This window comes from Kribbella koreensis (assembly GCF_039525325.1).
GTDB lineage: Bacteria > Actinomycetota > Actinomycetes > Propionibacteriales > Kribbellaceae > Kribbella > Kribbella koreensis.
On sequence record NZ_BAAAHK010000027.1, the window covers coordinates 1 to 56,680 of the forward strand.

General features: G+C 68.6%; 55 protein-coding genes (1 of these 55 cut by a window edge). 22 read left to right on the forward strand and 33 right to left on the reverse strand.

Features of this window, described 5'->3' with window-relative positions; all coding sequences use genetic code 11:
• Positions 1-39: 39 nt before the first annotated feature.
• The 3 genes from recO to ABD116_RS40885 form a co-directional block, all read right to left on the reverse strand.
• A complete protein-coding gene (gene recO / locus ABD116_RS40875) occupies positions 40-798 on the reverse strand; it encodes a DNA repair protein RecO (protein ID WP_343983964.1) in 759 nt (252 codons plus the stop codon).
• 80 nt (positions 799-878) lie between these two features.
• Entirely contained in the window at positions 879-1,697 is an 819-nt protein-coding gene (locus ABD116_RS40880; RefSeq protein WP_343983966.1) for an SDR family oxidoreductase, read from the reverse strand.
• Between the two features lie 5 nt (positions 1,698-1,702).
• Positions 1,703-2,686 carry an aldo/keto reductase gene (locus tag ABD116_RS40885; RefSeq protein ID WP_343983968.1) on the reverse strand — a complete coding sequence of 328 codons (984 nt, stop codon included), beginning with the start codon at positions 2,684-2,686 and terminating at the stop codon, positions 1,703-1,705.
• Positions 2,687-2,822: 136 nt separating this feature from the next.
• Here ABD116_RS40885 and ABD116_RS40890 point away from each other — a divergent pair, with 136 nt between their 5' ends.
• From ABD116_RS40890 to ABD116_RS40900, 3 genes are read left to right on the forward strand one after another with little or no spacing between them, the layout of a single operon-like run.
• The gene (locus ABD116_RS40890) at positions 2,823-5,927 is read left to right on the forward strand and encodes an FtsX-like permease family protein (protein WP_343983970.1); all 3,105 of its coding nucleotides are present in this window, start codon (positions 2,823-2,825) and stop codon (positions 5,925-5,927) included.
• On the forward strand, positions 5,924-6,763 hold the full coding sequence (locus ABD116_RS40895) for an ABC transporter ATP-binding protein (RefSeq protein WP_343983972.1): 840 nt from the start codon (positions 5,924-5,926) through the stop codon (positions 6,761-6,763). The genes ABD116_RS40890 and ABD116_RS40895 overlap by 4 nt, the downstream gene beginning before the upstream one ends.
• The gene (locus tag ABD116_RS40900) at positions 6,760-7,437 is read left to right on the forward strand and encodes an ABC transporter ATP-binding protein (protein WP_343983974.1); all 678 of its coding nucleotides are present in this window, start codon (positions 6,760-6,762) and stop codon (positions 7,435-7,437) included. The genes ABD116_RS40895 and ABD116_RS40900 overlap by 4 nt, the downstream gene beginning before the upstream one ends.
• Here ABD116_RS40900 and ABD116_RS40905 read toward each other — a convergent pair whose 3' ends face one another.
• The 5 genes from ABD116_RS40905 to ABD116_RS40925 form a co-directional block, all read right to left on the reverse strand.
• Positions 7,438-7,560, reverse strand: a complete 123-nt coding sequence (locus ABD116_RS40905; protein WP_343983976.1) for a hypothetical protein — start codon at positions 7,558-7,560, stop codon at positions 7,438-7,440.
• Positions 7,550-7,858, reverse strand: a complete 309-nt coding sequence (locus ABD116_RS40910; protein WP_343983978.1) for an SAV_915 family protein — start codon at positions 7,856-7,858, stop codon at positions 7,550-7,552. The genes ABD116_RS40905 and ABD116_RS40910 overlap by 11 nt, the downstream gene beginning before the upstream one ends.
• Before the next feature lie 75 nt (positions 7,859-7,933).
• Positions 7,934-9,400, reverse strand: a complete 1,467-nt coding sequence (locus ABD116_RS40915; RefSeq protein WP_343983980.1) for a GNAT family N-acetyltransferase — start codon at positions 9,398-9,400, stop codon at positions 7,934-7,936.
• Positions 9,401-9,440: 40 nt separating this feature from the next.
• On the reverse strand, positions 9,441-11,159 hold the full coding sequence (gene leuA / locus ABD116_RS40920; protein ID WP_343983982.1) for a 2-isopropylmalate synthase: 1,719 nt from the start codon (positions 11,157-11,159) through the stop codon (positions 9,441-9,443).
• A 211-nt stretch (positions 11,160-11,370) separates the two neighbouring features.
• Positions 11,371-12,006: a DUF2867 domain-containing protein gene (locus ABD116_RS40925; protein ID WP_343983984.1), complete on the reverse strand. Its 636-nt coding sequence runs from the start codon at positions 12,004-12,006 to the stop codon at positions 11,371-11,373.
• Between the two features lie 79 nt (positions 12,007-12,085).
• Between ABD116_RS40925 and ABD116_RS40930 the strand changes: the two genes are divergently transcribed.
• Both ABD116_RS40930 and ABD116_RS40935 read left to right on the forward strand, forming a co-directional pair.
• A complete protein-coding gene (locus tag ABD116_RS40930; RefSeq protein WP_343983986.1) occupies positions 12,086-12,685 on the forward strand; it encodes a TetR/AcrR family transcriptional regulator in 600 nt (199 codons plus the stop codon).
• A gap of 33 nt (positions 12,686-12,718) precedes the next feature.
• Positions 12,719-13,117, forward strand: coding sequence for a PPOX class F420-dependent oxidoreductase (locus tag ABD116_RS40935; protein ID WP_343983988.1), 399 nt, complete (start codon positions 12,719-12,721; stop codon positions 13,115-13,117).
• Here the strand turns inward: ABD116_RS40935 and ABD116_RS40940 are convergent.
• Complete coding sequence (locus ABD116_RS40940) at positions 13,083-14,063, reverse strand: AraC family transcriptional regulator (RefSeq protein WP_343983990.1); 981 nt, start codon at positions 14,061-14,063, stop codon at positions 13,083-13,085. The two genes, ABD116_RS40935 and ABD116_RS40940, sit on opposite strands and share 35 nt — an antisense overlap.
• A 40-nt stretch (positions 14,064-14,103) precedes the next feature.
• Here ABD116_RS40940 and ABD116_RS40945 point away from each other — a divergent pair, with 40 nt between their 5' ends.
• Positions 14,104-15,093: an oxidoreductase gene (locus ABD116_RS40945; RefSeq protein ID WP_343983992.1), complete on the forward strand. Its 990-nt coding sequence runs from the start codon at positions 14,104-14,106 to the stop codon at positions 15,091-15,093.
• Positions 15,094-15,134: 41 nt separating this feature from the next.
• Positions 15,135-16,124 (forward strand): GNAT family N-acetyltransferase, encoded by a 990-nt coding sequence (locus ABD116_RS40950; protein WP_343983994.1) that lies wholly within the window; start codon positions 15,135-15,137, stop codon positions 16,122-16,124.
• Here the strand turns inward: ABD116_RS40950 and ABD116_RS40955 are convergent.
• Positions 16,063-17,019, reverse strand: coding sequence for a LysR family transcriptional regulator (locus ABD116_RS40955; protein WP_343983996.1), 957 nt, complete (start codon positions 17,017-17,019; stop codon positions 16,063-16,065). The genes ABD116_RS40950 and ABD116_RS40955 overlap by 62 nt on opposite strands.
• Positions 17,020-17,091: 72 nt before the next feature.
• On the opposite strand from ABD116_RS40955, the gene ABD116_RS40960 reads away from it, so the two are divergent.
• Positions 17,092-17,781 (forward strand): nitroreductase family protein, encoded by a 690-nt coding sequence (locus ABD116_RS40960; RefSeq protein WP_343983997.1) that lies wholly within the window; start codon positions 17,092-17,094, stop codon positions 17,779-17,781.
• Here the strand turns inward: ABD116_RS40960 and ABD116_RS40965 are convergent.
• The 6 genes from ABD116_RS40965 to ABD116_RS40990 are packed head-to-tail and all read right to left on the reverse strand — an operon-like array spanning position 17,753 to position 22,465.
• Positions 17,753-18,442 (reverse strand): GNAT family N-acetyltransferase, encoded by a 690-nt coding sequence (locus tag ABD116_RS40965; protein ID WP_343983998.1) that lies wholly within the window; start codon positions 18,440-18,442, stop codon positions 17,753-17,755. The two genes, ABD116_RS40960 and ABD116_RS40965, sit on opposite strands and share 29 nt — an antisense overlap.
• Before the next feature lies 1 nt (position 18,443).
• Positions 18,444-19,385 carry a GTPase Era gene (era, locus tag ABD116_RS40970; protein WP_343984000.1) on the reverse strand — a complete coding sequence of 314 codons (942 nt, stop codon included), beginning with the start codon at positions 19,383-19,385 and terminating at the stop codon, positions 18,444-18,446.
• Positions 19,369-19,722, reverse strand: coding sequence for a cytidine deaminase (locus tag ABD116_RS40975; protein WP_425552264.1), 354 nt, complete (start codon positions 19,720-19,722; stop codon positions 19,369-19,371). The genes era and ABD116_RS40975 overlap by 17 nt, the downstream gene beginning before the upstream one ends.
• Positions 19,723-19,750: 28 nt before the next feature.
• A complete protein-coding gene (locus ABD116_RS40980; protein ID WP_343984002.1) occupies positions 19,751-21,055 on the reverse strand; it encodes a hemolysin family protein in 1,305 nt (434 codons plus the stop codon).
• 7 nt (positions 21,056-21,062) lie between these two features.
• Positions 21,063-21,542, reverse strand: coding sequence for an rRNA maturation RNase YbeY (ybeY, locus tag ABD116_RS40985; protein WP_343984004.1), 480 nt, complete (start codon positions 21,540-21,542; stop codon positions 21,063-21,065).
• The gene (locus ABD116_RS40990) at positions 21,539-22,465 is read right to left on the reverse strand and encodes a PhoH family protein (protein WP_343984006.1); all 927 of its coding nucleotides are present in this window, start codon (positions 22,463-22,465) and stop codon (positions 21,539-21,541) included. The genes ybeY and ABD116_RS40990 overlap by 4 nt, the downstream gene beginning before the upstream one ends.
• Before the next feature lie 323 nt (positions 22,466-22,788).
• Between ABD116_RS40990 and ABD116_RS40995 the strand changes: the two genes are divergently transcribed.
• Positions 22,789-23,298: a SigE family RNA polymerase sigma factor gene (locus tag ABD116_RS40995; protein ID WP_343984008.1), complete on the forward strand. Its 510-nt coding sequence runs from the start codon at positions 22,789-22,791 to the stop codon at positions 23,296-23,298.
• Entirely contained in the window at positions 23,295-24,416 is a 1,122-nt protein-coding gene (locus tag ABD116_RS41000) for a Gmad2 immunoglobulin-like domain-containing protein (RefSeq protein WP_343984010.1), read from the forward strand. The genes ABD116_RS40995 and ABD116_RS41000 overlap by 4 nt, the downstream gene beginning before the upstream one ends.
• Positions 24,417-24,430: 14 nt before the next feature.
• Here the strand turns inward: ABD116_RS41000 and ABD116_RS41005 are convergent, their stop codons facing one another.
• The 7 genes from ABD116_RS41005 to ABD116_RS41035 all read right to left on the reverse strand — a co-directional run bounded on the left by ABD116_RS41005 (position 24,431) and on the right by ABD116_RS41035 (position 30,313).
• Positions 24,431-24,808 carry a hypothetical protein gene (locus ABD116_RS41005; protein ID WP_343984012.1) on the reverse strand — a complete coding sequence of 126 codons (378 nt, stop codon included), beginning with the start codon at positions 24,806-24,808 and terminating at the stop codon, positions 24,431-24,433.
• A gap of 101 nt (positions 24,809-24,909) precedes the next feature.
• Complete coding sequence (locus ABD116_RS41010; RefSeq protein WP_343984014.1) at positions 24,910-25,533, reverse strand: SAM-dependent methyltransferase; 624 nt, start codon at positions 25,531-25,533, stop codon at positions 24,910-24,912.
• A gap of 4 nt (positions 25,534-25,537) precedes the next feature.
• Positions 25,538-26,254, reverse strand: coding sequence for a 16S rRNA (uracil(1498)-N(3))-methyltransferase (locus ABD116_RS41015; protein WP_343984016.1), 717 nt, complete (start codon positions 26,252-26,254; stop codon positions 25,538-25,540).
• 22 nt (positions 26,255-26,276) lie between these two features.
• A complete protein-coding gene (gene dnaJ, locus ABD116_RS41020; protein ID WP_343984018.1) occupies positions 26,277-27,416 on the reverse strand; it encodes a molecular chaperone DnaJ in 1,140 nt (379 codons plus the stop codon).
• A 37-nt stretch (positions 27,417-27,453) separates the two neighbouring features.
• Positions 27,454-28,473, reverse strand: a complete 1,020-nt coding sequence (gene hrcA / locus ABD116_RS41025) for a heat-inducible transcriptional repressor HrcA (protein ID WP_343984192.1) — start codon at positions 28,471-28,473, stop codon at positions 27,454-27,456.
• Positions 28,474-28,583: 110 nt separating this feature from the next.
• On the reverse strand, positions 28,584-29,687 hold the full coding sequence (locus ABD116_RS41030; protein ID WP_343984020.1) for a Gfo/Idh/MocA family protein: 1,104 nt from the start codon (positions 29,685-29,687) through the stop codon (positions 28,584-28,586).
• On the reverse strand, positions 29,672-30,313 hold the full coding sequence (locus tag ABD116_RS41035; protein ID WP_343984022.1) for a ThuA domain-containing protein: 642 nt from the start codon (positions 30,311-30,313) through the stop codon (positions 29,672-29,674). The genes ABD116_RS41030 and ABD116_RS41035 overlap by 16 nt, the downstream gene beginning before the upstream one ends.
• 129 nt (positions 30,314-30,442) lie before the next feature.
• On the opposite strand from ABD116_RS41035, the gene ABD116_RS41040 reads away from it, so the two are divergent.
• From ABD116_RS41040 to ABD116_RS41070, 7 genes are all read left to right on the forward strand, one after another.
• The gene (locus ABD116_RS41040) at positions 30,443-30,820 is read left to right on the forward strand and encodes an EF-Tu/IF-2/RF-3 family GTPase (protein WP_343984024.1); all 378 of its coding nucleotides are present in this window, start codon (positions 30,443-30,445) and stop codon (positions 30,818-30,820) included.
• 22 nt (positions 30,821-30,842) lie between these two features.
• Positions 30,843-31,631, forward strand: a complete 789-nt coding sequence (locus ABD116_RS41045; RefSeq protein WP_343984026.1) for an MBL fold metallo-hydrolase — start codon at positions 30,843-30,845, stop codon at positions 31,629-31,631.
• 90 nt (positions 31,632-31,721) lie between these two features.
• Positions 31,722-32,087, forward strand: coding sequence for a DUF4870 domain-containing protein (locus ABD116_RS41050; protein ID WP_343984028.1), 366 nt, complete (start codon positions 31,722-31,724; stop codon positions 32,085-32,087).
• Between the two features lie 66 nt (positions 32,088-32,153).
• Positions 32,154-33,737: an NCS1 family nucleobase:cation symporter-1 gene (locus ABD116_RS41055; protein ID WP_343984030.1), complete on the forward strand. Its 1,584-nt coding sequence runs from the start codon at positions 32,154-32,156 to the stop codon at positions 33,735-33,737.
• A gap of 44 nt (positions 33,738-33,781) precedes the next feature.
• Positions 33,782-35,788 (forward strand): acyltransferase domain-containing protein, encoded by a 2,007-nt coding sequence (locus ABD116_RS41060; protein ID WP_343984032.1) that lies wholly within the window; start codon positions 33,782-33,784, stop codon positions 35,786-35,788.
• The gene (locus tag ABD116_RS41065) at positions 35,785-37,521 is read left to right on the forward strand and encodes a fatty acyl-AMP ligase (RefSeq protein ID WP_343984034.1); all 1,737 of its coding nucleotides are present in this window, start codon (positions 35,785-35,787) and stop codon (positions 37,519-37,521) included. Before ABD116_RS41060 ends, ABD116_RS41065 begins: the two co-directional genes overlap by 4 nt.
• A gap of 286 nt (positions 37,522-37,807) precedes the next feature.
• On the forward strand, positions 37,808-38,632 hold the full coding sequence (locus ABD116_RS41070; RefSeq protein ID WP_343984036.1) for a DUF3097 domain-containing protein: 825 nt from the start codon (positions 37,808-37,810) through the stop codon (positions 38,630-38,632).
• On the opposite strand, the gene ABD116_RS41075 is transcribed toward ABD116_RS41070, so the two are convergent.
• Positions 38,607-41,201, reverse strand: a complete 2,595-nt coding sequence (locus tag ABD116_RS41075; RefSeq protein ID WP_343984038.1) for a DUF3376 domain-containing protein — start codon at positions 41,199-41,201, stop codon at positions 38,607-38,609. The genes ABD116_RS41070 and ABD116_RS41075 overlap by 26 nt on opposite strands.
• 133 nt (positions 41,202-41,334) lie before the next feature.
• On the opposite strand from ABD116_RS41075, the gene ABD116_RS41080 reads away from it, so the two are divergent.
• The gene (locus ABD116_RS41080) at positions 41,335-41,901 is read left to right on the forward strand and encodes a hypothetical protein (protein ID WP_343984040.1); all 567 of its coding nucleotides are present in this window, start codon (positions 41,335-41,337) and stop codon (positions 41,899-41,901) included.
• On the forward strand, positions 41,894-42,730 hold the full coding sequence (locus ABD116_RS41085) for a hypothetical protein (RefSeq protein ID WP_343984042.1): 837 nt from the start codon (positions 41,894-41,896) through the stop codon (positions 42,728-42,730). Before ABD116_RS41080 ends, ABD116_RS41085 begins: the two co-directional genes overlap by 8 nt.
• 24 nt (positions 42,731-42,754) lie before the next feature.
• Here the strand turns inward: ABD116_RS41085 and ABD116_RS41090 are convergent, their stop codons facing one another.
• The 3 genes from ABD116_RS41090 to hemW form a co-directional block, all read right to left on the reverse strand.
• Positions 42,755-43,771, reverse strand: coding sequence for a LacI family DNA-binding transcriptional regulator (locus ABD116_RS41090; RefSeq protein WP_343984044.1), 1,017 nt, complete (start codon positions 43,769-43,771; stop codon positions 42,755-42,757).
• 106 nt (positions 43,772-43,877) lie between these two features.
• Positions 43,878-45,203, reverse strand: a complete 1,326-nt coding sequence (locus ABD116_RS41095) for an ABC transporter substrate-binding protein (RefSeq protein ID WP_343984046.1) — start codon at positions 45,201-45,203, stop codon at positions 43,878-43,880.
• A gap of 218 nt (positions 45,204-45,421) precedes the next feature.
• A complete protein-coding gene (gene hemW, locus ABD116_RS41100) occupies positions 45,422-46,633 on the reverse strand; it encodes a radical SAM family heme chaperone HemW (RefSeq protein ID WP_343984048.1) in 1,212 nt (403 codons plus the stop codon).
• Between the two features lie 87 nt (positions 46,634-46,720).
• On the opposite strand from hemW, the gene ABD116_RS41105 reads away from it, so the two are divergent.
• Positions 46,721-48,736 carry an MDR family MFS transporter gene (locus tag ABD116_RS41105; protein ID WP_343984050.1) on the forward strand — a complete coding sequence of 672 codons (2,016 nt, stop codon included), beginning with the start codon at positions 46,721-46,723 and terminating at the stop codon, positions 48,734-48,736.
• Here ABD116_RS41105 and ABD116_RS41110 read toward each other — a convergent pair.
• Positions 48,733-50,745: a GMC oxidoreductase gene (locus tag ABD116_RS41110; protein WP_343984052.1), complete on the reverse strand. Its 2,013-nt coding sequence runs from the start codon at positions 50,743-50,745 to the stop codon at positions 48,733-48,735. The two genes, ABD116_RS41105 and ABD116_RS41110, sit on opposite strands and share 4 nt — an antisense overlap.
• A gap of 10 nt (positions 50,746-50,755) precedes the next feature.
• Positions 50,756-51,682 (reverse strand): zinc-binding alcohol dehydrogenase family protein, encoded by a 927-nt coding sequence (locus ABD116_RS41115; protein ID WP_343984054.1) that lies wholly within the window; start codon positions 51,680-51,682, stop codon positions 50,756-50,758.
• A 76-nt stretch (positions 51,683-51,758) separates the two neighbouring features.
• Between ABD116_RS41115 and ABD116_RS41120 the strand changes: the two genes are divergently transcribed.
• Together ABD116_RS41120 and ABD116_RS41125 are read left to right on the forward strand one after the other, a co-directional pair.
• Positions 51,759-52,166: a MarR family winged helix-turn-helix transcriptional regulator gene (locus ABD116_RS41120; RefSeq protein ID WP_343984056.1), complete on the forward strand. Its 408-nt coding sequence runs from the start codon at positions 51,759-51,761 to the stop codon at positions 52,164-52,166.
• 6 nt (positions 52,167-52,172) lie between these two features.
• A complete protein-coding gene (locus tag ABD116_RS41125; RefSeq protein WP_343984058.1) occupies positions 52,173-53,000 on the forward strand; it encodes a PHP domain-containing protein in 828 nt (275 codons plus the stop codon).
• Here ABD116_RS41125 and ABD116_RS41130 read toward each other — a convergent pair.
• The 4 genes from ABD116_RS41130 to ABD116_RS41145 form a co-directional block, all read right to left on the reverse strand.
• A complete protein-coding gene (locus ABD116_RS41130) occupies positions 52,989-53,285 on the reverse strand; it encodes a protease inhibitor I42 family protein (RefSeq protein ID WP_343984060.1) in 297 nt (98 codons plus the stop codon). The genes ABD116_RS41125 and ABD116_RS41130 overlap by 12 nt on opposite strands.
• A gap of 26 nt (positions 53,286-53,311) precedes the next feature.
• Positions 53,312-55,231 carry a beta propeller lectin gene (locus tag ABD116_RS41135; RefSeq protein ID WP_343984062.1) on the reverse strand — a complete coding sequence of 640 codons (1,920 nt, stop codon included), beginning with the start codon at positions 55,229-55,231 and terminating at the stop codon, positions 53,312-53,314.
• Between the two features lie 91 nt (positions 55,232-55,322).
• Positions 55,323-56,570 (reverse strand): MFS transporter, encoded by a 1,248-nt coding sequence (locus ABD116_RS41140; protein WP_343984064.1) that lies wholly within the window; start codon positions 56,568-56,570, stop codon positions 55,323-55,325.
• A 9-nt stretch (positions 56,571-56,579) separates the two neighbouring features.
• Positions 56,580-56,680, reverse strand: partial view of an NAD-dependent epimerase/dehydratase family protein gene (locus ABD116_RS41145; RefSeq protein ID WP_343984066.1) — the final stretch only. Its footprint extends 481 nt past the window's final position; 101 of the gene's 582 nt are visible here — the last part of the coding sequence; the start codon falls outside the window, past its right edge — the gene reads right to left on this strand; the stop codon is at positions 56,580-56,582.

Consider the following 56,680-nt stretch of genomic DNA (forward strand, 5'->3'; position numbering starts at 1 on the left):
CGCGGGCGCAGGGCGGGCGCGGCCGGGGCGGGGCGGGGGCTAGTTGAGGTTTAGTTGGGGGGCGGTGGTGGGGGTTAGGTCTAGGTGGCGGAGGGAGCGGAGGCGGTCCAGGTGGTAGGTGGTGAAGGCGGAGACGAGGGTGGTGGCTTCTCGGCGGGTTCTGGGGTCTGTGCGTTCTGCGGTGGGCCAGTCGCCGGTTAGGAGGGCCGCCAACAGAGTGACTGTGGCTTGGGACGGCATGGTGGAGGCGGGTGGGCGGCAGGTGCTGCAGACCATGCCGCCGGCGGCCGGGTTGAAGGCTCGGTGGGGTCCTGGTTCGCCGCATTTGGCGCAGTCGTCGAAGGATGGGGCGTAGCCGGAGATGGCCAGCGAGCGGAGGAAGAAGGAGTCCAGGACCAGGCCGGGGGTGCGTTCACCGGATGACAAGACTCTTAGGGCGCCGGCCAGCAGGAGGTGGTGCTGGGTGGCGGGTTCTTTTTCTTCTACCACCAGGCGGTCGGCGGTTTCCAGGATGACCGTGCCGGTGGTGTAGCGGGCGTAGTCGCTGACGATGCCTTCGCCGTAGGCGGCGATGGAGACCGCTTGGGTGACCACGTCCAGGGTGCGGCCGGTCGCCAGCTGGAGGTCGACGTGGCTGAAGGGTTCCAGGCGGGCACCGAAGCGGGACGAGGTGCGGCGGACACCCTTGGCGACCGCGCGGATCTTGCCGTGGCCGCGGGTCAGGAGCGTGGCGATCCGGTCGGCTTCGCCCAGTTTCTGGACCCGGAGCACGATCGCCTCGTCACGATAGAGCGGCATCTGATCATTCTCTCAGGTCCCGTCGACAATCCCCACGAGGCTGATACGGCGACGCAGGGCGCAGGTCCCGCCTGCGAGGTTCAGGACTTGGCGAGGTAGTCGGGGAGGCTGATGGCCGGGTGGCCGGTGATGTCTTCGACGGCGCTGCTCACGCCGCTCAGTTCGCCGCTACAGATGGCGGCGTACGACGTGACCCACCCGGCCACCTCCCACGCAGCCGCACCGAAGCCCTCGCGCGACCGGTACGCCTCGTCGAGTGTCTCCGGCTCGTACCGCACCGGCCGCCCCCACGCCGTGCTCATCAAGGAAGCCGCCTCGGTCAGCGTGAACGCGGAAGGCCCAGTGAGGTCATAGGTCATCCCGGAGTGCTGAGACGACACCAGCACCCGAGCCGCCACCGCGGCGACATCATCACGCGCGACCGCTGCGACCCGCCCATCCCCCGCCGGCCCGCGGATCACACCATCAGCGCCGACGAACCCCGGCAAGAAGTCCAGATACAGGTTGTCCCGCAAGAACGTGAAGTCCACACCGGTCGAGCGCACATGCTCCTCGGTGTGCCAATGATCCCGCGCAAACGTAAAAGTCGCCGACGGCGAAGCACCGACAAAGGAGGTGTAGACGATCCGCTGCACCCCCGCCGCCACCGCGGCATCAACAGTTGCCTTATGCAAGGAAACCCGGTCCGCCGACTCAGTCGCGCTCAGCAGCATCAAGGTCGTGACCCCGTCCAGCGCATTCAGCAACGCAGCCTTCTCCCCGTACGCCGCCTGCGCCACCTCCGCCCCTGCCAACGACGGCGCCCGCCCCGGATCCCGCACGATCAACCGCTGCGCCACCCCGTCCGCCGCGAGCAACCGAGCGATCCGCGACCCCAGCTGACCGGTAGACCCGGTCACACCGATCACTTGCCCACCTGATTCATGCCAGCAGGCGCGTACCGATCCCCCGCCACCGCATCCGGCGGGAACGCCGCATCCAGCTCCGCCAACTCGGAAGCAGACAGCGAAACGTCCACAGCACCAAGGTTCTCAGCCAGGTACTTCCGCCGCTTCGTCCCCGGAATCGGCACCACGTCGTTGCCCTGAGCAAGCAGCCAGGCCAGGGCCAGCTGACTCGGCAGCACGCCCTTCGACGCGGCAAGGGACTGCACGCGCGCCACCAGATCCAGATTGCGCTGGAAGTTCTCCCCGCTGAACCGCGGCATCCCCCGCCGCATGTCGTCCGGCTCGAAGTCGTCCGGCGAAGTGATCTGCCCGGTCAGGAAGCCACGCCCCAACGGGCTGAACGGCACGAACCCGATCCCCAGCTCGCGCAGGGTCGGCAGTACGCCGGTCTCCGGGTCGCGCGTCCACAGCGACCACTCACTCTGTACTGCGCTGATCGGGTGCACCGCATGTGCCGCCCGCACCGTCTCCCCCGACACCTCCGACAACCCCAGGTACCGGACCTTGCCCGCCTCCACGGCGAGAGCCATCGCCCCGACCGTCTCCTCGATCGGCACCTCCGGGTCGCGCCGGTGCAGGTACCAAAGATCCACGTAGTCGACTCCGAGCCGTCGCAGCGACGCATCAAGAGCCGAGGCCGCGTACTCCGGCCGCCCGTTCACCACGTTGGGCATGTCCGAGCCGACCCGCTGGAAGCCGAACTTCGTCGCCAGCACCACCTCGGACCGCCGGCCGGCCAGCGCCCGCCCGACGAGCTCCTCGTTGGCACCGTCGCCGTACACGTCGGCGGTGTCGATGAACGTGCAGCCGGCGTCGATCGCGGCGTGCACGGTGGCGATCGACTCCGCGTCGTCGCTCTGCACGCCGTACGACTGGGACATCCCCATGCAGCCGAGGCCGAGGGCCGAAACGGTCAGTTCTCCGAGGTGGGATTCACGCATGCCAAGAAACCTATACCGCAGTAACGACTCTGTGTCATTTGACCTCTGACGAGCTGCCCGACCCCGGATTTCCGTATCTTCGGCCGGGTAGTGAATCGATGTCCAAGGGGCGGAACGGCTTAGGGGTGAGCCACTGATGTTTCTGAAGCAGGCGCTGCGGTACCGCTGGTCCCAGATGCTGGTGCTCGCCGGGGTGAGCGTGCTGATCGGCGCGTGCGCGACGTTCGCGCCGTGGTTCTCCCGCGCGGTCGAGCAGACGGTCACCACGGAGACCCTGACCAGCCAGTGGCTGCAAGCAAGCTGGCAACTCGAGTCGACACCACCGCCACTGCTCAGTGGCCCCAACGCCTCCGTGCTGCCCGAGCGGATCGCCACCCTGATCCCCGACGACCTGCGCCCGCTGTTCAGCCCGCCGATCTACGGCATGTCGGTCGAGGTCGGCTGGGCGCTCGGCAAGCCGGATCAGACCGGCAAGGTGGTCTGGCGGGACGGCTACTGCGACAAGCTCGTACTGACCTCAGGCAAGTGTCCGAGCGCCCCGAACGAGGCCGCCGTCTCGACCCAGGACGTGAAGAACTTCGGCGCCGACATCGGTTCCACCCTGAACGCCCAGTCCAGCAAGTACGCCGGTGGCGGCAAGCTCAAAGTTGTCGGCATCTACCGCGCCGACAACAACGACCTGTACTGGTACGGCCTCGGCCCGACCGGCCACTCGCTCCCAGCCAGCGAGACCCGCCCGGCCACGGCCGACTACATCTTCACCACCCGCGACACCCTCGAGAAGGGCGTCTGGGGCGCCCACTCGACCGTGGATGTCCACCCACTGCCAGGCAAAGCCCGGGTCGACGACCTGGCAAAGCTCCGTCAGGCCACCGAGGACTCCAACGTCAACGGCGCCTCGCTCGAGACGGCCAACACCTCCGCCTTGAGCAGTGTCATCGACGGGATCACCGCCGAGCGCAAGCAGGCCGCCACGATCATCCCGCTGGTGATGGTCCAGGTGGCCCTGTTCGGCGTCGTGGTGCTCGCCCTCGCACTGGCCGCTGTCGTCGACCAGCGCAGGCCCGAGCTGGCCGTGTCCCGGCTGCGCGGCGCCAGCTCACGGCGTACGGGCCGGTCGTTGGCCACCGAGCTTGCGGTGCCGGTCGTGGTCGGCACACTGCTGGGCGGGCTGGTCGGGTTCGGGCTGCTGCTGGTGGTACGCAGTACCTGGCTGAACGACGGGGCTCCGCTGGAGCTGCCCTGGACCGTACCGGCCGCCGCGGCCCTCGCGGCTCTCGTTGGACTCGCAGTAGTCGCCTGGACCATCCGGGCGGTCATCAGCCAGCCGATCTCGACCCTGCTCCGCCGGATCGTGCCGCGGCGCCGGGGCCGGACCATCGGCCTGATCGACGTCATCGTCATCGTGGTCGCCTCGGCCGGGCTGCTGGGCGCGCTGACCGGTGGCGGCCGGGGTCCACTGCCCGTACTGACGCCAAGCCTGCTCGCGCTTGCAGTAGGCCTGACGTTCGCCCACCTCCTTCTCCCGACAGCGGGCCTGATCAGTAGGCAAGCACTGCGCCGGGGACAGCTCGGCTTAGCGCTCGGAGCGCTCCAGGTGGCCCGCCGCCCAGCAGTGACCCGGATCGTCGCCGTGGTGGCCGTGGCGACGGCACTGGTCTCCTTCGCCGGCCAGGCCTCGTCCGTGGCCGACCGCAACCGCGACTACCGAGCCGGGTACGAGGTCGGCGCCGACGGTGTGCTGTCGATGGACGTACGGGTCTTCTCCGACTTCAGCACCGCGATCGACAAGATCGACCACGACCGGCGCTGGATGACCCCGGTCGTGCTCTCCTCCCCGTCGAACCCGGACGGCCTGCGCACGCTGATGATCGAGCCCGACAGCTACCAGCGGGTCGCCTTCCGCGGTGACCAGCTGACCGACGCCCAAGGCTTCCGGCAGCTCAAGGCCCCGACCGAGCCACCGCCGATCACGTTGAAGGGCGAGCGGCTGACCATCACCGCGACCCCTGGCGCACTGCAGCCCTACTACCCACCCACCGGGGACGGCGAGGAGGCCCCGGTCGGGCCACCCGCCAAGTCCGTCGTGCTCCAGGCCTCGCTCTTCAGCCACGACACCGGGTCCCGGTTCACCGTCGACTTCCCGCCGATGAAGCTGGACGCCGGCAAACAGGTCCAGCTCAGCAAACAGATCGTCTGCCCCGAGACCTGCGACCTGATCCGGCTGGGCGTCACCCGCGAGCTGGGCGACTCGGCCGGCATCCGCGGCGAGATCACCATCGACAAGGTCGCCACCGACACCCAGCCGTCGATCCCGCTCGGCAAGGCCGGCAGCTGGAACGCGCCCGACCAGGCCGAAGGCGACGCCGTCAACCTGGGCAGCATCAGCGCGACCGACGGCCCGCCGGGCGGCCTGATCCTCGGCATCACCAGCATCGGCCGCGAGGTGAGCGTCCAGACCACCCGGATCCCGGTCGCCGTGCCGGCGCTGATCAGCCCGGAGTACGCGGTCACCCAGTCCCAGACCGTGCCCGGCCTGGACGGCCTCGCGTTCATGGTAGAGAAGCTCGACCGGCTGCAGACCGCGATCCCGCGCTACAGCGAACACACCGCGGTCGTCGATCTGGAGACGGTACGCCGGCTGGGCGGCAGCGTGGCCGACACCAGTACCGACTTCGAGCTCTGGCTGAACAAGGACGGCCTGGCCCACTCGCAACAGATCATCGACGAGCTGGGCAAGGCCGGCATCCTGGCGACCCTCATCGACCGCAAGTCCGACCAGGTCGCCACCTACGGCCGCTCCGCGAGCGCGCTGGCCCTCCAGCTGACACCGGTGATCGGTGTGGCCGGCTGGGCGCTCGCCATCATCGTGCTGCTGCTGATGATCGTCACCTCGTGGCGCTCCCGGGCCCAGGACTACGCGAGCCTGCGCATCACCGGCGTACCGGCTGCTACGACCGGCAGAGCGGCGAGGTGGGAGCAGACCGGGCCGGTCGCACTGGCCGCCTTGCTCGGCTCGGCCTGCGGCATCCTGGGCGCCCATGTCGCGCTGCCGATGATCCCGCTGTTCGCCCCGACCAGCCAACCGTCGCCGATCCCCCTCGACCTCGCCACCAACTGGGGCGTCGCATTGGCGCTGACGGTGATCAGTACGGCGATCATGACCGCGGCGACCCTCTTGCTCGGCACCGGCGTCAACCGGCGGGCCGGCTATACCCGGATCCGGGAGGAGCTGTCATGACCGGCCTCGCGATCAACACGACCGGCCTGGTGCACATCTACCGCAGCCAAGGGCACGACGTCGCCGCGCTGTCCGGAATCGGGATCAGTGTCCGGCCGGGCGAGCTGGTCGGGTTGCTCGGGCCGTCCGGCGCCGGGAAGTCCACGCTGCTGCAGCTCTGCGGTGGGTTGCTGACCCCGAGCGCCGGGCGACTGCAGATCGGCGAGCATCACATCGCCACCATGACCGAGTCCGAGCTGGACCGGATGCGTGCCGGCGACGTGGGCATCGTGCTGCAGGGGGCCGGACGCAATCTCATCCCGTACCTCTCGCCCGAGGACAATGTCCGGTACGCGCAACGCGCCGCAGCAAAAGGCCGACCGCTCCCGGCGCCGAAGGAAGTACTGGATCTCGTTGGCCTGAGCAACCATGCGCACACTCCGCTGGAACGGCTCACACCCGGTCAGATCCAGCTGTGCGCGGTCGCGGTCGGGATCGCCACGTTCCCTGGGTTGTTGCTGGCCGACGAGCCGACCAGCCAGCTCGATCACCGGGCACGCGACGAGGTACTGGCCGCGATCTCGACGATCAACAAGGCGACCGGTATGACCGTGCTGCTGATCACCCACGACCCGGACGTGGCCGCCGTGCTCCCGCGGACGATCACGATCAAGGACGGGCGGATCGCGTCGGAAGGCCGCTCGGGTGAGGAGTTCGCCGTGGTCGCGACCGACGGCTCGCTGCCGTTGCCGCCGCATGTCGCGGAGCTGCTGCCACCGGGAACGCTGCTGCGCGTGACCACCACCGAGGACGGCGAGGTCCGGTTGACGCCGGTCGAGCAGGAAGGCGAGGCATGATCACCGTCACCAACCTCACCGTCGCGTACGGCGACCTGGTCGCGGTGGCCGACGTGTCACTGCGGGTGCCGCCCGGATACGTACTGGCGGTCAGCGGGCCGTCGGGGGCCGGCAAGAGTTCGTTGCTCTGGGCAATCGCCGGCGCGGTCTCGGCCAAGTCGGGCTCGGTCGAGGTCGACGGGCTCGAGATCGTCGACCGGCCGCGGGCGGCGGCGCACGGCGTCGTACTGATCCCACAGGGCAACGGGTTGGCCCGCGTCCTCACGGCGCGCGAGAACCTGTCGATGCCGCTGCTGGCCGAGCGGAAGTTGCCATCCGACGACCAGGACCGCGACGAGGCGCTGGAGTCGATCGACGACATCATCGCGAAAGCGCTGTCTGACGTCGGGCTGGAGGACAGTGGCGACCACCTCGTCGAGGAGCTGTCCGGCGGCGAGCAACAGCGCGTCGCCGTCGCCCGCGGACTGGCCCAGCGCGGCAAGGTGATCCTCGCCGACGAGTCCACCAGCGAACTCGACAGCACCAACAGAGAGCGCGTTCTCGCCCTCCTGCGCGACGAGGCGGACCGCGGCGCGGCGGTCATCATCGCCACCCACGACCCGAGCGTGGCCGCTGGCGCCGACGGCCACGCCCTGATGGACGAGGGCCACCTCAGCTGGGAACGCCGGCTCTGATCAGCCCAGCCAGTAGAGCAAGGCGGCGAGGGCGCCGATCACGACGATGATCCGGACGATCGCGACGAACTCGGGATCGAAGCGCTCCCGGCGTGGGTGCGGGTCGTAGGGCTCAACCGCCATGGTGGCCCACCAGTTCCGGCGTACGGACCTGAGCCACGTCCGGGCCGACGAGCACCGGGTCGAGCTGGATCACGCTGATGCCGAACGGCGCGAGCATCTCCCGCAGCGAACTCTCATGCAACCGGACCCACTCCTGCCGCGGCCCCGTTGCCGCCCGCAACAACTGAGCAGAACTGAACGCGATGCCCACCCGTACGCCGTCCGGCCGATGCCCCCATTGCAGAGCCGCGACGTCCAGCGCCCCAGCGCTACGGGTAGGCACGAATAACGGGACGGGATCACCAGTAGATGTAGTCACAGCCCCAACGCTAGATCGCCTACCCGCCGCAGACTCGCGTCCTCACACCCTTCACATACCTTCCCAACAGACCTCTCACAAGCCAATGAATACTGGCTCCGCGGGCGGCCCGTCGTCGCGCAACCGGGACAGCAGCACAGGCAGCGTGCGCGGCGAGAGGTACTCCGGACCACGATGGCTCTGGATCTCCTCGAAGGTCCACCAGCGATGCCCATGCACGTTCTCCGCCTGCAGCTCCTCCACGGACATCGAACCGGCCGGATCGAACGCATCGGTCCGCACCAGGAAGTAGTCGTTCGTCACTCCGTCGAACCCTGCGGCATGCCCATCAGCGACCGTCACCTGATGCCACAGGTGCGGCGCGTCGGCAGGCGGCTCGATCCCGATCTCTTCGGCCAGCTCGCGGGCGAGTGCCTGCGGCAACGACTCCTCCGCCTCCACCCCACCACCCGGCGGCGCCCACACGGCGTGCCCATCGGCGAACTCGAAGCGCAGCAACAGGATCCGGTCCTCCGGGTCCAGCACGACAGCCCGCGCGGCAGGCCGAAGAGTCGGCGCGGGGAGTTCCAGCTCGCACTCGACGTTCTTCTCGCGGGCCACGAAACCGAAGCGGGCGTTGACCTTCTGCATCGCGCCGTTCGTCTCGGCGGTCCAGGTGTGCAGCCATTTCTGGGTGGTCCGGTGCTCGGCGAGTTGCGCCAGGTTGGCGGCCTTCAGGTGCGCGCCGAGGTTGTGGCCGCGGTCGTCGCGCAGGACGAGCGTGTCCAACTGCTGCACGTTGTCCGGGTCGGTCAGCGGCAGGTACATCACCGTGTAGCCGGCCGGGCGGCCATCGAGAGTGCGGGCCAGCACGACCAAGGCCTGGTAGCTTCTGGCGGTTCGCTCCTCCAGCTGGCGGAGTTCGTCAGCGGTCCAGACCTTCGGCTCCCGGGACATCCCGCCGATCGGTACGTCGCGAGCCATCGCGCTGCGCAGGTCGGCGTACACCGGCAGGTACTCCTCCGGGCACGGACCCGCCCAGGAGATCAGCTCGTACCCCTCCAGCGGCTCCAGTTCCACCCGGTGCTCGTACGGCAGCGGTACGACGAGATGGTCCTCGACATGCTCGACCACGAACCCGAGCTTGGCGGCGAACAGGGACCCGGGCCAGGTCTCGGGCGTGAAGCCGTCGGGAACGGCGAGCTCGGCCTGGTAGATCGTCCGGCCGAGCGACGCTGCCTTCGACCGCGCCCAGCCCCACAGCGCGGTGCCGATCCCCTGCCGCCGCTCGGCGGGCAGCACGTCGATCTCCACGATGACCGCGTCGAGGTCGTTCTTCAGGTAGTACTCGAAGAGCATCGCGCCGACCACCCGCTCCCCGTCGAATGCCGCGACCGGGAGCCTGGTCTTGATCGGGTTGTCCGAGCGCAGGGAGTTCGCCGTCGCCTGGTGGCTGAAGACGAGTGGTACCTCGCGATCGGCGACGGCACCGGCTCGGAGTACGGCGTACCAAGCGTCGAAGGCCTGCTCGTCGTGGGGGTCGATCTCTCGGACGGTGATCACGCCCAGAGCCAATCAGCTCTGGGCGTGAAGCACCATGCAATTAACGGGTGGCGCGGTTGATCGCCGAGACGACTGCCTTCAGCGACGCAGTGAGAATGTTGGCGTCCCGGCCGACACCCCAGTAGACGTCGTCGCCGACCTCGCACTCGACGTACGCCGCCGCCAGGGCGTCACCGCCGGCCGAGAGCGCGTGCTCGTGGTAGTCCAGCACCCGTACGTCGTACTTCAGCGGCCTGATCGCGTCGACGAAGGCCGACACCGGACCGTTGCCCTCGCCAACCAGCTCGTGCGGAACGCCGTTGGAGTAGACCTGCACCCGGAGCGCGTCGTTCTGCCCCTCACCCGAGGTCGAGTTGACGGTCAGCAGCGACAGCTTGCCCGGCGCCAGGTACTCGGCCTCGAAGATGTCCCACATCTGCTGGGGACCGACCTCGCCACCCTCGGCGTCGGTGTGCTGCTGGATCACCCGGCTGAACTCGATCTGCAGCCGGCGCGGCAGGTCGAGCCGGTGCTCCGACTTCATGATGTACGCGACGCCGCCCTTGCCGGACTGCGAGTTGACCCGGATGACCGCCTCGTACGACCGGCCGACGTCCTTCGGGTCGATCGGCAGGTACGGCGCCTCCCAGTGGATCTGGCCGACCGGGATGCCCTCGGCCGCGGCCTGCTTGTCCAGCGCCTCCAGGCCCTTCTTGATCGCGTCCTGGTGCGAGCCGGAGAAGGCGGTGTAGACCAGGTCACCGGCGTACGGCTGACGCTCGGGCACGCGCATCTGGGTGCAGTACTCGACCGTCCGGCGGATCTCGTCGATGTCGGAGAAGTCGATCTGCGGGTCGATGCCCTGGCTGAACAGGTTCATCCCCAGCGTGACCAGGTCGACGTTGCCGGTCCGCTCGCCGTGGCCGAACAGGCAGCCCTCGACCCGGTCGGCCCCGGCCATCAAGGCCAGCTCGGTGGCGGCCACCGCAGTACCGCGGTCGTTGTGCGGGTGCAGGCTGATGGTGCTGTGCTCGCGCCGGGTCAGGTTGCGGCCGAACCACTCGATCTGATCGGCGTACACGTTCGGGGTCGACATCTCGACGGTGGCCGGCAGGTTCAGGATGATCTCGCGGCCCTCGGCGGGCTGCCAGACGTCGCTGACCGCCTCGCACACCTCCAGCGCGAACTCCAGCTCGGTGCCGGTGAAGATCTCCGGGCTGTACTGGTAGCCGAACTCGCAGTCGCCCAGGATCTCGTCGGCGTACTTCATCACCGTCTCGGTGCCCCGTACTGCGATGTTGCGGCACTCGGCCTTGTCGACGTTGAACACGACGCGGCGGAACAGCGGCGCGGTCGCGTTGTACAGGTGGATGGTGGCCTTCGGCGACCCCTCCAGCGACTGCACGGTGCGCTCGATCAGCTCGTCGCGGGCCTGGGTCAGCACCGAGATGGTGACGTCGTCGGGGATCGCGTCGCCCTCGATCAGGCTGCGGACGAAGTCGAAGTCGTACTGGCTGGCGCTGGGGAAACCGACCTCGATCTCCTTGTAGCCCATCTTCACCAGCAGGTCGAACATCCGCCGCTTGCGGGCCGGCGACATCGGCTCGACCAGTGCCTGGTTGCCGTCGCGCAGATCGGTGGACAGCCAGCGCGGCGTCTTGTCGACCGACTTGGCCGGCCAGGTCCGGTCGGGCAGCGCGATCGGCGGGAACGCGCTGTACCGGCCGATCGGCATGCCAGAGGACTGCTGAACAGGCTTGGGCTGATTCTTCGGTGCCATGATGCGGGGTCTCCTCGCGGGAAGTGTGTACAGCTAGGTCAAGTTCGACCGGCGTACGACAAACTCCGCGGCGAGGAAACCGGCCTACGTCAGGCCTCGCCGCGGCAGCGAAGGAGGAGAAGCTGGTGCCGCATGATGTCTGTGAGTCTATGCACAACCGCATCCGGAGGTCGAACCCGGGGTCTCGCGGACCGAGACGGAGAGTGACGGCTCAGGCAGCGGCGCCGGCCCGCCACTTGCGACCGATCAGTCCCAGCAACGCCGGATAGACGAAGAGGTACCGGAACGGTTTGATCGCCGCCATGTACGCCGCCCCGCGCCGCCCGTTGGGTTTCACCAGCACCGCCATCTGCCCGCGGTAGCCACCTTCGCCATCCGGCACCCAGCTGAGGTGCAGCACTCCGTGCACCGTCCGGTTCGCCATCTCGGCGGCCCACTCGTCGTCCAGCAGGTAGAGCGGCTCGAAGGGCAGCTTGCCCATCTCGGGGCCGGTCGGAACCGCGCGCAGGTCGTCCGGGAAGCGATCGCGCAACGTCTGCACCCGCCCACCGAGCCCGCCGCCCTCGTCGTCCCAGCCGAAGAGGCGGCCGAGCTGCCAGCGGGTCTCCCATAGGAACCGGACGATCAATGGCGCGCCGGCCGGAAAGCCTTCCTCCGCGCCTCCGCCAGGCTCTCCCGCCTCTTTCGCTCCGTCGGGCCCTGCCGCTCCGAACGCGGTGAGCAGCCGCGACAGCTCACCCGGGCCTCCCGGTGTCGGCAGCGCCCAGACGTCTTCGACGGTGAAATCCGGGGTCAGTTCGTGGATCCGCCAGGGCTGGTCCGCGTGGGCGGCGAGCGGGAGTCTCATCGGTTCCTCCAAGGTCTGTACGCTTCCGTATAGATCGAAGCTAGCAAGGTCTATACGGTTGCGTATAGACCTGGTTCCAGTGAGAGGAGACACGTTCGTGGCGCTGGCCCGCACCCCTCGCGCGAAGTGGATCGAGCAAGGACTGCGCACGCTCGCCGACGGCGGCCCGGAGGCCGTCCGGATCGAGGCGATCGCGCAGGCGCTCGGCGTCACCAAGGGCGGCTTCTACGGGTACTTCGAGAATCGCGGCGCCCTGCTCGAGGAGATGCTGGACAGCTGGGAACTGGGCAGCACCGAGGAACTGATCCAGCGCGTCGAGAGCGAGGGCGGCGACGCCGCGACGAAGCTCCGCCGGCTGATCACGATCGTCGCCTCCGCCGACCGGCTCACCTCCGAGGTGACCGTCGACCTCGCGATCCGCGACTGGGCCCGGCGCGACCCGGCCGTCGCCGACCGCCTCCGCCGCGTCGACAACCGCCGAATGGCCTACCTCCGCGAACTCTTCAGCGCCTTCTGCCCCGACCCGGCCGACGTCGAGACCCGCAGCCTGCTCGTCTACTCGACCTACATCGGCAGCCACCTCATCGCCGCCGACCACGGCTCCTACACCCGCTCCGAAGTCCTCAAACACACCCGCACCTGGCTCCTCACCCCACCGGGCGACTCGCGGCGGGGTTGACTTCAAGTCTGCTTGAAAAATTAGGCTCCACTCATGACCTCTGACCTCCCCGGTAAGACCGGGCTCGGCGTGCTTGTCACGATCAAGCGCGATGGCCGTCCGCAGCTGTCCAACGTCACCTATCTGTACGACGGTGAGCGGATTCGCGTGTCGCTCACCGACGATCGCGCCAAGACCAAGAACCTGCGTCGCGATCCGCGGGCCAGCCTCTACGTCAACGGCCCGGGTGGTCGCTCGTACGTCGTGCTGGAAGGCAAAGCCGAGCTCACCGCGGTGGCGGCCGACGAGCACGACGACACCGTCGAGCAGCTCGTCGCGTACTACCGCGAGGCCTCCGGCGAGCACCCCGACTGGGACGACTACCGCCGGGCGATGGTGGCCGACAAGCGGCTGCTGTTCACGATGCGCGTGGAGCACTCGTACGGGATGTAGCCGCGTCGCGGTAGCGCTTCGGGGCCATTCCGTTGACCCGCTTGAAGGCGTTGCTGAAGGCGCTGTCGGAGGTGTAGCCGAGTGAGCGGGCGAGCGTGGACAACGGGGTGTCCTCGTCGCGCAGCGCTCGCTCGGCCAGCCTCATCCGCCAGTTCGTCAGGTACGTCAGCGGCGGTACGCCGGCAACCGACCGGAACCGTTCCGCGAAGGTGGTCCGCGACATCGCCGACGCCTGCGCCAGCTCCTCCAACTGCCACGCGCGCCCCGGCTGGTCGTGCATCAGCCGGAGCGACGGGGCGATCCGCTCGTCGGCGATCGCCCGCAACCAGCCGACCGGCAGCGACCCGGCCTCGGTCAGACACGCGCGCAACGTCTCCACGAACAACAGATGCGCCACGTTGTCGGCGGCCAGACTCGCCCCCGGCTGCGTAGTCGTTGCCTCATGCAATAACCGGTCGAGCAACCAGCGGAAGACCGGGGCCTGCTCATCGGAGGCGCGCAGCACCATCACCGGCGGCAGCGCGCGCATCAGCAACTCCTCGCCGGTCCGGTTCACGCTGACGTGCCCGCCGACGCCAACCACCTTGGTCCCCGAGCGATCGGCCGCGCCGCTGCCGAACCGGGCGATCGGCCCGTCGTATGCGTCGAAGGCCTCGACGGCATCCTCGACCGGTACGTCGGCGTTGCCCTTCAGAAAGGTCCGCCGGCCGTCGAACAGCACCACGTCACCGCGCTCCAGCCCGATCCGGGGCCGGCCGTCCTCGAAGTCGAGCCAGCAAGTCCCCTCCACCATCGCGCTGAACTTCAGCCGCCGCGACGCCGGGTAGCGCAGCGCCCAGTCGCCGTACGCCTCGAAGCCGCGCGAGACATGACACCGCGCCTCGGTGAGGGCCAGCGTCTGCGCCAGCGGGTCGACCGTACTCTCGCGCAAATTTTCAGGACTCACAAGCATTCAGAGTACGACCGGGCCGAACTAGCTTCAAGGTATGAGCACACAACAACCCATCGGATCCGGATTCACCGCTGCCTCCACCGCGGCCGAGGTGATCGAAGGCATCGACCTCACCGGCAAGACCGCGATCGTCACCGGCGGCTACTCCGGTCTCGGCAAGGAGACCGTTCGGGCCTTCCTGTCCGCCGGCGCCGAGGTGATCGTTCCGGCCCGCGACACAGCCCGGGCGAGCAGGCAACTGGCCGGCATCGAAGGCGTGGTCGTCGACGAGCTGGACCTGCTCGACCCCGACAGCATCGACGCCTTCGCCGATCGATTCCTCGCCACCGGACGCCCGCTCCACCTCCTGGTGAACAGCGCCGGGATCATGGCCACTCCCCTGCGCCGCGACGCCCGTGGCTTCGAGTCACAGTTCGCCACCAATCACCTCGGCCACTTCCAGCTCACCACGCGCCTCCTTCCCGCCTTGCGCCAGGCCGGCGGCGCCCGGGTCGTCGCGCTGTCGTCGCGCGGTCACAGGTACAGCGCCGTCGACTTCGAGGACCCGAACTTCGAGCATCGCGAGTACGGCCCCTATCAGGCGTACGGGCAGTCGAAGACGGCCAACGTCCTGTTCGTCGTCGAGCTCGACGCTCGTGAGCGGGAGAACGGCATCCGCGCGTTCGCCGTCCATCCCGGCAGCATCATGACCAATCTGGCCGGCGGCACCGATCGCGAAGTACTGCGGCAGGGCGGCTTCCTGGACGACGACTACGCACCGATCATCGACCCCAGCCGGGGGCTGAAGACCCCCGAGCAGGGTGCCGCGACCCAGGTCTGGTGCGCGACCAGTCCGCAACTCGACGGGCTCGGGGGTCTGTACTGCGAGGACGTCGACGTCGCCACCCTGCACACGGGAGATCTGCCGGACACCGACGTACTGGCGTTGACCCCGGGCGCCTTCGGCGTCCTGCCGTATGCGATCGACCAGGACGCGGCCCGGCGACTGTGGAAGCTCAGCGAGGAAATTCTCCACCGGCCATAAATGACTCGCGGTGACCGGCCTCCTGCCGCCACTCTGGCCTGGTGGACATCACCAGACTTGACCCAGACGACGCTGCCGGCTGCGCCGAGGCAGTGGCGCTGCTGACGGCGACCCACAAGGTCGACTGCCCGGCGGCCGTCGTGTCGACCCCGCTCGGCTTTCAGGCGCACCTCAAGTACGGCTGGGACGGCGACCCGGGCCGCGCCTACCTGGCCCGCGACGAGAACGGGTCCCTGGTCGGCCTGCTCGACTTCTTCGCGCCGACCCGCGACAACACCAACTCGGTCTGGCTCGAGGTCGACGTCCATCCGGACCATCGCGGCCAGGGCATCGAGGACGAGCTCATCCGGTACGCCGAACAGCTCGCCCTCGACCTCGACCGGCACCTGGTCGGCATCGCGGCCTGGGACCGGCCGGACCGGGACGAGGTCATCCGGGCGAACGGCTTCGAGCAGAAGGCGGTCGAGGTGAACCGCCGCCAGGACATCGCGAACCTGGACTGGGCCACCGTGCAGAAGCTGTACGACGAGGCGGTGCTCGCGGCCGCCGACTACGAGGTACTGCGGTTCGTCGGCGCCGTCCCCGAGGAACTCCTGGAGGGCATGGTCGCGGTCACCGCCTCGATCAACGACGCTCCCAAGGACGACCTCGACATGGAGGACGACGCCATCTCGGCGGACCGGATCCGCGCCTACGAGCAGGCTCGCGAAGCGCACAACGAGACGATGTACCGGGTGATCGCCCGGCACCGCACGACCGGCGAACCGGCCGGCCACACGGTCGTCACCGTCGAGCGCGAGCGCCCGCACATCGGCCACCAGAACGACACCGCGGTCTCCCGTGACCATCGCGGTCATCGCCTGGGCGCCCTGGTGAAGACCGCCATGCTGCTCTGGCTGCGCGAGGCCGAGCCGGCGCTGACCCAGATCGACACCTGGAACGCCGAGTCCAACAACCACATGATCGGCATCAACGAGCAGCTGGGCTACTTCGTCGTGGGCCGCGGGCTCGACTACCAGAAGACGATCTGAACGCCTTCCGGCAGTAGCCGAGGAACGCCTCACCCCGCCGGGTGAGGCGTCCCCCGGCGGCCCACCCCAGCACCACCGGAGTAGTCGGTACTCCGTCGGCCAGCGGCCGCGTGACCACCGGCAAACCCTCATAACTCAGCTCGACCGCCGGTGTCTGCACGGCCAGCGAATATCCGATGCCCCGGGCAACCAATGCGCGGGCCAACTCGAAGCTGCCCGCGCGATGAGCCGGCGTCATCTCCACCCCGGCCGCGTCGAAGACCGCCTGGAAGTACCGCTCACTCGGCGGTACGTCGAGCAGCACGAACGGCTCCCCCGTCAACTCGGCCAACCGGATCGACCGCCGTCGCGCGAGCCGATGCCCACCGGGAAGCAGCACGGACGGCGGCCGGTCGTGCAGCACCACGGTCTCGATCCCCGGCAGCAAGTCCTGCTGGTAAAGGAAAGCGAGCTCGCAGCGACCGTCGAGCAACGCGCCCTGCAGATCCGGCAGCGTGCCCTCCATGAAGTCGATCTCCACGCCGGGCCGCGTCTCCCGGAACCCGGCGATCGCCAACGGCAGATGGAACGGCGCGATCGGCGCATAGCACCCGATCGTGAGCCGCCCGTCGATCTCCTGGCCGAGACTGCGCGCACCGGCCCCGAGCTCCGACAAGGCGGCCAGCACCTTGCGCCCGTCGGTCACCACTTGCTGCCCGGCCGGGGTGAGTCCGGTGCCTCGGCGTGAGCCGCGGAGTACGAGGGTGACACCGAGCGCGCGCTCCAGCTCCCCGATCGCGAGCGACACAGCGGACTGCGAGACCTGGCACCTCGCGGCGGCCGTCGTGATCCCGCCCGTCTCGGCGATGGCCACCAGATACTCCAACTGGCGAGGCGAGACGTTGGGCAGAGGCATAAGGAAAGCATATGGGTTGCTCTAGTTTCTCAAGCTGGACTGATGATGAGCTGGCTGACTACCGTCGATGAAGTGAGCCGCAGCCATCAGCACCCCTTCATCCCCTACGCACCCGCACGCGTTCCGATCGAGGAAGGGCTGCGCCGTGGGGCGGAGTTCCGGGACGAGTTGGAGTCGCGCCGGTCGGTGCGCTGGTTCTCGGATGAGCCCGTGCCACTGGCGGCGATCGAGTTGGCGGTTGCCACAGCCAACACGGCGCCGAGCGGAGCGCACTATCAGCCGTGGACGTTCGTCGCGACCGACGACCCGGAGATCAAGCGCAGTGTGCGGCTGGCCGCCGAAGAGGAGGAGCGCCGGTTCTACCTGGAGCGTGAGTTGCCGGAGTGGCACGAGGCGCTCGCCCGGCTGGAGACCGACGAGAACAAGGAGTTCCTAGAGGTCGCGCCCTGGCTGGTGGTGGCGTTCGCGCAGAAGCACACCCCGCGGGCCGACGGCAGCCTGCGCAAGAACTACTACGTGTCGGAGAGCGTCGGCATCGCCTGCGGCTTCTTCATCGCCGCGCTGCACCGGATGGGTCTCGCGACGCTGACCCACACGCCGAACCCGATGGCGTTCCTCAGCCAGGTCTTCGACCGGCCGCGCACCGAACGGCCGTACATCATCTTCCCGGTCGGCTATCCCGCCGCCGACTGCGAGGTCCCCGACCTCAGTCGTAAGCCGCTCGCCGAGGCGCTCATCGTCCGGCGGGCTCCACGATCGTGACCGACATCCGGTTGCTGACGCTGAAACCCAGCTTCTCGTAGAGCCGGATCGCGGTGGCATTGGTGGCACCGGTATGCAGGAACGGCCGCTCGCCTGCCTGCTCGATGCCGGCGGCAACCGCCCGGACGAGCCGGCTACCGAGCCCTTGCCCGCGATAGTCCGGGTGGGTGCAGACCGCGCTGATCTCGATGTACCCCGGCAAGTGGTAGCGCTCACCGGCCATCGCGATCAGCTCGCCGTCCCGCCGCAGGCCGAGGTACCGGCCGCACTCGATCGTGCGGGGCCGGAACGGGCCCGGGTCGGTCAGCGCGACCAGCGCGACCATCTCGGGCACATCGTCCGGGCCGAGCAGCACCGCTTCCGGCTCCTCGACGCCGAACGAGTCCGGTGCGACGAACTGCACCAGGCCGAACTTCTGGACCACCTTGAAACTGTCCGGCACCGGCCGATCCGGGCCCTTGAAGGCGACCGTGTTGCCGACGCCGACCAGCTCGGCGGCGTCGGCCCAATCCTGCTCGGTCGGCTCGTCCGGCAGCCCGAGGAAGGGCGCGACCTCGGGCTGGTAGCGGCGAACCCGGCCCCGGATCAGCGCCAGTCGCGCGTGCGGGCCGTTCAGCGCGTAGTACGCGGGATTCTTCAGCAGCTCGGGAGCCGACCCCACGTCAGAACCCGAGCTTCCGTAGGTGCTTGGCGTCGGTCTGCCAGTTCTTGGCGATCTTCACGTGCAGGTCGAGGTAGACCGGAGTACCGAGCAGGGCCTCGATCTGGCGGCGGGCGTTGGCGCCGACGTCGCGCAGCCGGGCGCCCTTGTGCCCGATCACGATGCCCTTCTGGCTGTCCCGCTCGAGGAAGATGTTGGCGTAGATGTCGAGCAGCGGCTTGTCGTCCGGCCGGCCCTCGCGCAGCCCCATCTCGTCGATGGTGACCGCGATCGAGTGCGGCAGCTCGTCCCGGACGCCTTCGAGAGCCGCCTCGCGGATCAGCTCGCCGACCAGGATCTCCTCCGGCTCGTCGGTCACGTCGCCGTCGGGGTAGAGCGGCTGGCCGGCCGGCAGGAACTTCACCAGCTCGTCCGCGACGGTGTCGACCTGGTACCCCGAGGTGGCCGAGACCGGCACGACGGAGGCCCATTCGATCCCGACCGACTCGCCCAGCGTCTGGATCTCGGACAGGTGCTCGATCATCCGCTCGGGCGAGACCAGGTCGGCCTTGGTCGCCAGCGCGACCTTCGGCGTCTTGGCCACCTTGGCGGCCTCGGCGACCAGGAACCGGTCGCCCGGGCCGATCTTGTCGCTGGCCGGCAGGCAGATGCCGATCACGTCGACCTCGGCCCAGGTGGTCTTGACGATGTCGTTCAGCCGCTCGCCGAGCAGCGTCCGCGGCTTGTGCAGGCCCGGGGTGTCGACCAGGATCAGCTGCGCGTCGGCGCGGTGCACGATGCCGCGGACGGCGTGCCGGGTGGTCTGCGGCTTCGACGAGGTGATCACGATCTTCTGCCCGACCAGGGCGTTCGTGAGCGTCGACTTGCCCGCGTTCGGGCGGCCGACGAAACAGGCGAAACCGGACTTGAACTCCGGTTGCACGTTCTCAGGTGTGGACGACATCACGAACCTCTCCGTTGCCATCGGCAACGACTACCGGAAGGGCGGCGCCGCCGAAGTAACGGACCACCTCGACATCGACCGCGGCGAGCTCGTGGTCGGTGACCACGGCGGCTGCCTCGATGCCTTTGACACCTGACGATACGGCCATCGCCACCGCGAGCTGCAATGCGCTCAGCAGCACGGTGTCCAGCTGGACCGTGCAGGCGGCGTACGTCCGCCCGTCGGTGTCCCGGACGGCGGCTCCTTCGGCGGCCCGGGTACGGGCCCGGGCGGCGCGCGCCAGGGTGACCAGTTTGGCGTCCTCGGCCGAGAGGTCGGCAGGCAAAGATGGCTCCATGTGATCGAAGTGTGCCAGGCGGTGTGGATCAGGCGTTCTGGTGACTGCTGTCCTGCGGCTGGTCGGCGAGCTGTCCGCGCCGGACCAGCACGGTACCGACCTGGTTGCGGCGGCCGGACGGCCGTTCCGCGGTGAGCGACAGCCCGAGGATCTCGACCTGGGCGCCGGGGATCGGCACCTTGCCGAGCAGCTTGGCCATCAGGCCGCCGACGGTGTCCACGTCGTCGTCGTCCAGCGGTACGCCGAACAGGTCGCCCAGCTCGTCGATCGGGTACCGGCTGGACACCCGGTAGGCGCCGTCCGACAGGGCCTGGACGGCTTCCGGCGCCTCGTCGTACTCGTCGGTGATCTCGCCGACGATCTCCTCGAGGATGTCCTCGATGGTGACGAGGCCCGCCGTACCGCCGTACTCGTCGACGACGATCGCCACGTGCATCCGGGCCGCCTGCATCTCGCGCAGCAGCTGGTCGACCGGCTTGGAGTCGGGGATGTACATGCACGGCCGCATCACCGACTCGACCCGCTCGGTCGACTCGGCCGAGGCGTTGTCGTAGACCCGGCGCATCACGTCCTTGAGGTAGACGACGCCGAGGATGTCGTCCAGCGACTCGCCGATCACCGGGATCCGCGAGTAGCCACTGCGCAGCGCCAGCGAGGTGAGCTGGCGCAGCTTCTTGTGCCGCTCGATGTAGACCATGTCGGTGCGCGGCACCATCACCTCGCGGACGATGGTGTCGCCGAGCTCGAAGACGGAGTGGATCATCTGCCGCTCGGTCTTCTCGATCACCGACGACTTCTCGGCCAGGTCGACCAGCGCGCGCAGCTCCGCCTCGGTCGCGAACGGGCCCTCGGCGAAGCCCTTGCCGGGGGTGAGCGCGTTGCCGACCAGGATCAGCAGCCTCGGCAGCGGCCCGAGCACCCGGGTCAGCGCCATGATCGGGCCGGCCGAGATCATCGCGAACCGGTCCGAGTGCTGCCGGCCCAGCGTGCGCGGCGCGACACCGATGATCACGTAGGAGACCAGCACCATCAGCACCGCGGTGATCAGGATGTGCTGCCAGGTCACGGTGAAGATGTTCGACAGGGCCTGGGTGACCAGCACGATCGCGGTGATCTCGCAGCTCAGCCGGATCAGCAGCAGCGAGTTCAGGTACCGCGGGGCGTCGCTGAGCAGGTCGCGCAGCTTCACCGCGCGCAGGTTGCCCTGCTCGACCTGCTCGTTCGCCCGCACCTTCGAGTACGCCGAGAAGGCCGCCTCGGCCCCCGCGAACAGCCCAGCGAGCAGCACAAGCACCGCAGCCACAATCAGCAGAACGCCGTCGTGGGAACTCACTGGTTCGTCACTCCTGCCCGAGTCTGTTTCCAGGTGCGCGCCATGCTTCCAGCAGGCGGCCCTGGATGTCCCACATCTCCGCCTTCTCGGCGGGTTCGGCGTGGTCGTAGCCGAGCAGGTGCAGGATGCCGTGCACGGTCAGCAGCTCCAGCTCGGCCCAGGTGCCGTGGCCGGCCTTCGCGCCCTGGGCGGCCGCGACCGTCGGGCACAGCGCGATGTCGCCGAGGTGCCCGAGCGGCAGGTCGGCGTCATCGGTGCTGTCCCCGCCGGGGCGCAGCTCGTCCATCGGCCACGACATCACGTCGGTCGGGCCCGGCAGGTCCAGGAACTCCACGTGGTACCGCGCCATCGTGTCCTCGTCGACCAGCTTGATCGACAGCTCACACTCGGGGTGCAGGCGCAGCGACGACATCACGAAGCGGCTCAGCCGCATCAGTCCGTGTGCGTCGATCTCGACGCCGGACTCGTTGTTGACCTCTACGTTCATCGGTGGTTGTCAGCGCTGCCTTCGTAGTTCTCGTAAGCCGACACGATCCGGCCGACCAGCTTGTGCCGGACCACGTCGTGCGACGTCAGCCGGCAGAACGCCAGATCCTGGACGCCCTCCAGGATGTCCTGCACGACCCGCAGGCCCGAACTCGTCCCGCTCGGCAGGTCGACCTGGGTGACGTCGCCGGTGACGACCATCTTGGAGCCGAAGCCGAGCCGGGTGAGGAACATCTTCATCTGCTCCGGCGAGGTGTTCTGCGCCTCGTCCAGGATGATGTAGGCGTCGTTCAGGGTCCGGCCGCGCATGTACGCCAGCGGCGCGATCTCGATCGTCCCGGCCGTCATCAGCCGCGGGATCGAGTCCGGGTCGAGCATGTCGTGCAGCGCGTCGTACAGCGGCCGCAGGTACGGGTCGATCTTCTCCGACAGGGTGCCGGGCAGGAAGCCCAGCCGCTCGCCGGCCTCGACGGCCGGCCGGGTCAGGATGATCCGGTTGACCTCCTTGGCCTGCAGCGCCTGGACCGCCTTGGCGACCGCCAGGTAGGTCTTGCCGGTACCGGCCGGGCCGATCCCGAAGACGATCGTGTTCTTGTCGATCGCGTCGACGTAGCGCTTCTGGTTCAGCGTCTTCGGCCGGATCGTCCGGCCGCGGCTGGACAGGATGTTCTGGGTCAGCACGTCGGCGGGGCTCTCGGCCGTCTCGGCCTTGATCATCGCGATGCTGCGCTCGACCGAGTCCGCGGTCAGCCCGTGACCGGTCCGGACCACGGCGATCAGCTCGTCGACCAGCCGCTCGGTCAGGGCCAGCTCGGCCGGCTCGCCGGTCATCGTGATCTCGTTGCCGCGGACCAGGATGTCCGCGTCGAACTCCTTCTCGATGATCCGGAGGAACTCGTCGCGGGCCCCGAGCAACGCCACCATGTCGATACTGTTCGGTACGACGATCTTGTGGGACGCCTTGTGGCCGGCACCGTGGCCGGCCCCCGCTGCGCTGCCGTCAGCGCGCGCCGCATCCGGGTGCGACGGCTCGATACTGCGTGGCCTGGACAGCCTGTTCCTCCAAATGCCCGATGGTGTGACTCCACCCATGCTAGCGGCCCGGTCCGACAGCCTCACCCGATAAAACCCTCAGGCGGCCCCGAAACCGCCCGGCCGGGGCGATATTCGCCGAAGGTTGTCAACCTGGAACCCGACCTTGGCGTCTTCGTTGTGTGGCACAACCGGCCGTGGTGTACGAAGAGTGCGTGGCACATGAGTCCTCGTGGGATGCAGACGAGGCGCTGACGGCTGTCTACACGGCGCATTACACGTCGTTGGTCCGGCTCGGCGCCTTGCTGCTGCGCGACACCGGTTCGGCGGAGGAGATCGTGCAGGACGCCTTCGTGGCGATGCACGGCCGCTGGAACCGGCTCCGCGACCCGCACAAGGCCCTGGCATACCTGCGGACCGCGGTGGTCAACCGCTGCCGGTCCCGGCAACGGCACCTCGTCGTGGTCGACAAGCACCTGCCGAAGTCGCTGCCGGACGAGCCGAGCGCGGAGCAGGCGGTACTGCGCACCGCGGAGACCGACCGGGTGATCGAGGCGATGCGAACCCTGCCCGAGAAGCAACGCACCGTGATGGTGCTGCGGTACTACGGTGACCTGTCCGAGGCGGAGATCGCCGACACGATGGGGATCAGCCGGGGGTCCGTGAAGAGTCACGCCGCGCGAGCGACCAGATCGCTGCGCCAGGTTCTGGAGCAGAGCGCATGAGCAACCACGGGGACGACCCTTTCGACGAGCTGATGCGGCGAAGTCTGGCCGAGGAGGCCGACCGGATCGAGCCGGCCGACGGCCTGCACGAGATCCAGGCCCGGGTGCGCACCCAGCGCGCACCGGTCAGCCGGCGCCCCTGGGTCATCACCACGGGCGCCGCGGTGCTCGGTACGGCGGCGGCGATCGGCGCGTTCGCCGTACTGAACGACAACACCAAGACGGCGGACGAGCCCAGCATCGCCGGCGGCCCGGACACCACCACCAGCGCTTCGGCCGACCCGTCGACCGCTCCCACGCTCCCGCCGACCCCCAAGCCGGTCCCGACGACGAAGGCGCCGACCGTGGCGCCGACCACGGGCCCGGTGGACAAGACCCGCGCGATCCAGGAGCCCGCGGTCAAGCAGAAGGCCGTACCGATCTACTGGCTCGGCAAGGTCGTCGGCAACAAGAACGGCCCCGACTACCGCCTGTACCGCACCTGGCAGTCGATCAACGGTCGCCCGGCCGAAGAGGCCGTCCGCCTGATGACGATGTCGAAGGTCGCCGGCGACCCCGACTACGTCTCTCCCTGGGACGGCGCCGCGATCAACTCGGTCCGCTACACCGACGACCTGATCCTGGTCGACTTCAAACGCCTCCCGGACGCGACGCTCGAGCCGGACATGGCCGACGTGGCCGCCCAGCAACTCGTCTACACGGTCCAGGGCGCCCTCGGGCAGTCCAGGTCACCGGTCCAGGTCACCGAGGACGGCCGCACCCCGTCCAGCCTGTTCGGCGTCATCGACACCAACGAGCCGCTCCAGCGCGCCCAGGCCCTCAACGTCCAGGCGATGGTCTGGATCGAGACCCCGGCGAACAACCAGACGGTCACCGAGCCCTTCAAGGTCACCGGCACCGCGGCCGCCTACGAGGCCACCGTCGACTGGAAGGCCACCAACCTGAAAACCAAGGCAGTCGTCAAGAACTTCACGATGACCAGGGAAGGCATGAAGTTCTCCGACTACGGCTTCACCCCCAAGCTCGGTGCCGGCGAGTGGCTCCTCGAGGTCTACCTGACCTCCCCCGAGGACGGCCACATCACCGACACCGACTCGAAGACGATCTACGTCAAGTAGCCGGCCCGCTCAGTTCACAGGTTGCAGGGCGGATTGCTGGGGTGCGATCCGTTCCGCCGCAGGTAGTTCGAGTGGATCCAGAGGTTGCCGAGCTGTTCCCCGCCCCAGAGCGTGCCGACCCGCCAGTACGCGTTCGACCCGATGACCCGGAACCCCTGCCCTTCCCCGGCCCAGAACTTCACATTGCGGTTCGGCACGTCATAGGCCGGTACGCCGATGGTGGTCACGAAACAGTCGATCGCCAGCACGCTCGCCGGCCGGACCGCAGCGGCCACCGTCGGAGTCGCGGGCGCATCCACCGCCGCCGCGCTCGTCACCCCAGCCAGCGCCACAGTCGCCACGGCCAGCCCGGCCACGCCGGCCAAACGCCGGACAGTCTTGTGCTCAGTCATCTTCACGAACCTTTCGTCGATTACTGATTGCTACTCAAGGCAACAGTCAGTGACGACCCGTCACAAGCTTTTCGAAGATCCGGAAAATGACGGCACCCGACTCACTGGAAGGTGAAAAGGCGCTCCGGTGGAGTGGGTGGTTCGGTGGTAGCCAGGTAGCGGTTGGTGCCGACGGACCAGGCGACGTTGTCGGGGGCGTCGAAGGTCAGTTCTTCGAAGTCGCTGTCGGTGAACCAGGTTCGGATGTCTTGGCGGATGTCCGGGGTGTGGCGGCCCCGGGTCCAGATGACAGTGGCGTTGGGGGTGCAGAAGGCGGGGAGGGCGCGGACCGTGGTCTCCGTGTCGGCGGGGGTGATGTTGCCGAAGACGCCGCAGAAGAGGACCAGGTCGGCTGGTACTGCGCCTGCGTAGCTCGCGGTTGAGCCGGCGTCGGCTTCTACGACCTCGATGCCGGTGAGGCCGTGGGCAGCGGCTGCTGTGCGGGCTGTGTCGGCCAAGCGGGGGTCTAGCTCAACCAGGCGGGCAGATACCCGGTCGCGGGCGGGGTGGGTGGCTAGGACCTCGATCAGGTCGCGGCCCTGGCCGGCGCAGGCGCTGATGACTCGGATCGGGCCGTCGGGGTGCGCGTCGAGGTGGTTCCGGATCGCGCGTTGGACCGAGCGGAGGCGGCCGCTCAGGTCGGATGACGGGTCGTCGTAGTCCTGGTGCCAGTCGAGCCAGTCCATCGGATCAGGTCCAGCGGGAGCGGGCGAGTAGGGCTGAGGCGGCGGCTACGCCCGCTGTCGACGTACGGAGGACTGTGCTGCCGAGGCGCACCGGGGTGGCGGCGAAAGCCTCCAGCTCGGCCGGAGCGATGCCGCCTTCGGGGCCGACCACGATCACGATGTCGCCCGCCGCGGGCAACTCCAGCGAGGCCATCGGGGTGGTGGCTTCTTCGTGGAGGATGACGGCCAGGGCGGCGTCAGAGAGGAGCTTGGCGACCTCCGAGGTCGAGGCGATGGGGGCCACCTCGCAGAACCAGGAGCGGCGAGACTGTTTGCTGGACTCGAAGGCCCAGGACTGCCACTTGCTCTCGGTCTTGGCGACCCGCTCGGGGTTGGCGCGGAACTGGCTGCGGTCCGCGTTCCACGGGACGATCAGGTCGACGCCCACCTCGGTTAGCATCTCGACGGCCAGCTCAGCCCGCTCCCCCTTCGGCAAGGCCTGTACTACGACCAGCCGCGGGCTCGCAGCGTCGACCTCACCACGGCGGTCGACCGCCACGGTCAGGCCGGTCTTGGACGAAGCCGTGACCGCACCCTCGGCGAAGGAGCCCCGGCCGTCGGTCAGCCGGATCCGCTCGCCCGGACCGATCCGGCGTACGACGGCCGCATGACGCCCTTCGGCCCCGTCCAGTACCAGCTCGGGGCCGTCGAGGTCAGGCAGGTAGAAGACCGCGAGTCCCATCGCCCGGCAGCCTAAGTCGTTTTCAATGCGCACCGAAGGCGTCGCGCAGGCGCCCGAAGACACCCTTGTGCGCCGCCTGGACATGACCGACCGGCCGCTCCTCGCCCCGCGCGGCGGCGATCTGCTGCAGCAACGCCTTCTGCGCGTCGTCCAGCTTGGTCGGCGTCTCGACGATCACCTGCACGATCAGGTCACCGCGACCCGCGTGCCGCAACCGCGGTACACCGCGAGCGGTCAGCGTCATCGCCGTCCCCGACTGCGTCCCCGCCCGGATCTCGAGCGGCGTCGTCTCGCCCTCGAGCGTCGGCAGGTCGATCGTCGTACCGAGCGCCGCCGCCGTCATCGGCAGGGTCACCGTGCAGTGCAGGTCGTCACCGCTGCGGGTGAAGATCTCGTGCGGCTCGACCTCGATCTCGACGTACAGGTCGCCGGCCGGGCCACCGCCCGGGCCGACCTCGCCCTGGCCGGTCAGCTGGACCCGGGTGCCGCTGTCGACGCCACCGGGGATCTTGACCGTGACGGTACGCCGGGAGCGCACCCGCCCGTCGCCGGCGCACTCGACACACGGGTTCGGGATGGTGGTGCCGAAGCCGCGGCAGTTCGGGCACGGACGCATCGTCCGGACCTCGCCGAGGAACGAGCGCTGCGTGTGCGTGACCTCGCCCCGGCCGTGGCAGATCTCGCAGGTGACCGGCTCGGAGCCGACCTGGGCGCCGGAGCCGGAACAGGTCGGGCAGAGCACCGCGGTGTCGACCTTCAGCTCGCGGGTCGTCCCGAAGGCCGCCTCGGCGAGGTCGATCCGCAGCGGGATCAGCGCGTCCTGGCCCCGCCGGGTGCGTGGCCGCGGCCCGCGGGTCGCCCCGCCGGTCTGGCCGAAGAAGGCGTCCATGATGTCGGTGAAGGTGAACGCCTGGCCGAAGCCGGCGCCGCCCGCGCCCGGACCGCTCGCGAACGGGTCACCACCGAGATCGTGGACCTGCTTCTTCTGCGGGTCGCTGAGCACCTGGAAGGCGCGGCCGATCTCCTGGAACTTGTGGTGCGCGTCCTCGGAGTCGTTCACGTCCGGGTGGTACTGGCGGGCCAGCTTGCGGTAGGCCTTCTTGATCTCGTCCTGTGTCGCGTCGCGACTGACGCCCAGGACGGCGTAGTAATCGGTGCTCATACTCCAAGCCACTTGGTAGGCAGTGTGTGGTGGTGGTTCACGAGTCGGCCAGGATCTGGCTGACGTAGCGCGCGACGGCGCGGACAGCGCCCATCGTGCTCGGATAGTCCATGTGGGTCGGGCCGACGATGCCGAGGGTGGCCAGCGCCTCCGACTTGGAGCCGTAGCCGGTGGCGACGACCGAGGTGGTGGCAAGTCCTTCGTACGGGTTCTCGTGGCCGATCCGGACCGTCAGCGTCTGCGGGTTGGTGGCCTCGCCGAGCAGCTTGAGCAGGATCACGTGCTCCTCGAGCGCCTCCAGCACCGGCTTCACGTTGCGCTCGAAGTCGTCGCCGTAGCGGGTCAGGTTGGCCGCGCCGCCGACCGCGATCCGCTGCTCGCCCTCGACCGTGAAGGCCTCCAGCAAGCTCGTCACGATGGCGGCCACCAGCGGCCGGTTCGGCGGTGCGAAGGTCTCGGTGACGCTCTCCAGCGAGGTGGCCGCGTCGGTCAGCCGCTGGCCGGTCAGCGCCGTGTTCAGCCGGGAGCGCAGGTCGGCGATCAGTTGCTCGTCGACGTCGTCGTGGGTCTCCACGATCCGCTGCTCGACCCGGCCGGTGCTGGTGATCAGCACCAGCAACAGCCGTCGCGGCGTCATCGTGACCACCTCGACGTGCCGCACGCTCGACCGGCTCAGCGTCGGGTACTGCACGATGGCGACCTGCCGGGTGATCTGCGCCAGCAGCCGGACGGTACGCCGTACTACGTCGTCCAGGTCGACCGCGCCGACCAGGAAGGACGAGATCGCCTTCTTCTCGGCCGGCGACAGCGTCTTGACGGTGCTCAGCTTGTCGACGAACAGCCGGTAGCCGGCGTCGGTCGGGATCCGGCCGGCGCTGGTGTGCGGCTGGGTGATGTACCCCTCCTCCTCCAGCGCGGCCATGTCGTTGCGGACCGTGGCCGGGGAGACGCCGAGGTTGTGCCGGTCGACCAGGGTCTTCGAGCCGACCGGCTCATGGGTGGCCACGTAGTCCTCGACGATGGCCCGGAGCACGTCCAGTTTGCGTTCGTCCAGCACGCGCACCACCCCTCTCACGTCGGCCCCTCGGGCTGGCACTCCCGAGTTTCGAGTGCCAGTCTACCGAGCCCGCACGACACCTACCGACGCGTAACGGCGTGGGCCGTGTCTCAGGCTAATTCCGGGGATGCCCCCAAAGGTACGGCGGCAGGCCGCTGGACCGTACTCGCCACGTCCACCGACTGGTCCTGAGCCGCAGACTCGAGCAGCGACTCCATCACATCGAGCACGTGATATGCCAGCGCTCCATCGGCCCGGTGCGGCTCGTTGTTGCGCAGCGCGCGAGCCATGTCGGCCACACCGACGCCGCGGCCGGCACCGGCGTACCCACCGGCTACAGGGAGTTGCGTCCAGTCACGGTTGGTCGCAGTGGCAATCTCCACCGTGCCGTCGAAGCCATTCGGGTCCGGGACGGACAGGCTGCCCTCGGTGCCGTAGATCTCGATCCGCGGGAGCCGTGCGGCCCACACGTCGAAGCTCATCAGCACAGTGGTGAGCGCACCCGACTCGTGCTCCAGTACGCCGGTCACGTGCGTCGGTACGTCGACAGGGAACGTCTCCCCCGCCCGCGGCCCGGTGTGGACCTTCCGCTGCTCCTGCGAGCGCCCAGCCCGACCAGTGACCCGCTTCACCGGTCCAAGCAGCGTGACGAGACTGGTGATGTAGTACGGACCCATGTCGAGCAGCGGGCCGCCACCCTGTTGGTAGTAGAACTCGGGGGCTGGATGCCACAGCTCATGCCCGGGCGTAACGAAGTAGGCCGACGCTGCCGTCGGTACGCCGATGTCGCCGCGGTCGAGCGCGACGCGGGCAGTCTGCGTGCCGGTGCCGAGCACGGTGTCGGGCGCGCAGCCGATGCGGAGGTTGTTGGCGGCCGCGAGCTTGAGCAGCGGCTCTGCCTCGGCACGGTCGACAGCCAGCGGCTTCTCGCCGTACACGTGCTTGCCGGCCTGCAGCGCCGCCTGGTGGACCGGTGCGTGCGCGGCCGGGATGGTCAGGTTGAGGACGATGTCGACGTCGGGGTCTGCGAACAGGTCCTCGGACGTCAGGGCCCGGACGCCCGGATTCTGGTCGGCGATCGCTTGCGCCCTGGAGAGGTCGAGATCGGCGACGGCGACCACCTGGACGCCGGGGAGCTTGGCGAGGTGCTCGAGGTACGTACCGCTGATGACACCGGTGCCGACGATGCCGACGTTGGTCACTTGCTCGCCCACAGCAGGCCCCTCTCGATGATGGTGCGGACCTCTGGCGTGTCGAGGTCGGCGACGGAGTGGCCCGGCGTACAGACGAAGACCTTGCCGTCGCCCCAGGTGCGGGTCCAGACGGCCGGCATCGTCGCGCCTTCGATCCACGGGAAGTCCGGGTGCGCGCGGAAGGTGGTCGTGGCGAGCACGTTGTTGGTGGGGTCGGCGTGCACGTAGTACTGCTCGGTGCGGAGGTCGAAATGCGTCAGACCCTCGACGATCGGATCGTCGGAGACGATCTCGATCCGGTGGTCGACGGCGCCGCCGGGGTGGGAGACGAACTGGCCGCCGGTGATGAAGCTGTAGTCGGTGTTGCTGCGGAACGAGTCGATGATGCCGCCGTGCCAGCCGGCCAGACCGGTACCGGCGCGGACCGCCGCCTCCAGGCCCTTGACCTGCTCGGCGGTGATCTCGCTCATGGTGATGCACTGCAGCACCAGGTCGACGCCGGCCAGGTCGAGGTAGCTCTCGGTGGTGTCCGAGACCGTCACCTCGAAGTCGTTCTCCTTCAGGAAGGGGATGAACAGCTCGGTCGCCTCGACCGGGACATGCCCTTCCCAGCCACCCCGGACCACCAGTGCCCGTCGTGTCGTCACGCCGCCACCCTTCGATTTCTTCATCGGTGTAGAGATCGGATGAATCGGTTCAGCTCTGCGACCTTAGGCGGCCGATCGGGGGCCTTCAACCCCCGTCCCGGCGGGTGGATACCACTAGAGTCGGCGGCTATGGGATGGAAGTTCTGGAAGCGCGAGCCGAACCCGATGGATCCGCAGCAGTTGCTGAACCAGGCGCACGCGGCAGGTCCGCTGCAGGACGCGCCGCGGCCGCAGGACGCGGGGAGCTTCGTGCTTCCGGTCGAGGACGTCTTCTCGATCACCGGGCGCGGGACGGTGGTGACCGGCCGGATCACGAGCGGCACGGTCTCCGAAGGCGACCAGGTGCTGATCATGCGCGCCGGGCAGCAGGTGGCGATGACCCGCGTCACCGGGGTCGAGGCGTTTCGCAAGGTGCTCAAGACGGCGAGCGCGGGCGAGAACGTCGGGCTGCTGCTCGAGGGCATCGACAAGAGTCAGGTACTGGCAGGCGACGTCATCTCGCGCTGACCCCTCCGGTTAGGGTCGCGGTATGAGTGCGTGGGTGGAGTTGGGCGACCGGACCTGGGTCCGGCGGTACGCGGAGTACGACGTGAACATCGGGCTGGTCGTCGGCAGTGAGGGCGCGCTGGTGATCGACACACGCGGTACTCCGGCCGAGGGTGAGGAGTTGCTGGCTCACATCCGCGACATCACCGACGCGCCGATCCGCTGGATCGTCAACACGCACGCGCACTTCGACCACGTCTTCGGCAACCCCGCCTTCGAGGACGCGACGAGCTACGCGCAGGAGAACACCGCCGCCGCGGTCGCGCAGACCGTTGCCATCGACAACACGTTCGCCGTGGCCAAGGTGATCGAGCTGGGCGACCGGCGGGTCGAGGTGCTGCACCTGGGCAACGGGCACACCGACGGCGACGTGGTGGTCGTCGTGCCGGATGTCGATGTCTTCTTCGCCGGCGACCTGATCGAGGAGTCGGCGCCCCCGTCGTACGGCGAGGACTCGTATCCGCTGGAGTGGGCCGACACGGTCGACCGGCTGATCGGCCTGCTGTCCGCGACCGCCAAGGTCGTCCCCGGGCACGGCGCGGTCGTCGACGCCGAGTTCGTCCGCGACCAGAACGGCGACATCGGCACGGTCGCGAACACCATTTCCGGCCTGCACCACAACGGAACCTCGCTCCAGGACGCGCTCGCCCACACCGACGACTGGCCCTGGCCGCAGGCCCACCTCGAGCAGGCGGTACGCCGCGGCTACGCCGCCCTAGGCGCTCCCCGGCGTCCCACCCTGCCGTTGCTGGGCCTCGCCAAAGACGAGTAGTTGCCTGAAAGCGCACGGCTGGGAAGTCGAGTGCGCACTGATCCAGCAGGACGGCGCTGAGGTCCTGACGCGGCATCTAGCGTTCGCGTCATGACTGAAAACTATCCGCCACCGCAGTACTCCGGACAGCCGATGCGGCCGGACGAGGAGCGGACCTGGTCGCTGGTCGCGCACGTCGGCACCATCATCTTCGGCTTCCTGGCGCCGCTGATCGTGCTGCTGGTCAAGGGCAACGACTCGCCGACCGTCCGCGCGCACGCCGTCGAGTCGCTGAACTTCCAGATCACCGCGACCATCGGGTACGTCGCGTCGTACATCCTGATGTTCCTGCTGATCGGGTTCATCACGCTGCCGGCGATCTGGATCCTCGCGGTCGTGTTCGCGATCATGGCGACGATGGCGGCCAGTAACGGCAAGCCGTACCGGTACCCCTTCGCCCTGCGCTTGGTGAAGTAACCGGACCGATCAGCGCTCACGCTGTGGGGTTATGCGTTGACATGGCGTCCGCGATCCCGCACGTTGGTGCGAAACACGACTGCGGACGAGGTGGCGACGATGGCGCATGCGGCCCAGGCTTCTCCTGAACAGATCACCCATCCGGACGGGCGGGTGGAGTTGTCCGATCCGGCGTCCATCGCCGACAGCCGGTACGGGAACGCGGAGCTGGCTCCGACCCGCTTGCCGGAGCGCCACTGGACGACGTACAACTACGCGGCGCTGTGGATGGGGATGGCGCACAACATCCCCAGCTACCTGCTCGCGGCCGGGCTGGTCGCGCTCGGGATGAACTGGCTGCAGGCTTTCCTGACGATCACGCTGGGGAACCTGATCGTGCTGGTGCCGTTGCTGCTGAACAGCCATGCGGGGACGAAGTACGGGATCCCGTTCCCGGTCTTCGCACGGGCCTTCTACGGGGTCCGCGGGGCGAATTTCCCGGCGCTGCTGCGGGCGTTCGTCGCATGCGGGTGGTTCGGCATCCAGACCTGGATCGGCGGCCAGGCGATCTACGTGATCGTCGGCGAGCTGGCCGGCTCGGGCTGGTCCGGGGCTTCGTCGGTGGGCGGCCATCCGTGGACGATGTGGCTGAGCTTTTTCTTCTTCTGGGCGCTGCAGATGGTGCTGATCTGGCGCGGCATCGAGGCGCTGCGCCGGTTCGAGAACTGGGCCGCGCCGCTGGTCACGCTGGCCTTCCTGGCGCTGATGATCACCGTGCTGGTCAAGGCCGGCGGCTTCGGCCCGATCCTGTCGCAGCCGTCGAAGCTCGGCTGGGACGCCGACTTCTGGAAGATCTTCGCGCCGTCGCTGATGGGGATGATCGCGTTCTGGGCGACGCTGTCGCTGAACATGCCCGACTTCACCCGGTTCGGCAAAGGCCAGCGCCAGCAGGTGATCGGGCAGATCATCGGGCTGCCGACGACGATGTCGTTCATCGCGCTGGTCTCGATCATCACCACCTCCGGCACGGTGATCGTGTACGGCTCGGCGATCTGGGACCCGGTCGAGCTGACCCGGCGGTTCGAGAACCCGGTGGTGGTCACCATCGGCCTGGTCATGGCGATCCTGGCGACGATGTCCTGCAACGTCGCGGCGAACGTGGTCAGCCCGTCGTACGACTTCGCCAACGCCCTGCCGCGCTGGCTGAACTTCCGCACCGCGGGCCTGCTGACCGGCGTGATCGGCATCGTGATCCAGCCGTGGCGGCTGATCTCCGACCCGTCGATCTACATCTTCGTCTGGCTGTCCTTCTACGGCGGCCTGCTCGCGTCGGTGGCGGGCGTGCTGATCGCGGGCTACTGGTTCGTCGACCGCACCAACCTCTTCCTCGCCGACCTGTACCTCCCCAACGGCCGCTACTGGTACGCCGCCGGCTGGAACTGGCGAGCCGTCGTCGCCACCCTCGTCGGCTCCCTGCTCGCGGTCGGTGGCGCGTACTCGAACCCCGGGGCCGGTCCGTTCCCGGTCGACGGGCTGATCCCGTTCCTCCAGCCCCTCTACGACTACTCGTGGGTCGTCGGTCTGGTGGCGGGCTTCCTCGTCTACCTCCTGCTCACGATCGTCTCCCCCATCCGGCACCCCGCCCCGACCCACGCCGTCGAAAGCTACTGAGGTCACGGCCATCTCGTGAGCGATGACCTATCTTCGTTCGCGAGATGGCTATCAGCGAGCTCGACCTCAGACGCTTCCTGGTCGACCGGGTCGCCCGTGCCTGCGAGTTGCCGCCCGCAGAGGTCGACCCTGACCGCCTGCTGGAGCAGTACGGCATCGCCTCCCGGGATGCGGTCGCGGCGACGGGCGAGCTGGAGGAAGTCCTCGGGCGCCGACTGGAGCCGACGTCCGTCTGGCGCTACCCAACCATCAACCAACTGGTCCGCGGCCTGCTGAGTTCGGCCGAGCCCGACGGTGTTGCGATCACCCCTCCGGACGTTCTGTCCGGCTCAGAGATCGCGGTCATCGGACTGGCCCAGCGACTGCTCGAGTCGGCCGCAATCGGGCTGACGCTGCGGCAGGTGATTTGGGAAGCCCTCGAACACGCCGGTACGCCGCCGCGCGACCTCACCGGCACCTCGCTCTCCGAAGCAATGGCTGACCTGCGTGCCGGAGCTGTGGAGTTGGCGGTGGCGGTCCTGGACGGTCCTGGGTGCCGGGTCGTCGTCCTCAAACGCCTGGCCGACGCCGAACGCGATCTGGACCAGGTACTTGCCCTATGCACCGACCCCGAGGGCAACCCCACCGCCGACTTCTTCGAAGCAGTCCAAACCGCCGACCGCGGCCTCACCCCCGACCTCATCCCTTTCCCAGTCGGCTCAACCATCTCCTGCCCCGAAGCCGTCATCCACCGAGCCCGCCCCGCCGCCCCCACCCCATCAACCGGCCCCACCCGCCTCCTGTTGTCAGACACGTCCCTAGACGGAATCCGCACCTACGCCGGCCAACTAGCCGAGCACCTGAGAACCAACTCCGGCAGCAGCACGGCGGATGTCGCCCACACCCTCGCCCGCCGCCTCGGCCGAGGCCCTCTCCGAGCCACCGTCACCGGCCGCGAACGAGCAGACCTAACCGCCGCCCTGACATCCCTAGCCCAAGGCACCCCCCACCCAGGCAACTTCGCCGGCGAGGCCAGCACCAACCCGCCCCAACCGCTATGGGTGTTCCCCAGCCAACCGCTGAGAGACCCGGCGTCGGCACAGCCGGGGTCGGCGTTGGCGCAGCCGAGACAGCCGGGGTCGACACAGCCGGAGTCGGCGTCGGCACAGCCGGGACAGCCGGGGTCGGCGTCGGCGCAGGCGGGACAGCCGGGGTCGGCATCGGCGCAGGCGGGAGGATCCGCTTCAGCGCGGACGCAGGGGCCGGCATCGGTGCCGCCTGGTGCGGCCGCCGGAGGCCAGCTGATGGCGGGCCCTGGCCCGGAGGTATCGGCCGCTGGACCGGGGGCTGCGGCCGCCGGGGGTGCGCTGGTAGCAGGCGCGGGGGCATTGGTCGGTGGGGCGGGGGTATCGGTCTCCTCGCATCTGCGTGAGGCGGACGGCGTACAGCCTGCTGGGTTGCGGGAGTTGGCTGAGAGTGTGCCTGGGTTTGTGGAGGTTATTGCCGAACTTGATCCGTTGATGGTTTGGGCGACTGGGGTGTCGTTGCGGGATGCGGTGTTGACGGACGTGGTGGCGGCTGGGGATGAGTTGGTGGTGGGGTTTGCGGTGCAGGTGGGGTTGGCGTTGGCTTGGCGGGGGCGCGGGGTGGTGCCGGGGGCGATTGTGGCTGAGGGGAGTGGGGAGGTTGCGGCCGCGGTGGTTGCTGGTGCGTTGACGGCGACCGAGGGCGCTCGGGTGATTGGTGCGCTGGCTCGGACGCCGGATCAGCTCGGGCCGATGCTGGCCGATCTCGCGCCGGCGGAGGTGCGTTTGCCGTTCTACTCGACGACCTCGACCGACGCGACGCCGTTCGGCGCGGAGTACTGGATTGCCGGGACGAAGCCGAGTACCTCAGTCGAGGTTCTGCTCGACCGCGCGGCCGCTGACGGGCACCAGATCTACGTCGAGCTGACGGCTGACGCACTCGCCTTCCACACCCAGCTCGCGATGCTCGAGGTGCTCGGCCTGCCGATCATCCCGCCGCCGGGTCGCGTCACCAACGTACCGGTCGCTCCTTGGCCGGGTTCATGACCACGATCGTCGACCTGGTCACACGCTGGGCCGAGGAGAAGCCTGACCAACCTGCCTACACGTACGTCGACCACCGCGCCGACTCCCGGACGACGCTGACCTGGGGTGAAGTCGATGCGCGGGCTCGGGCGGTCGCCGCAGCAATCCGCGCCCAAGCCGAGCCGGGCGACCGTGTCGCCATCCTCGCCCCTCAGGGACTCGACTACCTCGTAGCCATGCTCGGCTCTTGCTACGCGCGCACAATCGCGGTCCCGCTCTTCCCACCCGATCTGCCCGGCCATCGCGCCCGACTCGACGGCGTGCTGGCCGATTGCTCGCCGGTGTGCGCCCTGACCACCACGAGCGCCCTGACCGTCAGCGAAGGGCTCGGTCTGCCAACGATCGCCATCGACGACCCCGGGCCGGCAACGAGCGTCGTACCGGCGACCGGCGCGACCGCCGTACGGCCGACCGGGTCGACCCCTGAACCAACGACCGGGTCGACCGCTGAAGCAACGACGCGGCTGGCGCTGACCCGCCGATCGCTGTTCACGACGAGCCTCTCGACCGGGTCGACCGCTGAGTGGGAGCTGGAGGGGATCGAGCCGGAGGATCTTGCGTATCTCCAGTACACGTCGGGGTCGACGGGCTCGCCGGCCGGGGTGATGGTGTCGCACGCCAACCTGGTCGCCAACATCGGCCAGCTGATCGAGGCGTTCGAGTTCAGACCGGGCCGGTCGATGACGGTGAGCTGGCTGCCGTTGTTCCACGACATGGGGCTGATGCTCGCGTTCGGCGTACCGATCCTGCACGGTGACCGATCGGCGTTCACCGACCCGGTCGCGTTCCTGATGCGCCCGGCGCGTTGGTTCCAGCTGGCCGACGAGGATCTGGACGTCTACACGGCCGCACCAAACTTCGCCTACGACCATTGCGTCCAGCGGATCAAAGACAAGTCCGACCTCGACCTGTCCAGCTACAAAGCCTTCCTCAACGGCGCCGAACCGATCCGCCCAGCAACCCTCGAAGCCTTCACCGAGGCCTTCGAGAACCACGGCTTCACCCCAACGGCCCACGTCCCGGCCTACGGCCTCGCCGAAGCCGTCGTCTTCGTCGCCAGCGCCCCCATCGACGCCGAGCCCACCATCACCACCTTCGACCACAGGGGCCTCGTCTCCTGCGGCCCACCCCGCGGCCAGACAGTCGTGATCGCCGACCCAGCAGGCAACCCACTCCCCCCGGGCCAAATCGGCGAGATCCACATCGCCGGCCCGAACGTCACCCGCGGCTACTGGTCCAACCCCACCAAGACCCAGGAAGCCTTCGACGCCACCCTCGCCGACGGCACCGGCCCCTGGCTCCGCACCGGCGACCTGGGCACTCTCCACAACGGCGAGCTCTACCTCACCGGCCGCCTGAAGGACCTCATCGTCATCGACGGCCGCAACCACCACCCCCAAGACCTCGAAGCCACCATCCACCAAACCCACCCAGCCCTCAAACCGGGCCGGGTAGCCGCCTTCTCCATCCCCTCAGCAGCCTCCGAACACCTCATCATCGTCGTCGAGCACACCACCCCCGACGACCCCACTGACACCATCCGCGCCGCGATCAACCACCACCACAACCTCCACGTCCACGAAGTCGTCCGAGCCCCCGCAGGCACCATCCACAAAACCTCCAGCGGCAAACTCGCCCGCCATCCGACCCGCGCCTGGTACCTGGAGAACTACCGCGGACAGCACGTCACCTAACGCCTTGGCGGGCGTGGCTGCGGGTTCGGCGCGGCGAGGGGACAGCCCCGGGGGTCACCATCCCCACCAACGCGCCAGTCGCGTCGCGACCGACGGCATCGGGCGGACCCCCGTGCACGCACAACTCCCGGGAATCACCCCGCCACGCCGGAGGCAATCGCTTGCCGCGGGAGTTGTGCATGCGCCGGTCACCACCGTCCCGACCTCTTTGACCCGAAGGGATTCGGCGGTGGACCTGGGTGTGTGGTTGACGGGGAAGGGGGCGTCGAGCGCATACGGTTGGACGGTGGCTGATCGGTATGGACGCGACGTGCTGGCAGGGGATTGGCGCAAGCCCAAGAACGGGCGGACCGTCGATCTGGTGATCGAGAAGGGGCTGGTGGTCGAGGAGCCCAGTTCCGGGTACGTCGGGGCCGTCGTGCGCTGGGAGCACGGCGTGGTCGATCTCGAGGACCGGCACGGCAAGATCAAGACGTACCCGCTCGGACCCGGCTTCTGGGTGGACGGCAAACCCGTCAACCTGATCGCACCCAAGAAGGCTGCCCCGGCCAAGAAGACGCACACCGCGTCCGGGTCCGTCGCGGTGTCGAACGTGCGGGCGAAGGTCGCCCGCGCCAGCCGGATCTACGTCGAGGGCCGGCACGACGCCGAGCTGGTCGAGCGGGTCTGGGGTGACGACCTGCGGATCGAGAGCGTCGTCGTCGAGTACATGGAAGGCATCGACGACCTGCCGGCGATCGTGAACCGCTTCCGGCCCGGTCCCGGCCGGCGCCTCGGCGTCCTGGTCGACCACCTGGTCGAGGGCTCGAAGGAGTCGAAGATCGCCGCTGAGATCAACAACCGCGACGTGCTCGTCGTCGGCCACCCGTACATCGACATCTGGGAGGCGATCAAGCCGTCCTCGGTCGGCATCGCCGCCTGGCCGAAGATCCCGCACGGTCAGGAGTGGAAGAAGGGCGTGCTGGAGACCTTCGGCTGGCCGGCCACCGACCAGGCCGACGTCGCCGCGGCCTGGAAGCACATCCTGTCCAAGGTCCGCAGCTTCGCCGATCTCGAACCCGAACTGCTCGGCCGGGTCGAGGAGCTCATCGATTTCGTGACGCAGGACTGATCGCCGGCACCTTCTCCTCGATCCACCCCCGGATCCGCCGCCGCACCCGCCGGATGAACAGCGACCCCACGAAAAGCGCCACCCCGAGCGTCAGCAACACGCCCGCGAGCACCCCGGCGACGATTCGCACCGCTGCCAGATCGACCACGCCCGCCGCCACGAGCAACACGACCGCAGCAGCCACCAACGCGGCAGGCAGCCACCGCTGAAAGATCAACGGCCGTCGCGCCGGCGTCAGGTCCGGATTCTTGACCAGCCGATGCCACAGGCTGAACCTGGCCGGCTCCGTGAACCACCGAGCGACCTGCAGCACCCACGTATCCGGCTTGTACTTCCGTCCCGCCATCGACTTGACCCAGTGCCCGACCGACGGCCCCAGCCCGCCGGACACCTCGACCATCCGGTCGGCCAGTCCCCTGGTCGTCTCGATGCCCTCGCGGCTGGTGTTGAGCTCGTTCCGCATCGTCGTGAGCGCACCCAGCCCGGCGTCGACCGGGAAGTCATGAGCCAGCCGCTGCACCCGCTCGGCGACGTCGTCCAGCTCCCACTCCTCGGCCTCCAGCACCAGCCGTTGCGTCTCGCGAATCCAGTCCGGCGAGGCGCCGAGCATCGCGCCCAGATGGGCGACGCAGTGCAGCCGGCCCATCAGCCAGTCCCACCGCCGCCAGTCCGACGCCCCGAAGGCACCGAAATGGCCGACCTGCGACCCGTACAGGATGCGTTCCTTGAGGTCGTTCGCGATCGACCCGGCCGGCAACGAGTCGAGCAGCGTGAGCGGGATGTCCGGTCCGAGCCGCAGGAACTGGAACGGCGCACTCCGCTGCTGCGGGGTCCGCGCCGATGTGCATCGCGAGACGATCTCCACCTCGAGCGCCGTCTCGACCACATCAGAGCCGACCACCTCGATCAGGGCCGCGAACTCGTCCCCCAGCGCCCGCTGCACCTGCAGCGTCTCGAAGATGTCGTTCAGCGCGACCGCGACCGCCTCCGCTCCCCCGGCGGGCTGCAGATCCAGATCCGCCTCGGCGAGTTCCTCGGACAACGCGTCACGAACGGCCTGTACCTTCTGCAGGCTGTCGCTCGTCGCCTTCAACCGCCGCTCGAGATCGGCCCGCTCGTCGCGAGCCGCCTTGTCGATCCTGGTCCGCAGCGACCGCAGGACCAGCCGTACAACTCGCTCGGCCGCGCCCGTTCCCCAAGCCCAGGAGGGGTTTCCGGCGAAGTCCTTCACCAGCGGCGCGACCGACCCATCGGGATCCGGCACCCAGGGATGATCGGTGGCCAGGATCTCGTCGATCTCCGACTCCGACAAGGCGGTCGCCGCATCCAGCACCGTCGACTGGTCGTGCGTCGCGATCGTGACGGCCTCCCAGACCCCACCGGCAGCACGGCCACGCGCGTACGCCGGCTGCAGCAACCCGGCCGCCTGCCGCAACCGGTCCCGCTCAGCTTGTTGCTCGATGCAACGATCGAAGAGCCGCTGTGAGTCCGACCAGGACGCGTCGGCCTCCAGCAGCAACCGTTCGAGCTGCTCCACGTCGGACCGGAAGTCGACCTCCCGCGGGAACTTCACCGCTGACATCGCCGAGACCCGCCAGCCCGGTTCGCTGGCGTCCGCCAGCCGGGTCTCGGCCGCGGTACCGATTCCGGCCGACGGTACGACGTACAGCACGTACCGGCTCGCTCGTCCGGTGACCGGCCGCCGCGCGACCACGTCCAGCACCGGCCCGAACGGCGCGTTGTCCAGCACCCCACCGTCGACCAGCCACGTCCCCGACTTCGCCTGCGTCGGCTGAACCCGGGGTGGCGCCGCAGCCATCTTGGGCGTCTCCAGCACCGGCCCGAACGCGGCCGGGAACGACGCCGACGCGCGCGCCGCCCGGGCGAGCAGATCCGTGTCGTGCAACCCGTTCTTCGGATCCACCGAGAACGACCGCTTGGCCCCGTCGTAGACAGCAGCCTGCTCGCTGGTGAAGCAGAACAGGTACCGATGATCCGGTACGACGAACGCCTGCCCCGCCGCGTCCTTCGCCTCGAACTGCTGCACCCCGAGCCCGGACGCCGTGACGAACAGCGTGACCGGGTCGGCCGCGGTCGGCTTGCCGGCCTTCGCGACCCCATCGAGCAGGCTCTTCAGCTCCTTGAGGAAGTACTTCCCGTCCAGCACCGACGTCGACGCGACGCCGAAAGCAGGCACGAGCTTGCCGACCTCAAGCGACCCCAGGCCCACCCAACGCTGCCGCAGCCAAGGCCCGCGCTCGCCGTCGGCACCCGGCGGATCGAGCGTCGACCCGTGCGAGATGGCTGTCGCGAGCAACGACCCGTTCAGCCCGCCCGCGCTGGTACCGGCGATGACGTCGACCACGACTTTTCGCCGTTCACCGCCACGACGGCACAGCTCGCGCCACCGAGTCGCGAGCTCCTCGTCGTACTCCTGTGCCTTCGGCGCCCCGGCCGCGCCGGACGCCCGCCGGATCAGGTCCAGCTCGTGCGTCACTCCACCCATCCAGACCGCCAGGCTGACGCCACCGTTCAGCACCAGCGCGATCCGGATCTCATGATCGGACATGGATCCCCCCTTGTCTGTTCGTAGATGTACCACGATCGCGACGGCCTTCGACAGAGCGTGAGCGCCGAACTGTTGTCGGGACCTGCCCGAACGCGCATGCTGATGACAGGGGCCGACTATGGGGGTGGTCGCGATGACCCTTGCGCGTGCGCTCGCGACGTTCTGCCTGCTACCGCTGCTGATCGGCTGCGGTGGCAACGATTCGAGCGGCGACCCGATCACCATCGACACGGACAGTCCGGCCGCCAGCGAGCCACCGACCGAGCCCACCGGACCCGAGAGCAGCCAGCCCAGCCAGCAGAAACCGTCGATCGAGATCGCCTCGGCGCCGATCGGCGGCAACGTCGAGAGCACCGAGAACGGCTATCAGTGCGCCGAGGTCAACTGGCTCGGCCGCAACCCGATCCCGGACGGTACGACGGTCAAGGTCGGCTCGCCGCACCTCGAACCGGGCGGTGTCTTCGAACTGGACCAGACCGGCTGCGGTGACAAGTCGCCACCGTGCGGCACCGACCTGGTCTGGCAGTCGAACACCTTCAAGCCCTGCTTCGTCGGCGTCCGGCAGATCGGCAGCGGCAACGCCGTCCAGCTGATCCTGTCGGCATCGGCCGAGTGCGCGACCGAGGCCGACTGCGCGTCGCTCCAAGGTCAGGTGCCGGGCAGCCAGATCTCCTTCACCCCGGGCCCGCCGAGTGGCTGACGACCAGTCCCAGCTCGAGCGCTGGGTGACCTTCGCGACCCGCATCGTCGCGCCGGTGACGCTGATCAGCGGGTTGCTCTTCTACTTCGGCTACGTGTCGGCTCGCGCGCAGTACGAGTACTTCGGGATCGACGTCGACACGATCGGCCTGCGCACCCAGGACTACGTGATGCGCAGCCCCCAGCCGTTGCTCGTCCCCCTGCTCGGCGTCACCCTGCTCGCCGTCGCCGGACTCCTGCTGCACAACGCGATCCAGCCGACCGCCACGACCATCCGGCGCGCCAAGATCGTCACGATCGCCCTCCTGCTCCTCGGCGTCGTCGGCCTGATCGGCTATCCCCTACTCGGCCACATCCCGTACTACGCCCTGGTGGTACCGGCCGTAATCGGTCTGTCAGCGGCAACCCTCGCCTACCTTTCGTACTACGGCGGCAAAGCGGCCGGCCTCACCCCGCAGTACATGCTGCTCGGACTGCTCGCCGTCGTCACCACCATCTGCGCGTTCTGGGCGACAGCCACGACGGCGCAGTACTCCGGACGCGGCCTGGCCAAGTCGGACGCCGAGGACCTCAAGCAGTTCCCCGTCGTCATCCTCGACACCAAGGAACGCCTGCAGCTGCGCTCACCCGGCATCGAGGAGACCTCGCTCCGCACGGCCGGCACCGAGCAGACCTTCAACTACCGGTACCGCGGGTTGCGGCTGCTCGTGGTCGGCCAGAACCGGCTGTTCCTGGTCCCGCAGCAATGGAGTGCGTCCGACACGACTCTCGTCGTACCACTCGACGGCTCGATCCGAGTGCAGTTCCAGTTCCAGAACGACCCACCCTGAGACCAAGGACAAAGCAAAGGGAGGTCAGGCAGATCCGCGGATGATCAGCTCGGTGTCGTAGATCTCCGGGCTGGTCAGGTCGGCGCCGGCGAGCTTGGCCAGCAGCATCTCGGCCAGCCTCGCGCCGAGCTTCTCGACCGGCTGGCGCACTGTGGTCAGCATCGGCGTGGTCGTCGTCGCCACCACGGAGTCGTCGAAGCCGACCACCGCGACATCCTCCGGCACCCGCTTGCCGAGATGGGACAGTACCCGCAGCGTCGCCGTCGCCATCAGATCGTTGGCGACGAAGATCCCGTCGAGGTCCGGATGCTGGTCGAGCAGCCGCAACGTCGCCTGCTCGCCACCGTCGGCGGTGAAGTCGCCATAGGCAACGGCCTGCTCGATCCCCGCCTCCTTCATGGCCTCCTGATAGCCGGTGAGCCGGTCGAGGCCGGCCGTCATGTCGAGCGGACCTGCGACCGTACCGAGCTTGCGGCGCCCCTTCGACAGCAGATACTCGACCGCGGTCCGGGCCCCGGCGACGTTGTCGACGTCGACACTGGCGACCGGTACTTCGACGCCGAGCGGCCGCGCGCTGAACACGATCGGCAGCGGCAGTTGGGCCAGCTCCTGCAGCACGTTGTCGCGACCGTGGTGGCTGACGATGATCGCGCCGTCCACGTGTCCGCCGCGCAGGTACCGCAGCAACCGCTGGTCGTCACCCTCGGCGGGCTCGATCAGCAGGACGAGCTGCGACGAGGTCGGCGCCAGCGTCATGCTGATCCCGCGCAGGATGCCGGCGAAGAACGGGTCCGAGAACACCCGGCTGTCCGGCTCGGGCACGACCAGCGCGACCGAGTCCGTCCGGCGCGTCACCAGCGCGCGGGCCGCCCGGTTCGGCACGTAGCCGAGCTCACCGATCGCGCGCTCGACCGCGGCCACCGTCTCCGGCAGTACCTTCGGTGAGCCGTTCACCACCCGCGAGACGGTCGCGCGCGAGACTCCGGCCAGCGCAGCCACCTGCTCCAGCGTCGGAGATCCACTGCCCAGACCACCCTGCATCGACTACGGACCTCCCCGGCTGATTCTGACCTTTGCCACCGTAGTACCAATCGGGGCTGGCTGCCGGAAACACCGCCGTACGGGCCGGGGCTGGTCTGCCGAGCGGCTAACCGTTCTTGCGGGTGTTGGCCGCCTTCTCCGCGTCGCGCAGGGCCTGCTTCCAGGCGTCGTCGGGTTTCTGCTTGCCCTCGTCGACCCGGGCCAGCGCGTCGGTGAAGACCGTGTTGACCTCGCCCTCGCGCGGGCCCTTGTGCTGTTTGAGGATCACGCTCTTGGCCCGGTCGATGAAGATCTTGCCGGTCGGCGCGTTGTTGAAGTAGGCATTCACCTGGCTCTTCACCTGCGGCGCCTCGTAGGCGTCGACGGTGGACGGGAACGAGCCGATCTTCTTGAAGACCTTGATCTGCTGCTCCGGCGCGGTCAGCCAGGCGGCCAGCTTGGCCGCCTCGGCCGGGTTGCCCGACTGCTTCGGGATGGTCAGGTACGAACCGCCCCAGTTGCCACCACCGCCGGGGAACACGTCGGCCACGTCCCACTTGCCCTTGCCGAACGTCCCGGCGTTGTCCTGGATCACGCCGAGCAGCCAGCCCGGGCAGGCCATCGTCGCGAACGCGTCGCTGCGGAAGGCCTTCGTCCAGGAGTCGCTCCAGGCCGGCAGCTTGGCCGACAGGCCGTCCTGGTAGCCCTCGACGATCTGGTCCCAGGTCTGCTTCAGCAGCGGGTTCTCGTCCCCCAGGTACCGGTCGTTGTTGGAGTAGTAGGCCTCGATCAGCTGGTTGCGCATCGCCTCCCAGGCCAGCACCGAGGAGTCGTACCAGGCCGAGCCCGGCACCTTGGCCTTGAACCTGCGGCCGGTGGCGAAGTACGAGTCCCAGTCCGGGAACAGCTTGGCGACCTGGGCCCGGTCGGTCGGCAGGCCGGCCTTGGCGAACAGGTCCTTGCGGTAGCAGATCGCCTCCGGGCCGATGTCGGTGCCGTAGCCGATGATCTTGCCGTCGCTGGTGGTCGCGCCGGCGACCTTCCAGTCCAGCCAGCGGTCGCCGAGGTCGTTGGCGCCGTAGTCGCGCAGGTCGACGAACTTGTCGGCCTTGGCCAGGTAGTTGTAGATCCAGCCGATCTCCATCGCCTCGATGTCGGCCAGCCCGGAACCGGCGGCCAGGTTGGTGTCGAGGTTCTTGATGTGCTCGTCGACCGTCTTGGCCTTGCGCGGGGTGATCTTGATGTTCGGGTGCTCGGCCTCGTACTCGGCGTACAGGTCGTCGTAACCGAACTCGTTGAACGTCGCGATGGTCAGTTCGATCTTCGGGCCGTCGTCGCCGGAGCCGGAGGCCGAGGAGGACTGCTGGTCGCTGCCGCCGCAGGCGGACGCGAGCAGGGTGAGGCTGCAGGCGAGGGCCACTACGGCGCTGCGTTGGCGGGCACTGGGCCGCATGGGAAATGCTCCCTGTTACAGAGGACGGGTTGAGAGCGCTTTCGGTGAGGGAAAGTGGATTGAGTTTCGAGCGTTTCAACTGACTGTGTCAAGGACCACATCGTTACGCTGAGACATGACCCGGCATTGGTCAGTACATACCCGCCACAAATGTCACTGAGCGAACCACGCCGGTGACGGATCGCTGTTTTTCCTGGCTTTTCCCTGTCAGTTCCGGATCACGGCAGCAAGTCACGGACGACGGCGTCGGCCAGTAACCGACCACGGCGCGTGAGCATCAGCCGGCCGTTCCGCTCGGTCAGCAGATCGTTGCCCACCGCATCCTTCACGGCGTTGCGGCCGGCCTCGTCGAGGACGTCCAGCGGCAGCCCGTCGGCCAGCCGGATCTCGAGCAGCACCCGCTCGACCCGGCGCGTCTCGGCGTCCAGGGTCTCCCGCGCGTACGCCGGGCTGTCGCCGGCCGCGAGCCGCTCGGCGTACGCGGTGGGGTGCTTGACGTTCCACCAGCGGACCCCGCCGACGTGGCTGTGGGCGCCGGGGCCGATCCCCCACCAGGTGTCGCCTCGCCAGTAGAGCTCGTTGTGGCGGCAGCGGGCTTCCGGCGTACGGGCCCAGTTGGAGACCTCGTACCAGCCGAGGCCGGCGTTTGTCAGCAGGTCGTCGGCCAGCACGTACTTGTCGGCGAGATCGTCGTCGTCGGGCATCGGCAGCTCGCCGCGGCGTACCCGGCGGGCGAGTTGGGTGCCGTCCTCGACGATCAGCGCGTAGGCGCTCACATGGTCGGGCTCGGCGGACAGCGCGGACTCCAGCGACCTGCGCCAGTCCTCGAGGGATTCGCCCGGCGTGCCGTAGATCAGGTCGAGGTTGACGTGCTCGAACCCGGCGGCGGTCGCCTCTTTGGCCGCTTCGAGCGCGCGGCCGGGCGTGTGCTTGCGGTCGAGGATCTGGAGCACGTGCGGTGTGGCGCTCTGCATGCCGAAGGAGACACGGTTGAAGCCGGCCTCGCGGATCGCGGCCAGGTACGCCGGATCCACGGACTCGGGATTCGCCTCGGTCGTCACCTCGGCGCCGGGGGCCAGCCCGAACTCGTCCCGCACGGCGGCCAGCATGCGCCCCAGATCCTCGGCCGGCAGCAGGGTCGGCGTACCGCCGCCGAAGAAGATCGTGTCGACCGGCCGGTCGAGGTCACCGAGCACCTTGCGCGCCAGCCGGACCTCGGCCACCGCGGTTTCGGCGTACGACGCCTGCGAACCACCGCCGCCGAGCTCCTTGGCGGTGTAGGTGTTGAAATCGCAGTATCCGCAGCGCGCGGCGCAGAACGGGACGTGCAGGTAGAACCCGAAAGGCCTGGTGGCAGCCTCGCGGAGCGCGGGCTCCGGCAGCGACCCGTCCCGGGGCGCAACCTCCCCCTCGGGCAGTGTCGATGGCACCTGCCCATCGTACGGGCCGGAGATTCCGAGACCCGATCGCGGTGATTCCGTGGTAGCACTCCGTGCCTGAGTCGCTACATTCAGCTCATGGAGACCGAGGCCCAGCCCGTCGGAAAAGCCACCCAGAACGCCGTGGTGGTCGCGATCATGCTCGGAATGCTGCTCGCGGCCCTCGATCAGACGATCGTCGCGACCGCGTTGCCGACCATCGTCAGCGATCTCGGCGGCGCCAACCACCTGTCCTGGGTGGTGACGGCGTACCTGCTGGCCGAGACCATCATGACGGCGCTGGTCGGCAAGTTCGGCGACCTGTACGGGCGCAAACGGATGTTCCTGATCAGCGTGGTGCTGTTCCTGGCCGGGTCCGCGCTCTGCGGGATGGCGAACGACATGCTCTGGCTGGTCGGGTCGCGGGCGATCCAGGGGCTCGGCGCCGGCGGGCTGATGGTGACCGCGACGGCGGTGATCGCGGACGTCGTGCCGTTGAGCGAGCGAGGGAAGTACCAGGGCTTCATCGGTTCGGTCTTCGGTGTCTCCACGGTCGCCGGGCCGCTGCTCGGCGGGCTGTTCGTCGACCAGCTGAGCTGGCGCTGGGCGTTCTATGTGAACCTGCCGCTGGGCGTCATCGTGCTGATCGTCGCGGCCATCACGCTGCCGTCGGTCAAGGCCGCGGTGAAACCGGCGATCGACTACCTGGGCATTCTGCTGATCGGGCTGGGCGCGACCGGGCTGACCCTCGTCACGACCTGGGGCGGGAACGAGTACGACTGGCTGTCGCCGACCATCATCGCGATGACGGTCGGGTCGCTGATCGCGCTCGGACTCTTCATTCTGGTCGAGCTGCGGGCGGCCGAGCCGTTGCTGCCGATGCGGTTGTTCAAGTCCGGGGTGTTCTCGGTTTGTGCGTTGCTGAGCTTCATCATCGGGTTCGCGATGCTGGGTGGAGTCACGTTCCTGCCGACGTACCTGCAGTACGTGCACGGCGCCTCGGCGACCGACTCCGGGCTGCAGATGCTGCCGCTGGTGCTCGGGTTGCTGGTCGCGTCGATCGGGGTCGGCACGATCATCAGCAAGACCGGGCGGTACCGGATCTTCCCGATCGTCGGGACGGTGCTGATCGCGGGCGGGCTCTACCTGCTGTCGCTGATGACCAACCACACGGCGTACCTGACCACGGCGGGCTTCATGGTCGTACTGGGCCTTGGGGTCGGTCTCTGTATGCCGGTGCCGACGGTTGTCGTCCAGAGCACGGTCGACTACGCGGATCTCGGGGTGGCCACCTCGGGGGTGAGCTTCCTACGGACGATGGGTAGCTCCTTCGGCGTCGCCGTCTTCGGGTCCTTCTACGCATCGACGCTGCCCGACAAGCTGGCCGGGGCAATTCCTGCAGGCGTCGATCCTCGGGCGGCCGCGTCGGTCGAGGGTTTGCGGCAGTTGCCTGAGGCAGCGCGCGAACCGATCACCGCGGCGTACGCCGACGCGTTGCACGTGGTGTTCCTGGCGGCGGTACCGGTTGCCGTGGTCGGCTTCCTCGTTGCCCTGCTCCTGAAGGAGGTCCCGCTCCGCGACACCGCCCGGGTCGCCGCCGGCGGCAACTCCGGCGTCGGCGACAGCTTCGCCGCACCCGCGTCCTTCGACTCCGAGCACGAGCTGCAGAAACTCTTCGCCCTGGTCGTCCAGAACCACAAACGCAACCCCGGCCCCGAGGTCCTGGCCGAGTCCGGCATCCCGCTCTCGATCGCCCAGGCCTGGATGATCATGCGCGTCTTCCGGGGCGGCGCCGAGAGCGGATCCGCCACCCTGCAGGAAATCACCGGCGACCTCAAGGTCCCACCAGGCGTCTTCGAACCCCTGGCTGCCCAGCTGGTCGCCGACGGCTATCTCTCCGAAACCCTGGGCCACTACCGCTTCACCCAACCCGGCCTAGAACTCTTCCAGCGCTTCGTCGGCGCCTACCGAGTCTGGATCCTCGCCCGCCTCGAAGACTGGGACCCCGACAACGCGCCGGCCTTCTCCACCGCGGTCGACAAGATCGCCGAGCAGATGATCGACCGAGGCCAATCCCTCACCACCGGCAAACACTCGGCCCTCACCAACGCCTAGGCCTTCGTCAGGTGGTCGGCGATTCTCAAGGCATTGGCCAGGACTGTGAGAACCGGGTTGACGCCGCCGTTCGTGACGTGAAGGGACGCGTCGGCGACGTACACGTTCTCGTGTCCCCACACGCGGCCGTCGGGGTCGGTGACGGAGTGGGTGGGGTCGGTGCCCATTCGGCAGCTGCCGGCTTGGTGCTGGCCGACGCTGGCTTGGTTGCGGGTGGTGAGGGCGGAGACGGCGGTACGGGTGGCGCTGGCCTCGAGGAGCCAGTCGCGGGCCTTCGCGCTCATGAACGCTTGGGTGCGGAGATCTTCGGGGTGGATCGAGCCGCTGATCCGGGCGACGGGGAGGCCGAAGCGGTCGGTGACCGAAGGGTCGAGCCGGACTCTGGAGTCGGGTGAGGTGACCTCCTGGATCGGGCCGACGACGCGCATCATCCGGCGGGATTCGTGGCGCATCGCTTGTTTGCCGTCGAGGCCCGTGCGCGGGATGAGGCCTGCGGACGTCAGATAGTCGTACGACGCGGCGGGCGTCGGTACGAACTCGTCGGCGAGCATGCCGCCGCCGATGATGCCGTCGTTGCCGTGGCGGAAGTCGCAGGTCGCGATCGACACTCCTGGGCCGATCAGATCGGACACCTCGTCGTCGAACAGGCCGATCGCACCCGCGTAGACATGGGCCTGGAGATAGCGGCCGACCTGGTCGTGCTCGTTGCCGATCCCGCTGTTGAGCAACAGCCGCGGAGTCTCGGTGGCGCCCGCCGCGACGACGACCTCAGCGCAGTCCACCGTACGCCGCCAGACACGACCGTTGTCGATGGCAACCAGTTCGACGCCGGTGACGCTGCCCCCGCCGCCGGTCACCAGGCGCGAGGCCGTCGTCTCCGTGACGAGTGTGCACAGCCCGGTCGCCAACGCGGCCGGCAGCGCGGTGTTGTGGGTACCCGACTTGGCCTCGACCGGGCAGGCGAATCCAACACACTGCCCACAGCGCGCACATCCCGGCCGCCCCTGATACTCCACCGAGTTGATCAGCAGCGGTACGTCGAGAGTCCCCCACCCCAACCGATCCGCCGCGGCAGCCAGCAGTCGCGCCGGCTCGGTTCGCGGCAAGGGCGGCATCGGCAACGGAACCGACCGCGCGTCGTGCCACGGATCCACCCCGCCACCACTCACGCCGAAACGCTGCTCGGCCAGGCTGTAGTACGGCTCGAGTTCGGCGTACGTGATCGGCCAATCGGCCAACCCGCTTCCTTCCGGTACGCCGTACGCGCCGGCCATCCCGAAGTCGAGCGGCACGAACCGCCAGGCCTGCGCGCCGTACACCCTCGTACCGCCACCGACCGTGAAGGCGTTGTTCCCCCAGCCACCATCAGGCGGCAGCACCACCCTCGCCGTGCCGTCGACAACCGACACCCGCGGCCGCCCCATCGGGTCAGGATCAGTCGGCGCCGGAAGCCCTGCCCCCGAACGGGGATTGCGAAGGTGATCCGAAGCCAACCCGGCGGTCGACGGATAGCTCCCCGTCTCCACCACAAGCACCGACCGCCCCGACTCCGCGATCACCTGCGCCGCAGTACCCCCACCGGCTCCGGACCCGATGACCACACAGTCGTACCGATCAGCGAGCGCCGCCCACGGCGTCACCGCAAGCTCCGTCTCCGTCGCCTCCCAGTCACCGCCCGCATCGGGCCGCCACCCAACCATCGGCCAGCTCACCGGCGAGGAGTAGTACCCCTGCGCCAGCAGCCGAACCAGCCACGCAACGTCAGGGTCGGCGAGCATGCGCTCCAGCCGATCACCGGCCGGAGCAGCCCCGAGGACGGGAGGCCGAGCTGTGGCGACCGCATTCAGGGCGCGGTCGACGCGTGACCGCCAGTCGGGGCGGTCTTGCTCGAGCACGCCCTCGATGAAGGCGACAGCGCCAGTGTCGGCGGCCGAAGGATAACCATCACGCGGGATCGCCAGGTCTGCCAGTTGCGCGAGGAGCGAACGCTGGTGGTCGGTGAGCTGCATGACCCAAACGTTAGGGCGTGATGACGAGCCGCTGCTCGGAGTCGAGCTCCTTCCAGGCTGTCTCGACCTCGGCCAACGGCACCGGCCGCGGGTCGATCTGTAGCGCCCCCGCCGTGATCACCTCGGCGAGCGCCGGCAGTTCTGCCAAGATGTCCCGCGTCGGCACGGACCCTTGCCCACTCCCGACGATCTGCAACCGCGCAGCACGCAGAGCCGCCGACGGAAGAGCCGCAGTCGGCCCGGCGATCGAACCCACCTCGATCCAGGTCAACGGCCGATCCTTGTCACGGCGACCCGTCACGATGGCTCGCATCGCATCGGCGGTCGGCTCGCCCCAGAGGTAGTCGATGACGACATCGACGTCCGCCGCCACCTCCCCGACCTCACCCAGCGAAGCCGTCACATCGGCACCCGAGAGCGCCGCAAGCCGATCAGCACGACGCCCGGCCGCGATCACCCGACCCGCACCGAGATGCTTGGCGATCTCGACGGCCAATCGCCCCGCATTGCCAGTCGCCCCAAGCACCAGAACGCTCTGCCCCGCTTCGAAACCGGCCCGCCGCCGCAACGCGACCCACGACGACATCGCCGGATTCATCGCGGCCGCGATCACCACCGGATCAGTCCCCGCCGGCAGCACGACACTCCGCCGTACGTCGACCAGTGTCCGCTCAGCCATCGCGCCCAGCGTCGTGTCGGGCAGTACGAAGTACCGCAAGGTGCCGTCCGGAAACCGCCCGACCCCGTCGATGCCCGGCACCAACGGAAGGTCGGCGGAGCTCGTGTAGTGCGACCCCGCCGCCTGCGACCGCACCCGCGGATGCAACCCCGCCGCGACCACCTCGGCCACTACCTCCTCCGGCGCCCCTGCGACAGGATCCGGAAAGTCCTGGCAGGACGGCGGAGTACCGAACGAAGTGACGACCGCAGCACGCATGACAACTCCCGAGAATAGGTGGTAATACCATCTAAAGTAGATGGCAATCCAACCTATTGCAAGCTAGACTTCCGGCATGGACGCCGACCCCGAAGCACTGGATCGCCTGGTACAGACCTCCTTCACCGTGATGGCGGTGCTGAGCCAGGCGGCGGCCGCGCACGACCTGTCGCTGACCCAGTTGCGGGTGCTCGCGATCCTCCGCGACCACGAGCCGAAGATCGCCGAACTCGCCGCCTACCTGGGCCTCGACCGCTCGTCGGTGAGCGGCCTGATCGACCGCGCGGTCAAACGCGACCTGGTACTGCGGACCACCAGCGAGGACGACGCCAGAGCCGTCCGCGTCAGCCTCAGCCCGGCCGGTCACCGCCTCGCGCCGACGCTGACCGCGGAGATCGGCGCCGCCCTGACCCCGCTGACCAGCAAGCTGACCCTCGCTGAGCAGCGGAAGCTCGGCGCCCTGCTGACCAAACTTCTGGACTGAGGCGAGATGCAGCTACCAGGCGACGGACATGTGCACACCGAGTACTCCTGGGACGCCGACCAGGGATCGATGGACCTCACCTGCGCGCGAGCCGTCGATCTCGGCGTCCCCTCGGTCGCCTTCACCGAGCACGTCGACTACACGCCGTTCCGGGCCGGCTTCCTCGTGGAGAAGGTGCCCGAGCTCGTCACCGACGGCATCCTGCGTGCCGCCGAGCTCGACGCCAAGGGGTATCTGGAGTCGATCGAGAGGTGCAGGGCGAAGTACCCGGAGCTGCGGATCCTCAGTGGGATGGAGATCGGGCAGCCGCATCTGCACGATGCGGAGCTCAGGAAACTGCTTGCCCAAGGCACCTTCGACCGATTGCTCGGGTCGTTGCACTGCCTGCTCGACGGCGATGTGTACGCCGAGCCGTGGGAGCTCTATCCGCATCGTCCTGCCGACGAGGTCTTCCGCGAGTACCTCGCCGACATCCCCCGGATGGTCGCCGGCTCGGAGCTCTTCGAGGTGTTCGCCCACATCGACTACCCCATCCGCTCCTGGCCCGACACCGCCAAGCCCTTCGCACCGGAAGACTTCGAAGACGAGCTGAGGCAGGCGCTGCGGTCGCTGGCCGATGGTGAGCGCGCCCTGGAGATCAACACCCGGATCCCCTTGCACCCGACGATCCTCAAGTGGTGGCCAGAGGAAGGCGGTGAGCGCGTCACCTTCGGCAGCGACGCTCACCTGCCGGAAGCCCTGGCGACGGGTCTCGCCGAGGCGGTCGCGGTTGCCGAGGCGTACAAGTTCACTCCTGATCGACGGCCCGAACTGCCCTGGCGGCTAAAACGCTAGCTCGACAGGTTGGTGCTCGAGGGGCTCGGAGGCTGGTGACCGGCGGAGGTAGAAGTCCAGCGTGATGCTGTGCCGGGTGAGGACTTCCAGCTGGAAGGTCCTCGTTCCACCTCCGCCGGCCAAGCCTTGCTGATCAGGGACCGGCTGGTACGTCGTGCCCACAACCACCACTTCGGACGGGTCGTGGTCGAGATGCCAGCGGTAGCCCGTCGCCGGGCTCTCCGGCAGCGCGATCTCCACGGGTCCACCGGCGACGGCGATCCGGAGTAGTGAGCGTTCTTTCATCGGCCTGACCAGCCTCGACTGTTGGTTTACGGGTACCAGTAATTGTCCTGGACGGATCCGGCCGAGCCGATCGACCAGACCTCCATGCTGTTGGGGATCCGGGAGACCGCCGCGATGCCACCGTTCGGCGAGACACCCCCGCCGGGTGTCAGCTCGAACGTTTGCCAGTTGGCTCCGTCGTACCAGTACGAGTCGCGCAGTGAACCGTTCGCGCCGGTCCACCACAGCTCCATGCTGTTCGGGATCCGCGAGACCGCCGCGATCCCGGCAGTCAGCGAGGCACTCCCCGCCGGGGCCAGCTCGAAGCCCTGCCAGGTACCGCCGTCATACCAGTACGAATCATGCAGCGAACCGTTCGCGCCGACCCACCACACCTCCATGCTGTTGGGTATCCGCGACACCGCCGCCACCCCGCCGCCCGGCGAAGCGCTGCCGGCCGGCGCCAGCTCGTACCGTGCCCAGTTGTTGCCCTCATACCAATAGGCACCCTGCAGCGAACCGTTCGCGCCGACCCACCACACCTCCATGCTGTTCGGGATCCGCGACACCGCCGCCACCCCGCCGCCCGGCGAAGCGCTGCCGGCCGGCGCCAGCTCGTACCGTCCCCAGTTGCCGCCCTCATACCAATAGGCCCCCTGAACGGACCCGTCGCCGCCGATCCACCAAAGCTCCATGCTGTTGGCGATGCGCGACACGGCCGCGATCCCGCCGTTCAGTGAAGCGCTGCCGCCGGGGGCCAGCTCGTACCGTCCCCAGTTGCTGCCCTCGTACCAATAGGCCCCCTGCACGGAACCGTTACCGCCGACCCACCAAACCTCCATGCTGCTGGGGATCCGGGACACCGCCGCCACCCCGCCGCCTTGCGACGCACTTCCCGCCGGGGCCAGTTCGAAGCCTTGCCAGGGATTGCCTTCGTACCAGTACGAGTCGCGCAAGGAGCCGTCAGCGCCGACCCACCAGACCTCCATGCTGTTCGGGATCCGGGAGACGGCCGCCACCCCGCCGCCTTCGGACGCACTCCGCGGCTGGGCCAGCTCGAAGCCACGCCAGCCGCCCGGCACCTTGACACCCTCGACGCCGTACATCGGGAACCGGTTCAGCGATCCGCTGCCGTCGCGGTCGTTACTGGTGTCGTCGATCCCGCACTCGCCGTACCCGATCCGGAAGAATCCGTTGTCACCCCAGGCCGCGCTCCACGAGTTCTTCGCGATCCAGCACCGGTCGGCATCGGAGTACCCGACGATCTCGACGCAGTGATATCCGGCGCTGTTCCCGGTGCTGTGCCGGTAAACTCCGGTGTGGCTGAAGAAATCGTCATAGACCTGGAAAACAGCGCACACCGGGCCGCGATTTGCGAGCCATTGTTTACGTTCCGCTGTCGACACCAGGGTGGAATACCCGGTCGGCGTGTAAAGGCGGGCGTCGCGGTTCGGATCCAGCTTGCAACTGGGATTTCCACTGGCGTCGAAGGCACTGGAGTACGGAAACATCTCCTCCAGTGGCACGCCGCGCCGGATGCACTCGTCCAGTGCGCTGCTCGGCCACCAGCCGCCGCAGCCGGGTCCGTGGGCCGAGCAGAAATGCAGATCCGCTTCGCTCAGGTCGACGACGTCCCCGGTCGCGATCGACACCGTCGACTCGATCGTCGCGCAGGTACAGAACGACACGCACGAGCCGCATCCCCCCTGATCCTTGACCGGAGACACGTGATTGCGTCCTCCGACATCGCGCCAGTCCACGGCGGCCGGCAGGTTCCCGATCGACACCGCGGCGCGCGGCCGCTGGTTGATCTCGGCCACCAGGTCGCGTGGAACCGTGACGCCGAGCAGCCGGGCGTAGAGCTCCGCCCGGCGCTCCGACGGCTGATCCGCGCCGGCCGCCGCCCGGCCCGGCGCGGCCGGCCCGATCAATGCCTGAAGTTCTGCCAAATCGTCGATCGATGACATCGAATTCCCTCCCCAAGGGTTTTTCAATTTGCAATCATCCGGCTACTTCCGGTCATGATTGCTATCACCTTCCTCTCCGCCAGAAAGCCGGTCAACCGCTCTTTCCGACCTTTGCACGCAAGGGCATCCGAACGGGAGGACGAAGCGCCGCCCGGGTAATCCGGCGCTGCGCGATGAGGCTGATCAGGGCCAGCAGAATCGTGAATGCGGTGTACCAGAACACAGCCGGTACCTCACCAAGCGGACCCACCAGCTGCCCCTCGATCACGATCGGCACGCCCAGCGCGAGGTACGAGACGAGGTAGATCCCCGCCACCACTCCCGCCCGCTGGTGCGCCGCCGCCAACGGGAAGATCAGCCGCAGCGAAGCAGTGAACGAAGCGCCGAACCCAACCCCGGCAACAGCCTGCCCGACGATCATGACCGCCAAGCTGCCGACCAGTACGCCGGTGATGATGCCGGCGGCCCCGATGATCGACGCGTAAATCCCGATCGTCATCGCCCGCCGGGGCGCGACCCCAGCAAACGCCAGCCCGATCACCGCCGACACGGCCGGCGCGACGAACCCCGCGAAGCCACCGAGCAGACTGCTGTCCGAATGGAAGACGCTCCGCACCATGCTCGGCGCCAGCCCACCCGACAACCCCGCAAGCATCCAGACCGCGGCCACCACCGGAGCAGCGGCCACGAACTCCCGCCGGGTCGCCGCCGGGAACGAGATCCGCGGAATCAACGACCGCGCCGCCCCTGACGTACGGACCACGCTCTCCGGCGAGAACGCGACCACGCCGATCCCCAGCACAGTCGCGACCGTCAGTACGACGAAGATGATCGTGTTCGCCGACGACGTGAACTGGATCGCGAACCCGGCGAGCAACGACCCGCCACCGAGCCCGCCGGTCAGCCCGACGCTGCCGAGGATCGTGCCGAACCGCTTGCGGTCAGCCGGCGCGACCTCGACGAGCATCGCCGTGAAAGCACTCGTCGCCGCACCGCTCGCCACCCCCTGCACGATGCGGCCGCCGATCACCCACCCGACATCGGCGGCGAACAGAAAGAGCAGATTCGACGCGATCTGGACGGCCAGCGCGCCGATCAGTACCGGCCGCCGGCCGACGTAGTCGGACAGCGAGCCCACCGTCAGTACGGCCGCGAGAAACCCGATCGCATAGACGGCGAACGCCAACGTCAGCATCGAGGGAGCGAAGTCGAACCGCTCCTTGTAAACAACGAGCAACGGCGTCAAAGCGCCCGCCGCCAGGTACATGCTCGTGAACGTGATCGCCGCCCCCGCCAGCGCGACTCCCGCCGGCAGGGTGCGGGTCCGTGATGTTGACACCAGTACTCCTCAGTCAGTGATGACGACGACGCCCGAAGGCGCATCCAGAGCCGCCACCGTGAGCGAGGCGGCGCGATCGATCTGCACCCGCGGCTCGGCGGGGATCTGCT

Excerpts from the sequence above, each read along its gene's own strand:
- recO (WP_343983964.1), bottom strand. The coding sequence starts at position 798 with ATGCCGCTCTATCGTGACGAGGCGATCGTGCTCCGGGTCCAGAAACTG.
- ABD116_RS40885 (WP_343983968.1), bottom strand. The coding sequence starts at position 2,686 with ATGCGTGAATCCCACCTCGGAGAACTGACCGTTTCGGCCCTCGGCCTC.
- ABD116_RS40890 (WP_343983970.1), top strand. The coding sequence starts at position 2,823 with ATGTTTCTGAAGCAGGCGCTGCGGTACCGCTGGTCCCAGATGCTGGTG.
- ABD116_RS40895 (WP_343983972.1), top strand. The coding sequence starts at position 5,924 with ATGACCGGCCTCGCGATCAACACGACCGGCCTGGTGCACATCTACCGC.
- ABD116_RS40900 (WP_343983974.1), top strand. The coding sequence starts at position 6,760 with ATGATCACCGTCACCAACCTCACCGTCGCGTACGGCGACCTGGTCGCG.
- ABD116_RS40905 (WP_343983976.1), bottom strand. The coding sequence starts at position 7,560 with ATGGCGGTTGAGCCCTACGACCCGCACCCACGCCGGGAGCGCTTCGAT.
- leuA (WP_343983982.1), bottom strand. The coding sequence starts at position 11,159 with ATGGCACCGAAGAATCAGCCCAAGCCTGTTCAGCAGTCCTCTGGCATG.
- ABD116_RS40925 (WP_343983984.1), bottom strand. The coding sequence starts at position 12,006 with ATGAGACTCCCGCTCGCCGCCCACGCGGACCAGCCCTGGCGGATCCAC.
- ABD116_RS40935 (WP_343983988.1), top strand. The coding sequence starts at position 12,719 with ATGACCTCTGACCTCCCCGGTAAGACCGGGCTCGGCGTGCTTGTCACG.
- ABD116_RS40945 (WP_343983992.1), top strand. The coding sequence starts at position 14,104 with ATGAGCACACAACAACCCATCGGATCCGGATTCACCGCTGCCTCCACC.
- ABD116_RS40955 (WP_343983996.1), bottom strand. The coding sequence starts at position 17,019 with ATGCCTCTGCCCAACGTCTCGCCTCGCCAGTTGGAGTATCTGGTGGCC.
- era (WP_343984000.1), bottom strand. The coding sequence starts at position 19,385 with ATGTCGTCCACACCTGAGAACGTGCAACCGGAGTTCAAGTCCGGTTTC.
- ABD116_RS40975 (WP_425552264.1), bottom strand. The coding sequence starts at position 19,722 with ATGGAGCCATCTTTGCCTGCCGACCTCTCGGCCGAGGACGCCAAACTG.
- ybeY (WP_343984004.1), bottom strand. The coding sequence starts at position 21,542 with ATGAACGTAGAGGTCAACAACGAGTCCGGCGTCGAGATCGACGCACAC.
- ABD116_RS40990 (WP_343984006.1), bottom strand. The coding sequence starts at position 22,465 with ATGGTGGCGTTGCTCGGGGCCCGCGACGAGTTCCTCCGGATCATCGAG.
- ABD116_RS41000 (WP_343984010.1), top strand. The coding sequence starts at position 23,295 with ATGAGCAACCACGGGGACGACCCTTTCGACGAGCTGATGCGGCGAAGT.
- ABD116_RS41005 (WP_343984012.1), bottom strand. The coding sequence starts at position 24,808 with ATGACTGAGCACAAGACTGTCCGGCGTTTGGCCGGCGTGGCCGGGCTG.
- ABD116_RS41010 (WP_343984014.1), bottom strand. The coding sequence starts at position 25,533 with ATGGACTGGCTCGACTGGCACCAGGACTACGACGACCCGTCATCCGAC.
- ABD116_RS41015 (WP_343984016.1), bottom strand. The coding sequence starts at position 26,254 with ATGGGACTCGCGGTCTTCTACCTGCCTGACCTCGACGGCCCCGAGCTG.
- dnaJ (WP_343984018.1), bottom strand. The coding sequence starts at position 27,416 with ATGAGCACCGATTACTACGCCGTCCTGGGCGTCAGTCGCGACGCGACA.
- ABD116_RS41040 (WP_343984024.1), top strand. The coding sequence starts at position 30,443 with ATGGGATGGAAGTTCTGGAAGCGCGAGCCGAACCCGATGGATCCGCAG.
- ABD116_RS41045 (WP_343984026.1), top strand. The coding sequence starts at position 30,843 with ATGAGTGCGTGGGTGGAGTTGGGCGACCGGACCTGGGTCCGGCGGTAC.
- ABD116_RS41050 (WP_343984028.1), top strand. The coding sequence starts at position 31,722 with ATGACTGAAAACTATCCGCCACCGCAGTACTCCGGACAGCCGATGCGG.
- ABD116_RS41060 (WP_343984032.1), top strand. The coding sequence starts at position 33,782 with ATGGCTATCAGCGAGCTCGACCTCAGACGCTTCCTGGTCGACCGGGTC.
- ABD116_RS41065 (WP_343984034.1), top strand. The coding sequence starts at position 35,785 with ATGACCACGATCGTCGACCTGGTCACACGCTGGGCCGAGGAGAAGCCT.
- ABD116_RS41075 (WP_343984038.1), bottom strand. The coding sequence starts at position 41,201 with ATGTCCGATCATGAGATCCGGATCGCGCTGGTGCTGAACGGTGGCGTC.
- ABD116_RS41080 (WP_343984040.1), top strand. The coding sequence starts at position 41,335 with ATGACCCTTGCGCGTGCGCTCGCGACGTTCTGCCTGCTACCGCTGCTG.
- ABD116_RS41090 (WP_343984044.1), bottom strand. The coding sequence starts at position 43,771 with ATGCAGGGTGGTCTGGGCAGTGGATCTCCGACGCTGGAGCAGGTGGCT.
- ABD116_RS41095 (WP_343984046.1), bottom strand. The coding sequence starts at position 45,203 with ATGCGGCCCAGTGCCCGCCAACGCAGCGCCGTAGTGGCCCTCGCCTGC.
- ABD116_RS41105 (WP_343984050.1), top strand. The coding sequence starts at position 46,721 with ATGGAGACCGAGGCCCAGCCCGTCGGAAAAGCCACCCAGAACGCCGTG.
- ABD116_RS41110 (WP_343984052.1), bottom strand. The coding sequence starts at position 50,745 with ATGCAGCTCACCGACCACCAGCGTTCGCTCCTCGCGCAACTGGCAGAC.
- ABD116_RS41115 (WP_343984054.1), bottom strand. The coding sequence starts at position 51,682 with ATGCGTGCTGCGGTCGTCACTTCGTTCGGTACTCCGCCGTCCTGCCAG.
- ABD116_RS41120 (WP_343984056.1), top strand. The coding sequence starts at position 51,759 with ATGGACGCCGACCCCGAAGCACTGGATCGCCTGGTACAGACCTCCTTC.
- ABD116_RS41125 (WP_343984058.1), top strand. The coding sequence starts at position 52,173 with ATGCAGCTACCAGGCGACGGACATGTGCACACCGAGTACTCCTGGGAC.
- ABD116_RS41130 (WP_343984060.1), bottom strand. The coding sequence starts at position 53,285 with ATGAAAGAACGCTCACTACTCCGGATCGCCGTCGCCGGTGGACCCGTG.
- ABD116_RS41135 (WP_343984062.1), bottom strand. The coding sequence starts at position 55,231 with ATGTCATCGATCGACGATTTGGCAGAACTTCAGGCATTGATCGGGCCG.